Source organism: Agrococcus sp. UYP33, from assembly GCF_054060915.1.
In genome coordinates, this window is record NZ_JBSSDR010000001.1 from 1,114,004 (window position 1) to 1,168,318 (window position 54,315).

The 54,315-nt window shown below is 73.0% G+C and carries 56 protein-coding genes and 2 pseudogenes (2 of these 58 only partly in view); 37 read left to right on the forward strand and 21 right to left on the reverse strand.

All coding sequences use genetic code 11. The features are described 5' to 3' along the window. From rpsR to dnaB, 3 genes and pseudogenes are all read left to right on the forward strand, one after another. Nucleotides 1-183 carry the 3' portion of a 30S ribosomal protein S18 gene (rpsR, locus tag ACVWW9_RS05445; protein WP_354257426.1) on the forward strand. It extends 75 nt beyond the left edge of the window, so the window shows 183 of its 258 coding nt (coding positions 76-258); the start codon falls outside the window, past its left edge; it ends in the stop codon at nucleotides 181-183. Between the two features lie 14 nt (nucleotides 184-197). Next, entirely contained in the window at nucleotides 198-650 is a 453-nt protein-coding gene (gene rplI / locus ACVWW9_RS05450; protein WP_456514697.1) for a 50S ribosomal protein L9, read from the forward strand. Between the two features lie 397 nt (nucleotides 651-1,047). Continuing rightward, nucleotides 1,048-2,400 (forward strand): annotated as a pseudogene (dnaB, locus tag ACVWW9_RS05455) (replicative DNA helicase); the annotation flags it as partial. Nucleotides 2,401-2,542: 142 nt separating this feature from the next. Here dnaB and ACVWW9_RS05460 read toward each other — a convergent pair. Then, nucleotides 2,543-2,824 carry a Fe-S cluster assembly protein HesB gene (locus ACVWW9_RS05460; protein WP_123696694.1) on the reverse strand — a complete coding sequence of 94 codons (282 nt, stop codon included), beginning with the start codon at nucleotides 2,822-2,824 and terminating at the stop codon, nucleotides 2,543-2,545. A gap of 125 nt (nucleotides 2,825-2,949) precedes the next feature. On the opposite strand from ACVWW9_RS05460, the gene ACVWW9_RS05465 reads away from it, so the two are divergent. Both ACVWW9_RS05465 and ACVWW9_RS05470 read left to right on the forward strand, forming a co-directional pair. Further along, complete coding sequence (locus ACVWW9_RS05465; RefSeq protein WP_456514698.1) at nucleotides 2,950-3,945, forward strand: NYN domain-containing protein; 996 nt, start codon at nucleotides 2,950-2,952, stop codon at nucleotides 3,943-3,945. Between the two features lie 57 nt (nucleotides 3,946-4,002). Continuing rightward, nucleotides 4,003-4,911 carry an Fpg/Nei family DNA glycosylase gene (locus ACVWW9_RS05470; protein ID WP_456514699.1) on the forward strand — a complete coding sequence of 303 codons (909 nt, stop codon included), beginning with the start codon at nucleotides 4,003-4,005 and terminating at the stop codon, nucleotides 4,909-4,911. 34 nt (nucleotides 4,912-4,945) lie between these two features. Here ACVWW9_RS05470 and ACVWW9_RS05475 read toward each other — a convergent pair whose 3' ends face one another. The 3 genes from ACVWW9_RS05475 to ACVWW9_RS05485 form a co-directional block, all read right to left on the reverse strand. Beyond that, on the reverse strand, nucleotides 4,946-5,212 hold the full coding sequence (locus tag ACVWW9_RS05475; RefSeq protein WP_123696697.1) for a YciI family protein: 267 nt from the start codon (nucleotides 5,210-5,212) through the stop codon (nucleotides 4,946-4,948). 108 nt (nucleotides 5,213-5,320) lie between these two features. Continuing rightward, nucleotides 5,321-5,899 carry an NADPH-dependent FMN reductase gene (locus tag ACVWW9_RS05480; protein ID WP_456514700.1) on the reverse strand — a complete coding sequence of 193 codons (579 nt, stop codon included), beginning with the start codon at nucleotides 5,897-5,899 and terminating at the stop codon, nucleotides 5,321-5,323. A gap of 137 nt (nucleotides 5,900-6,036) precedes the next feature. Continuing rightward, nucleotides 6,037-7,257 (reverse strand): amidohydrolase, encoded by a 1,221-nt coding sequence (locus ACVWW9_RS05485; protein WP_456514701.1) that lies wholly within the window; start codon nucleotides 7,255-7,257, stop codon nucleotides 6,037-6,039. Between the two features lie 70 nt (nucleotides 7,258-7,327). Here ACVWW9_RS05485 and ACVWW9_RS05490 point away from each other — a divergent pair, with 70 nt between their 5' ends. From ACVWW9_RS05490 to ACVWW9_RS05520, 7 genes are all read left to right on the forward strand, one after another. Continuing rightward, on the forward strand, nucleotides 7,328-7,909 hold the full coding sequence (locus tag ACVWW9_RS05490; protein ID WP_456514702.1) for a hypothetical protein: 582 nt from the start codon (nucleotides 7,328-7,330) through the stop codon (nucleotides 7,907-7,909). Continuing rightward, entirely contained in the window at nucleotides 7,906-8,199 is a 294-nt protein-coding gene (locus tag ACVWW9_RS05495; RefSeq protein ID WP_354257406.1) for an ABC transporter ATP-binding protein, read from the forward strand. Before ACVWW9_RS05490 ends, ACVWW9_RS05495 begins: the two co-directional genes overlap by 4 nt. Continuing rightward, nucleotides 8,196-8,780 (forward strand): hypothetical protein, encoded by a 585-nt coding sequence (locus ACVWW9_RS05500; protein WP_456514703.1) that lies wholly within the window; start codon nucleotides 8,196-8,198, stop codon nucleotides 8,778-8,780. The genes ACVWW9_RS05495 and ACVWW9_RS05500 overlap by 4 nt, the downstream gene beginning before the upstream one ends. Nucleotides 8,781-8,913: 133 nt before the next feature. Next, on the forward strand, nucleotides 8,914-9,441 hold the full coding sequence (locus ACVWW9_RS05505; protein ID WP_456514704.1) for a hypothetical protein: 528 nt from the start codon (nucleotides 8,914-8,916) through the stop codon (nucleotides 9,439-9,441). 38 nt (nucleotides 9,442-9,479) lie between these two features. Beyond that, complete coding sequence (locus tag ACVWW9_RS05510) at nucleotides 9,480-10,319, forward strand: sulfurtransferase (protein ID WP_456514705.1); 840 nt, start codon at nucleotides 9,480-9,482, stop codon at nucleotides 10,317-10,319. A gap of 89 nt (nucleotides 10,320-10,408) precedes the next feature. Further along, a complete protein-coding gene (locus ACVWW9_RS05515) occupies nucleotides 10,409-10,828 on the forward strand; it encodes a Fur family transcriptional regulator (protein WP_354257395.1) in 420 nt (139 codons plus the stop codon). Nucleotides 10,829-10,934: 106 nt separating this feature from the next. After that, nucleotides 10,935-12,440, forward strand: a complete 1,506-nt coding sequence (locus tag ACVWW9_RS05520; protein WP_456514706.1) for a catalase — start codon at nucleotides 10,935-10,937, stop codon at nucleotides 12,438-12,440. 80 nt (nucleotides 12,441-12,520) lie between these two features. Here ACVWW9_RS05520 and ACVWW9_RS05525 read toward each other — a convergent pair whose 3' ends face one another. The 7 genes from ACVWW9_RS05525 to ACVWW9_RS05555 all read right to left on the reverse strand — a co-directional run bounded on the left by ACVWW9_RS05525 (nucleotide 12,521) and on the right by ACVWW9_RS05555 (nucleotide 18,223). After that, nucleotides 12,521-13,186, reverse strand: a complete 666-nt coding sequence (locus ACVWW9_RS05525) for an immunity protein Imm33 domain-containing protein (RefSeq protein WP_456514707.1) — start codon at nucleotides 13,184-13,186, stop codon at nucleotides 12,521-12,523. 4 nt (nucleotides 13,187-13,190) lie between these two features. Continuing rightward, nucleotides 13,191-13,751 (reverse strand): GAD-like domain-containing protein, encoded by a 561-nt coding sequence (locus ACVWW9_RS05530; RefSeq protein WP_354257387.1) that lies wholly within the window; start codon nucleotides 13,749-13,751, stop codon nucleotides 13,191-13,193. 20 nt (nucleotides 13,752-13,771) lie between these two features. Further along, nucleotides 13,772-14,449, reverse strand: coding sequence for a polymorphic toxin type 15 domain-containing protein (locus ACVWW9_RS05535; RefSeq protein ID WP_354257384.1), 678 nt, complete (start codon nucleotides 14,447-14,449; stop codon nucleotides 13,772-13,774). Between the two features lie 6 nt (nucleotides 14,450-14,455). After that, nucleotides 14,456-15,169, reverse strand: a complete 714-nt coding sequence (locus ACVWW9_RS05540) for a WXG100-like domain-containing protein (protein WP_456515405.1) — start codon at nucleotides 15,167-15,169, stop codon at nucleotides 14,456-14,458. A 102-nt stretch (nucleotides 15,170-15,271) separates the two neighbouring features. Next, a complete protein-coding gene (locus ACVWW9_RS05545; protein ID WP_456514708.1) occupies nucleotides 15,272-16,288 on the reverse strand; it encodes a zinc-binding dehydrogenase in 1,017 nt (338 codons plus the stop codon). A 33-nt stretch (nucleotides 16,289-16,321) separates the two neighbouring features. Further along, the gene (purB, locus tag ACVWW9_RS05550) at nucleotides 16,322-17,701 is read right to left on the reverse strand and encodes an adenylosuccinate lyase (protein WP_456514709.1); all 1,380 of its coding nucleotides are present in this window, start codon (nucleotides 17,699-17,701) and stop codon (nucleotides 16,322-16,324) included. Nucleotides 17,702-17,710: 9 nt separating this feature from the next. Next, nucleotides 17,711-18,223 carry a low molecular weight protein-tyrosine-phosphatase gene (locus tag ACVWW9_RS05555; RefSeq protein ID WP_354257372.1) on the reverse strand — a complete coding sequence of 171 codons (513 nt, stop codon included), beginning with the start codon at nucleotides 18,221-18,223 and terminating at the stop codon, nucleotides 17,711-17,713. Nucleotides 18,224-18,347: 124 nt separating this feature from the next. Between ACVWW9_RS05555 and ACVWW9_RS05560 the strand changes: the two genes are divergently transcribed. Beyond that, entirely contained in the window at nucleotides 18,348-18,611 is a 264-nt protein-coding gene (locus ACVWW9_RS05560; protein WP_456514710.1) for a hypothetical protein, read from the forward strand. Then, on the forward strand, nucleotides 18,608-20,122 hold the full coding sequence (locus ACVWW9_RS05565) for a hypothetical protein (RefSeq protein WP_456514711.1): 1,515 nt from the start codon (nucleotides 18,608-18,610) through the stop codon (nucleotides 20,120-20,122). Before ACVWW9_RS05560 ends, ACVWW9_RS05565 begins: the two co-directional genes overlap by 4 nt. A gap of 228 nt (nucleotides 20,123-20,350) precedes the next feature. Here ACVWW9_RS05565 and ACVWW9_RS05570 read toward each other — a convergent pair whose 3' ends face one another. Beyond that, a complete protein-coding gene (locus ACVWW9_RS05570) occupies nucleotides 20,351-20,755 on the reverse strand; it encodes a phage holin family protein (protein ID WP_354257363.1) in 405 nt (134 codons plus the stop codon). Nucleotides 20,756-20,813: 58 nt separating this feature from the next. Between ACVWW9_RS05570 and ACVWW9_RS05575 the strand changes: the two genes are divergently transcribed. From ACVWW9_RS05575 to ACVWW9_RS05590, 4 genes are all read left to right on the forward strand, one after another. Beyond that, nucleotides 20,814-21,872, forward strand: coding sequence for a histidinol-phosphate transaminase (locus ACVWW9_RS05575; protein ID WP_456514712.1), 1,059 nt, complete (start codon nucleotides 20,814-20,816; stop codon nucleotides 21,870-21,872). Then, a complete protein-coding gene (locus tag ACVWW9_RS05580) occupies nucleotides 21,869-23,002 on the forward strand; it encodes a thiamine pyrophosphate-dependent enzyme (RefSeq protein WP_456514713.1) in 1,134 nt (377 codons plus the stop codon). The genes ACVWW9_RS05575 and ACVWW9_RS05580 overlap by 4 nt, the downstream gene beginning before the upstream one ends. Before the next feature lie 74 nt (nucleotides 23,003-23,076). After that, nucleotides 23,077-24,039, forward strand: coding sequence for an alpha-ketoacid dehydrogenase subunit beta (locus ACVWW9_RS05585; protein ID WP_456515406.1), 963 nt, complete (start codon nucleotides 23,077-23,079; stop codon nucleotides 24,037-24,039). Between the two features lie 20 nt (nucleotides 24,040-24,059). Continuing rightward, a complete protein-coding gene (locus tag ACVWW9_RS05590) occupies nucleotides 24,060-25,355 on the forward strand; it encodes a dihydrolipoamide acetyltransferase family protein (protein ID WP_456514714.1) in 1,296 nt (431 codons plus the stop codon). A 367-nt stretch (nucleotides 25,356-25,722) separates the two neighbouring features. Here the strand turns inward: ACVWW9_RS05590 and nadE are convergent, their stop codons facing one another. Then, complete coding sequence (nadE, locus tag ACVWW9_RS05595; RefSeq protein WP_456514715.1) at nucleotides 25,723-26,568, reverse strand: ammonia-dependent NAD(+) synthetase; 846 nt, start codon at nucleotides 26,566-26,568, stop codon at nucleotides 25,723-25,725. A gap of 120 nt (nucleotides 26,569-26,688) precedes the next feature. Between nadE and ACVWW9_RS05600 the strand changes: the two genes are divergently transcribed. The 10 genes from ACVWW9_RS05600 (at nucleotide 26,689) to ACVWW9_RS05645 (ending at nucleotide 33,069) form a co-directional block, all read left to right on the forward strand. Continuing rightward, nucleotides 26,689-27,783: a metal ABC transporter substrate-binding protein gene (locus tag ACVWW9_RS05600; protein ID WP_456514716.1), complete on the forward strand. Its 1,095-nt coding sequence runs from the start codon at nucleotides 26,689-26,691 to the stop codon at nucleotides 27,781-27,783. Beyond that, the gene (locus tag ACVWW9_RS05605) at nucleotides 27,780-28,601 is read left to right on the forward strand and encodes a metal ABC transporter ATP-binding protein (RefSeq protein WP_456514717.1); all 822 of its coding nucleotides are present in this window, start codon (nucleotides 27,780-27,782) and stop codon (nucleotides 28,599-28,601) included. The genes ACVWW9_RS05600 and ACVWW9_RS05605 overlap by 4 nt, the downstream gene beginning before the upstream one ends. After that, the gene (locus ACVWW9_RS05610) at nucleotides 28,598-29,494 is read left to right on the forward strand and encodes a metal ABC transporter permease (protein ID WP_456514718.1); all 897 of its coding nucleotides are present in this window, start codon (nucleotides 28,598-28,600) and stop codon (nucleotides 29,492-29,494) included. Before ACVWW9_RS05605 ends, ACVWW9_RS05610 begins: the two co-directional genes overlap by 4 nt. Next, complete coding sequence (locus ACVWW9_RS05615; RefSeq protein WP_456514719.1) at nucleotides 29,491-30,333, forward strand: metal ABC transporter permease; 843 nt, start codon at nucleotides 29,491-29,493, stop codon at nucleotides 30,331-30,333. Before ACVWW9_RS05610 ends, ACVWW9_RS05615 begins: the two co-directional genes overlap by 4 nt. After that, nucleotides 30,330-30,758, forward strand: coding sequence for a Fur family transcriptional regulator (locus ACVWW9_RS05620; RefSeq protein WP_456514720.1), 429 nt, complete (start codon nucleotides 30,330-30,332; stop codon nucleotides 30,756-30,758). Before ACVWW9_RS05615 ends, ACVWW9_RS05620 begins: the two co-directional genes overlap by 4 nt. 98 nt (nucleotides 30,759-30,856) lie before the next feature. Further along, complete coding sequence (locus ACVWW9_RS05625; protein ID WP_456514721.1) at nucleotides 30,857-31,840, forward strand: hypothetical protein; 984 nt, start codon at nucleotides 30,857-30,859, stop codon at nucleotides 31,838-31,840. A gap of 189 nt (nucleotides 31,841-32,029) precedes the next feature. Further along, complete coding sequence (rpmB, locus tag ACVWW9_RS05630; protein ID WP_123696728.1) at nucleotides 32,030-32,266, forward strand: 50S ribosomal protein L28; 237 nt, start codon at nucleotides 32,030-32,032, stop codon at nucleotides 32,264-32,266. Continuing rightward, complete coding sequence (gene rpmG / locus ACVWW9_RS05635) at nucleotides 32,266-32,436, forward strand: 50S ribosomal protein L33 (protein ID WP_123696729.1); 171 nt, start codon at nucleotides 32,266-32,268, stop codon at nucleotides 32,434-32,436. Before rpmB ends, rpmG begins: the two co-directional genes overlap by 1 nt. Further along, complete coding sequence (gene rpsN / locus ACVWW9_RS05640; RefSeq protein WP_123696730.1) at nucleotides 32,437-32,742, forward strand: 30S ribosomal protein S14; 306 nt, start codon at nucleotides 32,437-32,439, stop codon at nucleotides 32,740-32,742. Nucleotides 32,743-32,859: 117 nt separating this feature from the next. Next, entirely contained in the window at nucleotides 32,860-33,069 is a 210-nt protein-coding gene (locus ACVWW9_RS05645; protein WP_456514722.1) for a hypothetical protein, read from the forward strand. Between the two features lie 3 nt (nucleotides 33,070-33,072). On the opposite strand, the gene ACVWW9_RS05650 is transcribed toward ACVWW9_RS05645, so the two are convergent. From ACVWW9_RS05650 to yczR, 3 genes are read right to left on the reverse strand one after another with little or no spacing between them, the layout of a single operon-like run. Continuing rightward, entirely contained in the window at nucleotides 33,073-34,758 is a 1,686-nt protein-coding gene (locus ACVWW9_RS05650) for an alpha-amylase family protein (protein WP_456514723.1), read from the reverse strand. Continuing rightward, a complete protein-coding gene (locus ACVWW9_RS05655; protein ID WP_456514724.1) occupies nucleotides 34,755-35,720 on the reverse strand; it encodes a TIGR03885 family FMN-dependent LLM class oxidoreductase in 966 nt (321 codons plus the stop codon). Before ACVWW9_RS05655 ends, ACVWW9_RS05650 begins: the two co-directional genes overlap by 4 nt. Before the next feature lie 59 nt (nucleotides 35,721-35,779). After that, a complete protein-coding gene (gene yczR, locus ACVWW9_RS05660; protein WP_456514725.1) occupies nucleotides 35,780-37,204 on the reverse strand; it encodes a MocR-like transcription factor YczR in 1,425 nt (474 codons plus the stop codon). Between the two features lie 97 nt (nucleotides 37,205-37,301). Between yczR and yczE the strand changes: the two genes are divergently transcribed. The 5 genes from yczE (at nucleotide 37,302) to ACVWW9_RS05685 (ending at nucleotide 41,771) form a co-directional block, all read left to right on the forward strand. Then, a complete protein-coding gene (yczE, locus tag ACVWW9_RS05665; RefSeq protein WP_456514726.1) occupies nucleotides 37,302-38,036 on the forward strand; it encodes a membrane protein YczE in 735 nt (244 codons plus the stop codon). 166 nt (nucleotides 38,037-38,202) lie between these two features. Next, entirely contained in the window at nucleotides 38,203-38,487 is a 285-nt protein-coding gene (locus ACVWW9_RS05670; RefSeq protein ID WP_123696735.1) for an HU family DNA-binding protein, read from the forward strand. A gap of 104 nt (nucleotides 38,488-38,591) precedes the next feature. Beyond that, nucleotides 38,592-40,571, forward strand: a complete 1,980-nt coding sequence (locus ACVWW9_RS05675; RefSeq protein WP_456514727.1) for a cytochrome c oxidase assembly protein — start codon at nucleotides 38,592-38,594, stop codon at nucleotides 40,569-40,571. Then, a complete protein-coding gene (locus tag ACVWW9_RS05680) occupies nucleotides 40,568-41,356 on the forward strand; it encodes a histidine phosphatase family protein (RefSeq protein WP_456514728.1) in 789 nt (262 codons plus the stop codon). Before ACVWW9_RS05675 ends, ACVWW9_RS05680 begins: the two co-directional genes overlap by 4 nt. 25 nt (nucleotides 41,357-41,381) lie before the next feature. After that, complete coding sequence (locus ACVWW9_RS05685; RefSeq protein WP_456514729.1) at nucleotides 41,382-41,771, forward strand: PPOX class F420-dependent oxidoreductase; 390 nt, start codon at nucleotides 41,382-41,384, stop codon at nucleotides 41,769-41,771. A 27-nt stretch (nucleotides 41,772-41,798) separates the two neighbouring features. On the opposite strand, the gene ACVWW9_RS05690 is transcribed toward ACVWW9_RS05685, so the two are convergent. Beyond that, nucleotides 41,799-42,314, reverse strand: a complete 516-nt coding sequence (locus ACVWW9_RS05690) for an N-acetyltransferase family protein (RefSeq protein ID WP_456514730.1) — start codon at nucleotides 42,312-42,314, stop codon at nucleotides 41,799-41,801. A gap of 35 nt (nucleotides 42,315-42,349) precedes the next feature. After that, nucleotides 42,350-43,216, reverse strand: coding sequence for an oxygen-dependent tRNA uridine(34) hydroxylase TrhO (gene trhO / locus ACVWW9_RS05695; RefSeq protein ID WP_456514731.1), 867 nt, complete (start codon nucleotides 43,214-43,216; stop codon nucleotides 42,350-42,352). A 223-nt stretch (nucleotides 43,217-43,439) separates the two neighbouring features. Between trhO and ACVWW9_RS05700 the strand changes: the two genes are divergently transcribed. Continuing rightward, nucleotides 43,440-43,985, forward strand: a complete 546-nt coding sequence (locus ACVWW9_RS05700; protein WP_456514732.1) for a thioesterase family protein — start codon at nucleotides 43,440-43,442, stop codon at nucleotides 43,983-43,985. A gap of 78 nt (nucleotides 43,986-44,063) precedes the next feature. After that, nucleotides 44,064-44,804: an alpha/beta fold hydrolase gene (locus ACVWW9_RS05705; RefSeq protein WP_456514733.1), complete on the forward strand. Its 741-nt coding sequence runs from the start codon at nucleotides 44,064-44,066 to the stop codon at nucleotides 44,802-44,804. Nucleotides 44,805-44,840: 36 nt separating this feature from the next. Here ACVWW9_RS05705 and ACVWW9_RS05710 read toward each other — a convergent pair. After that, nucleotides 44,841-46,427: pseudogene (locus ACVWW9_RS05710) on the reverse strand (phytoene desaturase family protein); the annotation flags it as partial. 94 nt (nucleotides 46,428-46,521) lie between these two features. Here ACVWW9_RS05710 and ACVWW9_RS05715 point away from each other — a divergent pair. Together ACVWW9_RS05715 and fgd are read left to right on the forward strand one after the other, a co-directional pair. Further along, nucleotides 46,522-51,078: a proline dehydrogenase family protein gene (locus tag ACVWW9_RS05715; RefSeq protein ID WP_456514734.1), complete on the forward strand. Its 4,557-nt coding sequence runs from the start codon at nucleotides 46,522-46,524 to the stop codon at nucleotides 51,076-51,078. A 56-nt stretch (nucleotides 51,079-51,134) separates the two neighbouring features. Beyond that, on the forward strand, nucleotides 51,135-52,124 hold the full coding sequence (gene fgd / locus ACVWW9_RS05720) for a glucose-6-phosphate dehydrogenase (coenzyme-F420) (protein WP_354257292.1): 990 nt from the start codon (nucleotides 51,135-51,137) through the stop codon (nucleotides 52,122-52,124). Nucleotides 52,125-52,241: 117 nt separating this feature from the next. Here the strand turns inward: fgd and ACVWW9_RS05725 are convergent, their stop codons facing one another. Together ACVWW9_RS05725 and ACVWW9_RS05730 are read right to left on the reverse strand one after the other, a co-directional pair. Next, nucleotides 52,242-53,549 carry an FtsX-like permease family protein gene (locus ACVWW9_RS05725; protein ID WP_456514735.1) on the reverse strand — a complete coding sequence of 436 codons (1,308 nt, stop codon included), beginning with the start codon at nucleotides 53,547-53,549 and terminating at the stop codon, nucleotides 52,242-52,244. After that, nucleotides 53,546-54,315, reverse strand: the 3' portion of a protein-coding gene (locus ACVWW9_RS05730; RefSeq protein WP_456514736.1) for an ABC transporter ATP-binding protein. The gene runs 115 nt beyond the window's last position; only the last 770 of its 885 coding nucleotides appear in the window; the start codon falls outside the window, past its right edge; the stop codon is at nucleotides 53,546-53,548. The genes ACVWW9_RS05725 and ACVWW9_RS05730 overlap by 4 nt, the downstream gene beginning before the upstream one ends.

Genomic DNA, 54,315 nt, shown 5'->3' on the forward strand with positions numbered 1-54,315 from the left:
ATCAAGGTCGGCGTCGTCGACTGGAAGGACGTCGCGACGCTGAAGAAGTTCATCTCCGAGCGCGGCAAGATCCGTGCCCGTCGCATCACCGGCGTTTCGGTGCAGGAGCAGCGCCTGATCGCCAAGGCGATCAAGAACGCGCGCGAGATGGCGCTCCTGCCCTACTCCGGCGCCGGACGCTGAGGGGGCTGAGGAACATGGCAAAGCTCATCCTCACGAACGAGGTCTCCGGCCTCGGCTCCGCTGGTGACGTCGTCGACGTCAAGACCGGCTTCGCTCGCAACTACCTCGTCCCGCAGGGCCTCGCGGTCATGTGGACGCGCGGTGGCGAGAAGCAGGTCGAGCAGATCAAGGCAGCCCGCGTCGCACGCGAGCACGCCACGATCGAGGAGGCGCAGGACCTGCGCGCCCGGCTCGAGGCGAACCCCGTCACGCTGACCGCCAAGGCCGGCACCGAGGGCCGTCTCTTCGGCTCCATCCAGACGAAGGACATCGCCGACGCCGTCCAGGCCGCCGGTCATGGCTCCGTCGACAAGCGCGTCATCGAGATCCCGACGCCGATCCGCTCGGTGGGCGACCACCAGGCGACGGCTCGCCTCCGCGACGACATCGTCGCCACGATCACCCTCAAGGTGGTCGCCGCGAAGTGACGTTCCCCGTCACCGCTGTCGGGCCCGCATCCCCTGTGGATGCGGGCCCTTCCGCTTGCCCTCGCGCGCGCCTGGGCGGACCATCGATGGCCCGGTCGCACAACCTTCAACGTGCACTTGACACCACATTCCACACACCGGATGTGGAAAGGGAAATGCCCGGTCAGAGCGCGTTTCCTCACTTATCCGCAGTTCGAATCCACAGATCTGTGCACAGGCTTGGGGATGAAGCGGGGCTGAGCGCTCGGCGTTTCGTGGAGCTGTCCACAGCTCTCCACAGCGCTCTCCACAAGCCCGATTCGACGGGGCGGCTCAGCGCTCCTAGCCTGTGCGAGGCTCCCTCGATCGATCGGTGTGGGCGGCCTGCGCCATCATCTGGCGCACAGGGGGGATGGGCATGACGGACCTTGCAGAGATCGGCCTCGACGAGAGCCGCTACAGCGAGCGCACCCCGCCGCACGACATGCTCGCCGAGCAGTCCGCGATCGGCGGCATGCTGCTGTCGAAGGACGCGGTCGCCGACTGCCTCGAGACGGTCCGGGGCAACGACTTCTACCAGCCGAAGCACGAGATCGTCTACGAGGCGATCTTGTCCCTCTACTCGCGCGGCGAGCCGACCGACGTCATCACGGTGGCCGACGAGCTGACCAAGACCGCGATGCTCTCGCGCGCCGGCGGCGTGCAGTACCTGCACTCGCTGACGTCGATGGTGCCGACCGCGGCGAACGCCGGCTACTACGCCGAGATCGTCGCCGAGAAGGCGGTGCTGCGGCGGCTCGTCGAGGCGGGCACCCGCATCGTGCAGATGGGCTACGCCTCGGAGGGCGAGGTCACCGACCTCGTCAACCACGCGCAGGCCGAGATCTACTCCGTGATGGGCGAGGACCAGTCCGAGGACTACGTGCCGCTCAGCCTCGCCGTCGAGTCGGCGATCGAGGAGATCGAGGCCGCCAAGGGCCTCGACGGCGTGATGACGGGCGTGCCGACCGGCTTCCGCGAGCTCGACGAGCTCACGAACGGCCTGCACCCGGGCCAGCTGATCGTCGTTGCCGCCCGACCGGGCCTCGGCAAGTCGACGCTCGCGATGGACCTCGTGCGGTCGTGCTCGATCAAGAACGACATGCCGTCGGTCTTCTTCTCGCTCGAGATGGGGCGCACCGAGATCGCCATGAAGCTGCTCTCGGCCGAGTCGAGCATCCTGCTGCAGAAGCTGCGCAAGGGTGCGATCGAGGGCCGTGACTGGACGACGCTCGCGCAGGTGCGCGGGCGCATCAACGACGCGCCGCTCTACATCGACGACAGCCCGAACCTCACGCTCGTCGAGATCCGCGCGAAGTGCCGGCGGCTCAAGCAGCAGGCCGGCCTCAAGATGGTCGTCGTCGACTACCTGCAGCTCATGACGAGCGGCAAGAAGGTCGAGTCGCGCCAGCAGGAGGTCTCCGAGTTCTCCCGCTCGCTCAAGCTGCTGGCGAAGGAGCTGCAGGTGCCGGTCATCGCGCTCTCGCAGCTCAACCGTGGCCCGGAGCAGCGCGGCGACAAGAAGCCCGCGATCAGCGACCTCCGCGAGTCGGGCTCGATCGAGCAGGACGCCGACATCGTGATGCTGCTGCACCGCGAGGACGCGTACGACCGCGACATCCGCCCGGGCGAGGCCGACATCATCGTGGCCAAGCACCGCGGCGGCCCCACGAAGACCATCCCGGTCGCGTTCCACGGCCACCTCGCGCGGTTCGTCGACATCGCGCCCGGCATGGGTGGCGACGGCGGACCTGGTATGCCGCCCGGCGGCACGCCGTTCGGCGGCACGCCCTACGGCGCGCCGCCGCCCGTCGAGGGCTGACACGACGAAGGGCCCCGGTCGATGCGACCGGGGCCCTTCCTCGTGCGCTGCGTCAGCCCTGCTGGCCGATCGCGAAGTCGACGCGACCGTCGGGGGTCGCGGATGCGTCCAGCACCTTGTCGTCGAGCGCGACGACGGCCGACGGGTCGAGGAAGACCTTCGCGCCGGCGGACTCGACGACCTGGTCGTCTGCCTCCGGCAGCTCGGCGACGGTGACGTTGAGCCCGGCGCCCTCGGCGTCCTGCGCGATCCTCAGGCCGCCCGTCTGGGGCGCCTGCGCGCCGTCGACGATGCCGGTGATGATGGTCTGGGCGTTCTCGGTCAGGGTGAGCATGGCTGCTCCTTCCGTTGGCGAGCCGGCCACGATGCCGAGGATCGGCCGCCGATGCAAGCGGCAGTCGACGCCGGGCGTGTCGGCGCGGGGGAGGCGTCCGCGCAGGACCCTGCCAGACTGGCTGCATGCCCACCGACTCCGAGGCGCGTGTCGCCGTCTACATCGACTTCGACAACATCCTCATCTCTCGCTACGACCAGATCCACGGTCGGGGCGCCTTCCACGCGGACAAGGTCCGCACGCTCACGACCGACGGCCGCGAGTCGAAGGCACGCACCCGCTTCTCGCAGGCGACCGTCGACCTCGGCGCCATCATCGACTACGCCTCGAGCTACGGCTCGATCGTGCTGAGCCGTGCGTACGCCGACTGGTCGGTGCCCGCCCACGCCGCGTACCGCGACCAGCTGCTCGCGCGCGCCGTCGACCTCGTGCAGATGTTCCCGACCACGCGGTCGCTCAAGAACGGCGCCGACATCCGCCTCTCGATCGACGTGGTCGAGGACCTGTTCCGGCTCGACAACATCACGCACGTCGTCGTGGTCGCCGGTGACAGCGACTACATCGCCCTCGCGCAGCGCACGAAGCGCCTCGGTCGCTTCATGGTGGGCATCGGCGTGGCCGGCAGCACCTCCAAGTCGCTCGCGGCCGCGTGCGACGAGTTCGCCGACTACGACGCGCTGCCCGGCATCGAGCCCGTGCAGATCGACGAGCCCGAGCCCGAGCCCGACGCCCCCGAGCCCACCTCCGCCGAGGCCGAGGCGATCGTCGCGGAGGCCGAGGTGGTGGCCGCCCAGCAGCAGCCCACGCGGGGTCGCCGCAGCCGGCGCGCGTCGAGCGCCTCGGTCGCGGCCGAGACCGACGAGGTCGCCATGACCACCGCGCAGCGCGGCGACGCCGCGATCGGCCTGCTCGAGCGGGCGATGCGCATCCTGCACCAGAAGAACGACGACGAGTGGCTGCACGCGAACGTCGTCAAGGAGCAGATGAAGCGGATGGACCCGGTGTTCAACGAGAAGTCGCTCGGTCACCGATCGTTCACCGACTTCGTCACCGCGCGCGGCGAGATCGTCGACATGCGCGAAGAGGGCCAGGCTCGCCTGCTGCGCCTCAAGGGCGACTGACGCGCCACTCGTCGCCCGCCGCGTGCGGATGTCGGCGCCATCCGGCAGGATGACGGCATGCCGGAGCTGCCAGAGGTGGAGGCGCTGGCGGCCGATCTGAGCGAGCGCCTGATCGGCCGCACGATCCGGCGCGTCGAGATCGCCGAGGTCGCCGCGCTCAAGACGTTCGACCCGCCGGTCGACGCGCTCGAGCACGCGGTGATCACCGGCACCGGCCGGCGCGGCAAGCACCTCGTGATCGACGTCGAGCGCGACGAGGAGCCGCGTCGCCTGCACCTCGTGCTGCACCTCGCCCGGTCGGGGTGGATCCGGTGGCGCGCGGAGGCGCCGAAGCCGACGACCGGGCGCGGTCGGGGACCGCTCGCCGCGCGCGTCGTGCTCGAGCGACCGGAGGGCGACGACGGGGTCGGCGGCGACGGCTTCGACGTCACCGAGCAGGCGACGCAGAAGCGGCTCGCGATCCACGTCGTGGCGCATCCCGACCAGGTGCTCAGCATCGCGACGCTCGGCCCCGAGCCGCTCGACGCGTCGTTCAGCGAGGAGCGGTTCGCGCAGATCCTCGCGCACGCGGGCCGCGCGCAGATCAAGGGCGTGCTGCGGGATCAGCAGCGCATCGCCGGCATCGGCAACGCCTACTCCGACGAGATCCTGCACGCGGCGCGGATGTCGCCCTTCCATCCGGCGTCGATGCCGCCCGACGACGTGCACCGGCTGTACGCCTCGCTGCAGCAGGTGCTGGGCGACGCGGTCGAGCGCGCGCACGGCGTCACGGCATCCTCGCTCAAGAGCGAGAAGCGGCAGGGCATGCGCGTGCACGGCCGGAAGGGCGAGGCGTGCCCGGTGTGCGGCGACACCGTGCGGCAGGTGATCTACGCCGACAGCACCTTCGAGTACTGCGCGACCTGCCAGACCGGCGGGAAGCCACTCGCCGATCGGGTGCTCTCGCGGCTGGGCGTGCGTCGCTGAGCGCGCAGCCTGCCGCTGGCGCCCGCGGGAGGGTTCAGACCGAGCCGGTCACCACGCTCCAGGGCTGGATCGTGACGATCTGCACGCCCGGCGCGCCATAGTACGGGTCTCTGGCCAGTGCCGTCTTCACCTCGGCGACGTCGTCCGTCGCGAACAGCAGCAGCGCTCCCGACTGGTCGGCGAAGGGGCCGGCGGCGACGAGCAGCCCCTGCTCGTGCATCTCGCCGAGCAGCTCGCGGTGGCGCGGGCGCAGCTCGAGGCGGGCGGGGTCGTCGGAGAACGAGAGGATGACGGCGATCATGTCCCCAGCCTAGGCACACCTGCGGCCGCGGCGGGCGACGCGGCGATGCGGCTGGATGCAGCGACGGGCGGATCCGACAGCCGGCCGCGCATCCGCCCGTGCACCGGATCAGGCCGCGGCGCGCTCCGCCTGCGCCGAGACCTCGACGAGCTGCTCGACGGCGGCGCGGAGCTGCTCGGCCGAGCGGCCGACGAACGCGGCAGCGTCCGTCATGCGCATCGCCGCGTCGAAGTCGGTCGGCTGGAACGCCATCTGCACGCCCTCGCCCTGCAGGTCGAGGCCGATGTAGCGCAGCACGGCGCTGAGCTGCGCCGCCGCCGAGGCGCCGCCCGACCAGCCGTAGGAGACGACGACGGCGGGGAGCGCGCTCCACTCCGCCTTCAGGTAGTCGATCGCGTTCTTGAGCGCTGCCGGGTAGCCGCTGTTGTAGTCGGGGGTGACGAAGACGACGCCGTCGAGGGCGGCGATCTGCTCGGCCCACGCGAGCGAGTGCGGCTGGGTGCGCACGCCGGAGGCGGGCGGCAGCGCCTCGTCGAGCAGCGGCAGGCGGATCTCGGCGAGGTCGAGCATGACGACGTCGCCACCGGCGGTCTCGATCAGCGTCGCGATCTCGTCGGCGACCGGGCGGCCGACGCGGACGGGACGGGTGCTGCCGACGATGATGCCGATCTGGGGACGTGCAGACATGATGCTCCTCGAGGACGTAGAGAGTCGTGGCGCACACCTGCGGCGCCGCCGGGTCCAACGTCCCGTCTGATGTCAGATATTCCCGTCGGCGTCAGCGACAGCAGCGCGTGTCATGCGGGCGCGCCCGCGACCGCGGGTCAGGCGAGGAACGCGCGCGCGGCCGTCACCATCGCCGTCGTCGCGGTGTCGAGCGTGGGCTGCAGCACGGGGATGAAGTCGGGGGAGTGGTTCGAGGGCACGTCGATGTCGAAGGTGCCGCGCTCGCGCGCCACCCGGACGAGCTCGGGGTCGAAGCCGCCGTACATCCAGTAGACGTAGGGCGCGCCCCACGTCTCCGGCAGGTAGCTGAAGTCCTCGGAGCCGAGCAGCGGCTGCTGTACGGCGTGCCGGTCGCCGAAGACGGCGTCGAACGCCGCGCCCACCGTCGCGGCCGCCTCGTCGTCGTTCACGGTCAGCGGCGCGATGTCGCCGCGCACGATCGTGGCCGGCGGCGCGCCCGCGACCTGGCACTCGCCCTGCACGATCCGCTCGATCGCGGCGAGCACGCGCCGCCGCACCGGCTCCTCGAACGACCGCACGTTCACCTCGAACCGCGCGGATTCCGGGATGATGTTCTGCTTCGTACCGGCGTGGAACGTGCCGATCGAGACGACGGCGCGGTCGGAGGGCGCGACCTCGCGCGAGACGATCGTCTGCAGCCGCACCACCATGCTCGCCGCGAGCACGATCGGGTCGATGGTCTTCTCGGGCTGTGAGCCATGACCGCCGCGACCGTGCACGGTGACGATGAGGTGGTCGCTCGCAGCCATCACCGGTCCCGCGGCGCTGCGCACTTCGTCGGCGGCCGCCGGCATGACGTGCTGGCCGAGCGCCACGTCGATGCCGTCCGGGAAGCGCTCGCGCAGCGCCTGCTGCATGCCGAGCGCACCCACCATCATCTCCTCGGCGGGCTGGAAGACCGCGAGGATCGTGCCCGACCAGTCGTCCTGCTCCGCCAGGATCCGCAGCGCACCCTGGAGCGCCGCCATGTGGGTGTCGTGCCCGCACGCGTGCATGACGCCCGTGCGCTGGCCCTCGAACTCGTCGGTCGCGCTCGAGCGGTACGGCACCTGCTCGACCTCGGTGACGGGGAGCCCGTCCATGTCGGCGCGCAGCAGCACCGTCGGTCCGTCGCCTCGGCGCAGCACGCCGACGACGCCGGTGGAGTCGCCCACCTGCTCGTGCACCTCGAGGCCCGCCTCGCGGAGCAGCTCCGCCATGCGCGCCGCGGTGCGGTGCTCTCGGTTCGAGAGCTCGGGGCTCGCGTGGAGCTCGCGGTAGAGGTCTTCGATGAAGGGGCGGTGGCTCTCGAGCGTCATGCGGTCAGGCTACGCCGGGGCGGGCGCCGAGGGCCGAGCGGTAGCATGGAGGGGAACTGTGAGGAGAGCCGTGACCGCCACGCCGAGCCCCTCGCAGGGATGGCACCCCTGGCACCTCCCTGCGATGCGCGCCGTCCCCGCACTCGCCGTGGGCCTGCCGCTGCCGTTCATCCAGCTGCACTCGCCGCTCGTCGGGCTCATCGCGCTCGTCGTGCTGCTCGCGGGCACCGCGGCGGCCCTCTGGCTCGGCCGCGGCCTCGTGCCTGCCGAGGCCGGGCGCTGGCCCGCGCACGCCGCGATCTGGAGCGCCCTGCTCGCCGTCGTCGCGCTGCTGGCGCTGCTGGCCGCGAGCGAGCTGACGCTGGCCCTGACGGTCGCGGCCTGGGGCATCGGCGCCGGCGCGATCGAGCTGCTCGGCTGGTGGCGGATGCGCGCCGAGCGCGAGCCGCGCACCGTGCGGCTCGCGCGCGACTGGCGCGCGGTCGCGGTCCTCACCCTCCTGCTCGGCGTCGTCTTCCTGTTCGTGCGCGACGCCGTCACCCTCACCGGCCTGCTCGGCGCCTACGCCGTCATCGTCGGGGTCTACCACGCGCTCGCGGCGGCCTCCGCACGCCCGGCGCGCACCACAGCGAGCGAGCGGAGCCAGGCATGACCGACCACCACCGACCCGACGGCCAGGATCACCGCCGCACCGACGGCCCCGTCCAGCCCACCCGGCGTCAGCAGCTCAAGCCGTTCGAGTACCTCGCCTTCGCGGCCGTGGCCGGCGTCTTCGTGGGCCTCGTCGTGCTCCTGTCGGTGCGCGACGTCGTGCTCGCGCTCGTCGCGTTCGGCATCGCGTTCATCTTCACGCTGCTGCTCACCGCGACGCTCATGCTCGCGATCAAGCCCAAGGGCCGGTCCGCGGCCGATCTCGACAAGCGCGAGGGCTTCGAGCCGTGAGTCGTCGGGCGCTGCTCGGCGTGCTCGTCGTGGCCGCGCTCGCCGGATGCTCGCCCCAGCTGCTGCCCGACCGGTCGGCGGAGCCCGCGCCGACCGCATCCCGGCCGAGCGAGGCATCCGCGCCGACGGGCCCGCACCTCACGGCCGCGGGCCGGTGGCTCGACCCCATCGCGGACGACGTCGGCGGCACCGAGGTCTGCGACGGCCGAGCGGGGCGTGATGCGCTCGCGACCTTCGACCGCGCGGCGGCACCCGAGCTCGGCGTGGCCGCGGGCGACGCCACGCTCACGTGCGGGAATGCCGACGGCGCGGGCTGGCGGCACATCGCCGACGGCCACACCGGCGACTTCGGCGAGCTCGGCGGGCTCGTCGGCGCGGGCTGGGAGGACGTCGCGTGGTTCGCGATCGATCTCGCGCTCGAGCAGCCGACGCGCGTCGAGCCCTACCGCGACGACATCGCGAACTACGACGTGCTGGTCGAGTACGTCGACGGCGGCTCGGTGGAGCGGTCGTGGATGGTGACGGTGGGCGTCGGCATCGACTCCGGACAGGTCATCACAGCCTTCCCCGACGAGCAGTGACGACGGGCGCCGGGTCGCCGCCCCGACTCGCCCCTGGTGGGGCCGCATGCCCGGTGCTTCACTGAGCGCATCCAACGACTGAGCCCTTCGTCCTGGGTCCTCCATCGCGAGCGGCTCGACCAGGAGGCGCATCATGAAGATGGAGCAACCGGCCACCGTGGGTCTCGACATCGCCGGGCTCATGCATGCCACCCGAGCGGAGGCGCGGCGGGTCATGGAGGCCTCGAAGGGCGACGTGGTGAGCGACCACGAGGCGATCCTCGATCGGCTGCAGGTCGCCGAGCTCATCACCGGCGAGGAGGCCAGGACGCTGCTCGAACTGTACCGGATCGGCTACGAGGCGGGCGAGGGCAAGGGCGATGCGCAGCGCGCGTTCTTCGAGTCGCGCGGCATGTACGACCGGATGGCGGCGAGCGGCACCGCGAGCCCCGTCGCGCTGATCGTCGCGTCGGCCGGCGTCGGCTCGTTCGAGGTCGCTCCTGGCGACGACGGCTCGACGACGGTGACGATCGCGAGGGTGAGCTACGGCTCGAGCCTCGCGGGCATCGGCGCGGGCATCGGCGCCATCATCGGGGGACCGGCAGGCGGGGCGCTGGGCGGCGCGATCGGCGGGCTGCTGGGCGGCATCGTCGACGAGAAGAAGGACAAGAAGAAGCCGTAGCGCGCCGCGGCGCGCGGGCCCGCTGGCACGATGGTGGCATGCGCGATCTCGTCACCGTCGACTGGCTGGCCGACCACCTCCACGACGACGACCTCGTCGTCGTGGACGCCAGCATGGCGCCGCCCGGCTCCGGCGACCCGCTGCCCGACGACGGCATCCCCGGTGCCGTGCGCTTCGACATCGACGGCGCGATGTCGCGGCACGACGAGGCGGATGGGCTCGGACCGGTCGGCGTGCACGACATGCTGGCGCCCGCCGACTTCGAGCGCGCGCTGCGCGGGCTCGGCATCCGCGCCGGCGACCGGGTCGTCGCCTACGACGCGGCCGGCCTCTTCTCGAGCGCCCGCGCGTGGTGGATGCTGCGCGCCGCGGGGGTCGATGCCGCCGTGCTCGACGGCGGGCTGCCGGCCTGGACGGAGGCCGGGCACCCGACCGCCCCGGTCCTCGCGAGCCTCGGCCGCCCGAGCGACCTGACGGTCGCGTGGGACGCGAGCGCCTTCGTCGACGCCGACCTCACCGCAGCAGCGCTCGCGAGCGGCGACGCGGCCGTGCTCGACGCCCGCTCGCCGAGCCGGTTCAGCGGCGCCGAGCCCGACCCGCGCGAGGGCGTGCGCGCCGGGCACATGCCGGGCGCGGACTCGCTGCACTACGCCTCGATCGCGCCCGACGGCCGCATGCTCCCCGTCGAGGCGCTGGCGGAGCGCCTCCGATCGGCGGCGGCGGAGCGACCGATCATCGCGAGCTGCGGCTCCGGCGTGACGGCGGCGGTCCTCGCGCTCGCGGCGACGATCACCGGCCGGGAGGCGACCGTCTACGACGGCTCCTGGTCGGAGTGGGGCCGCGACGACTCCGGCCGCCCCGTCACCACCGACGACTGATCGCGCCGAGGCTCTCGCCGCGCGGCCGGTCGACACGCCAGCGTCGAGGATTCTTTTGAATCGTTCACGATAAGCGCTACGGTGAGGGCATGACGGAGCCGGATGCAGCGCTGCTGCGAGCACGCGGCCTGCGCGTGACGCAGGGCCGCCTCGCGGTGCTCGAGGTGCTGGACCGGCTGCCGCATGCCGATGCCGACGACGTGCACCGCGCGCTCGCCGACGCTGGCGCCGACACGTCGGTGCAGTCGGTGCACAACGTGCTCGGCGACCTCACGGCCGCCGGCCTCGTGCGCCGCTTCGAGCCCGCGCGGTCGTCCGCGCGCTACGAGCGGCGCGTCGGCGACAACCACCACCACGCGGTCTGCGCGAGCTGCGGTCGGGTCGACGACGTCGACTGCGTGGTGGGCGAGGCGCCGTGCATGCACGCGGATGCGCCGGCCGGCTTCACGGTGCAGGCGGCCGAGGTCACCTTCGTGGGGCTCTGCGCCGACTGCGCGAACCCCGCCTGACCGACACCACCCGGGCAGCGTCGCCCGCCCAACGCCGAGCACGGCGCAGCCGCGCCGTGCCCACAGACCCCCAGCGGACACACCGAGGATGACAGGAAGAGGAAGCATGACGACTCCCACCACGAACAGCGTCGGCACGCCGATCGCGAGCGACGCGCACTCGCAGAGCGTCGGCGCCGACGGCGCGATCGCCCTGACCGACCACTACCTGGTCGAGAAGCTCGCCCACTTCAACCGCGAGCGCGTGCCGGAGCGGGTGGTGCACGCCAAGGGCGGCGGCGCCTACGGCCGCTTCGTCACGACGCACGACGTGTCGCAGTACACCCGGGCCGCGCTCTTCCAGCCGGGCGTCGAGACCGAGATGCTCGCACGCTTCTCCACCGTGGCCGGCGAGCAGGGCAGCCCCGACACGTGGCGCGACCCGCGCGGCTTCTCGCTGAAGTTCTACACGACGGAGGGCAACTACGACCTCGTCGGCAACAACACCCCCGTCTTCTTCATCCGCGACGGCATCAAGTTCCCCGACTTCATCCACTCGCAGAAGCGGCTGCCGGGCTCGAACCTGCGCGACAACGACATGCAGTGGGACTTCTGGACCCTCTCGCCCGAGTCGGCCCACCAGGTGACGTGGCTCATGGGCGACCGCGGCCTCCCCAAGACGTGGCGGCACATGGACGGCTTCGGCTCGCACACCTACCAGTGGATCAACGCCGCGGGCGAGCGCTTCTGGGTGAAGTACCACTTCAAGACGAACCAGGGCAACGACTTCCTGACGCAGGCGGAGGCCGACCAGCTCGCTGGCAGCGACGCGGACCACCACATCCGCGACCTCTACGGCGCGATCGAGGACGGCGAGTTCCCGTCGTGGACGCTCTCGGTGCAGGTCATGCCCTACGAGGACGCGGTGTCGTACCGCTTCAACCCGTTCGACCTCACGAAGGTGTGGCCGCACGGCGACTACCCGCTCATCGAGGTCGGTCAGATGACGCTCGACCGCAACCCCGAGAACTACTTCGCCGAGATCGAGCAGGCGGCCTTCAGCCCCGCGCACTTCGTGCCCGGCATCGCGGCGAGCCCCGACAAGATGCTGCAGGCACGCATCTTCAGCTACGCGGACGCGCAGCGGTACCGCGTCGGCGCGAACCACGCCGAGCTGCCCGTCAACCGCGCCCGTGCGACCGAGGTGGACTCGTACGACAAGGACGGCCAGCTGCGCCACACCTTCCGCTCGCCGAGCCGGCCGGTCTACGCGCCCAACTCGTTCGGCGGACCGGCGGCGGATCCCGCTGCGGCCGGTGACGACCGCGGCTGGCAGAGCGACGGCGAGCTCGTGCGCTCGGCCGTCACGCTGCACCCGGAGGACGACGACTTCGGCCAGGCCGGCACGCTCGTGCGCGAGGTGCTGAGCGACCCGGAGCGCGAGCGCCTCGTGGCGAACATCGTCGGCCACGTGGGCAAGACGCGCGTGCCGGAGATCCGCGAGCGCGCCATCCAGTACTGGAAGAGCGTGGACGCCGGGCTCGGCGCGCGCATCGAGGCAGGCCTCACGCCGATCTCGGAGGCGCGCACGTCGCTCGCGTCCGAGCCGGTGCGGACGCCCGCCGTCTTCTAGGCCCCCTGCGCGCGGCCCGCTCCGGTTCCACCGGGGCGGGCCGTGTCGCGTCTTGGGCGTGCCGGGCGGGCCGGGCGCCGTCAGAGCAGGCCGTGGGCGTGCACCGCGCGGTCGGCCTCGCGCACGATCACGCGGATGTCATCGTCCTGGACCACCGCGGCCAGCCCCGGCGGCAGCACGGCGGCACGGATGACGGCGGGGCGCAGCGACTGGACCATCCATGCCTGCAGCCGCTCCCGATCAGCGGCGTCCCACGCGCCCGGCTCCGACTCGTGCGGCTCGATGAGCCAGCCCGAGTCGCCCGGGTCGGCGGTCTCGACCCTCGTCATCGTGAGCATCGAGTGCTGCTCCCAGCCCCTGACCGCGAGCATCGTGTCGTCGAAGCGCACAGGGCGCGGTTCGACGTCCGCCCTCCGGCGCACCCGCTCCCACCCGTCGGCGATCGTGAGGGCGATCGACAGGTCGTCGGTGCGGAGCTCGTGCGGATCGTCGACGAACCGGGGGCTCTGCACCGCGAAGCCGTCGTCGGTGGATCGCAGGGTCAGCGCGCACCAGGGGCCATCGACCGCGAAGCCGTCGGCCCACGAACCGCGCTGCGCCGCGAACGCGTCGATCGTCGCCTCGAGCCGCGTCCGGACGCCCGCGACCCCTCGAGCCTCGATGCGCGCGCCGTCGACCTCGCGGCGCACCGTCACGAGCGCCGGGCCGCGCTGCAGCGTGACGGTCAGGAACCTGCGCTCGCCCATGCCGTCAGTGCTCGACGACGCCCTGGAACTCCACCATCGTGCGGATCGCCTCGATGGTCTTGCGGGGCTGGAGGTGCTCGACGTCCTTGGGCCCGCCGAGCGACAGCAGCGGCACGAACACGAACGACTCGTCGAAGGCGAGGGCGCCGTGCTTCGCCACGGCCTGCGGGAAGAGCCCCCAGTCGAACTTCCGCTCCAGGTGCTTCGCGCCGCCGCCGACCGTGAGCTTCACGAACGTCGACACCTTCGAGCCGAGGCCGGTGGTGTCCTCCACGCGGTACTTGATGCCCGTCACGCCGTCGCCCGGATCCCAGGTGATGACGTCGGCGAACCCGGTCACCATGATCGGGATGGCGATGCGCTGCCCCGTGACCTTGCCGAGGACGTCGCCGATGCCCGCCTCGTACGCGCGCGGGTCGATGACCCGCACGAATCCCTCGCCGAACGTGCCGAACCCGTACTGCTCCCAGATCTCGACCAGGTCCTCCGGGACGCGGTCGCGGTACGCGTCGATCAGGTCGGCGGGCACGGGAGCGTGCGGGACGAAGTCCGGGATCTCGATCATGCAGCGACCCTATCGACGAGCTAGCGGAAGCGGATGTTCATGAAGACCTCGGAGAGGTCGACACCGGGGTTGTTCGCGACGAAGTCGGCGACCGCCGTGTCGAGCGCGCTCACGCGGTGCCGCCACTGCGAGCCGAGCGACGAGTTGACGCCCGCGTCGCCCACCCCGGGGATGTCGGTGAGGTCACCGCCGGCGATGCCGTCGAGCCGGTGCGTCGCAGCCTGGGTCGAGAGCCAGTCGTTCGCCTGCTGCACGGCGTCCTCGTACTCGACGCCGGCATCCATGAGCGTCTCGACCTGGTCGTCGAACGCGCGCTCCCGGGCCTCCTGCTGCGCCCGTCGCGACGCGCTCGTGCGTCCGCCGTCGAGGTAGTCACCGCGATTGCGGATCCAGTCCGCGACCGACAGGTCCTGGAGCGCGTCGACCTGCTCGTTCACCTGGCGGTTGAACTCGGTCTGGTCGTACCGGCGGTTGTTGAAGGACCGGATGTCGACGTCCATCGTGGTCGGGTTGTCGACGTCGCTCCGGCGCACGCCGCGCGCGAGCTCGAGGTCCTTCGCCCGGATGGCCTCGGCCATCTCGCGGATCTTGTCCTTCGAGCGCTTCGACTGGCCGGCGACGCCGCGGGCGATGCGCGGCAGCACGTCCTGCAGCGCATCGATGGCCTCACGCGTGAGGGTCTTGAGTGCTTGCGACATCGGTCGTCACCCCGTGAAGATCTGGCAGGAGGAGAGCTGCGCGAGGAAGTCGTCGGCGAGGCTCTCCTGGTCGCTCGCGTTGCGGTCGAGGTCGGCGGCGGCTGCGTCGAGCGCATCGAGGTCGGCGCCGAACTTGCTGACGTCGCCGACCTGGCCCTCGACGATGGGCGAGTCGAGCATCGCCATCACGGCGGGCACCGCCTGGTTGAAGAGCGGCTCGATGATCATCGGGAGCAGCTGCGCCGCGAGCTGGTCGATCGCGATGTTCGTCGCGACGTCGAGCAGCTTCTTGCGCAGCGCGATGATCGCGGCGTTGGCCGCGAGGCTCGCGCCCAGGGTGAAGACCGCGCTCGCTGCTGCTGCGGCGATCTGCGCGGCGGTGATGACGAGCTCGGCGATCACCTTGATCTTCAGCGCCAGCACGGCGTCGGCCGCGAGGTCGATGCCGGAGGCGGCGGGGTCGAGCACGTCGACGAGCTTCTGGATGTTCTGCTGGCGGTTCGTGTCCCACGCGTCGGCGAACGACTGCGCGGCCTGCGCCTTCATGGCGGAGCCGACGTCGTCCTTGATCCGCGAGTCGGCGACCTCGACCGTGCCCTGCACGTCCTCGCCGAACACGCGGATGATGTTGGCGGCTCGCCGCATCTCGTCCTCGTCGAGCGGCGGCCAGTCGTAGCCGAGCATGTCGAGCACCCAGACGAGCTCCCCGGGCAGGTTCATCGCCACGACACATCACCTCCGTCTACCGATGTGCCAACGGTAGGGCTCCGCGGCTGGGGAGGGCGATGGGGAGAACTCCCCGTCCGCCCATCGCCACCGGCGTCAGGGTCGCAGCAGGGCCTTCACCGAGCGGCGCTCGTCCATCGCCCGGTATGCCTCGGCGGCCTGGTCGAGCGGCAGCTCGAGGTCGAAGACCGCGGATGCGTCGAGGTCGCCCGCGAGCACCGCCGGGACGAGCTCCGGCAGGTAGCGCACCACCGGCGCCATGCCGCCGCGCAGGCCGATGTTGCCGCGGAACGCGGACCGCCACGGCACCGCTGCGCCGTGCGGGACGCCGACGTACCCGACGGTCGCGCCGGGCCGGGCCACCTCGAACGCCGTCGCCATCGACTCCTCGGTGCCGACGCACTCGAGCACGGCATCCGCGCCGACGCCGCCGGTGAGCTCGCCCACGACCTCGACGGCGTCGTCGCCCCGCTCCGGCACGAGGTCGGTCGCCCCGAACACCGTGGCGATGCGCTGCCGCTCGGGGTTGCGCGAGAGCGCGATGATGCGCTCGGCGCCCAGGCGGCGGGCCGAGAGCACGCCGCAGAGCCCGACGGCGCCGTCGCCGACGACGACCGCGGTCATCCCCGGCCCGACGCCGGCCGAGACGGCGGCGTGGTAGCCGGTGGGCAGCACGTCGCTGAGGGCGAGCACGGCCGCGTGGCGGTCGGCGGACGGGGCGTCGTCGAGCACGAAGCAGGTCGCGTCGGCGTTCGTGACGCGCGTCAGCTCCGCCTGGCCGCTCGCCGTCATCGCGAGCTCGGCGCAGCCCTGGGTCTGCCCGGCGAGGCAGTGCACGCAGCGACCGCAGCAGTGGTCGAACGGCACGATGACGAAGTCGCCGACCCGCACCCGGCCGACGCCCGCGCCGACCGCCTCGACGACGCCGATCGCCTCGTGGCCGACCGTGCGCGGCTCGAGCACCTCGTTGACGCCGCGGTACGACCACAGGTCGGAGCCGCACACGCACCCGGCCACGACCCGCACGATCGCGTCGGTCGGCTGCTCGATGGTCGGGTCAGCCCACTCCTCGACACGGATGTCGCCGGGGGCGTGCAGGATCGTCGCTCGCATGCGACCAGCCTGGCACGCGCGCCTTGGCGGCTCCTACGGCAGGCGGTCGACCAGCTCGCCGGCGACGCCCGTGTAGGTGGCGGGCGTGAGGCTGCGCAGGCGCTCCTTGGCCGCATCCGAGATGTCGAGGCCGTCGACGAACGCGATCAGCTCGGCCTGCCCGACGCGCTGCCCGCGCGTCAGCTCCTTGAGCTGCGCGTAGGGGTCGTCGATCGACGAGCTGCCCGCGAGCACCTCGGCGCGGATGACCGTCTGGATGGCCTCGGCGAGCACCTCCCAGTTGCCGTCGAGCGCGGCGTCGAGCGATGCGTCCGACACCGCGATCTCGCTCAGCCCGCGCTTCAGGTTGTCGAGCGCGAGCAGCGAGTGGCCGAGCGCGACGCCGATGTTGCGCTGCGTCGACGAGTCGGTCAGGTCGCGCTGGAGGCGGCTCGTCACGAGGGTGGCGGAGAGCGAGTCGAGCAGCGCCGACGCGAGCTCGAGGTTCGCCTCGGCGTTCTCGAAGCGGATGGGGTTGATCTTGTGCGGCATCGTCGACGAGCCGGTCGCGCCCGCGACGGGGATCTGCGTGAACGTGCCGAGCATGATGTACGTCCACACGTCGGTCGCGAGGTTGTGCAGGATGCGGCCGGCGTGCGAGATCGCGCCGAACAGCTCCGCCTGCCAGTCGTGCGACTCGATCTGGGTGGTGAGCGGGTTCCAGGTGAGCCCGAGGTGCTCCACGAAGGCGGACGCGGTGGCCGGCCAGTCGGCGCCGGGCTCGGCGACCACGTGGGCCGAGAAGGTGCCGGTCGCGCCGGCGAACTTGCCGAGCACCTCGACGCCCTCGATGCGCGCCGCCTGCCGCTCGAGGCGCCAGGCGACGACCGCGAGCTCCTTGCCGAGGGTGGTCGGCGTCGCCGGCTGGCCGTGCGTGAGCGAGAGCATCGGGCGGTCGCGCTGCTCGAGCGCGAGCTCGCGCAGCCGGTCGACGACGGCGCGGAACGCCGGCATCCACACGTCCTGCACCGCGGCGCGGATGGTGAGCGCGTACGAGAGGTTGTTGATGTCCTCGCTCGTGCAGGCGATGTGCACCGCCTCGGAGAGGCGCTCGAGGCCCTGCTGCGCGAGCCGGTCGCGCACGAGGTACTCGACCGCCTTCACGTCGTGGCGGGTGACCGCCTCCTTCTCGGCGAGCCAGTCGATCTCGGCCTGCCCGAAGCCGGCCGCCCACGCGCGCAGCGCCTCCGCGTCACCCGGCTCGACGGGCGTCGCGCCGAAGAGCCGGTGCTCGGCGACCCACAGCAGCCACTCGACCTCGACGTGCACGCGCGCACGGTTGAGGCCGGCCTCCGACAGGTGCTCGGCGAGCGCCGACGTCTGTCGCTGGTAGCGGCCGTCGAGGGGGGAGAGGGGCTGGATGGGCAGGGGCATGGGGCTCCTTCAGGGGCGCATGGCGGGCTGGATCTGGCGGAACAGCCTGCCGACGGCGGTCTCGATCTGGCGGAGGACGGTGCCGAAGAAGGCGTCCTCCGAGTAGTAGGGGTCCGGCACGTCCTGGCCGGTGGCGTCGGGGTCGAACGACAGCAGCAGGCGGATCTTCGAGAGCTGCTCGTCGCCGCGCGCGAGCGAGCGGAGCGCGCGCTCCTGCCCGCGGTCGAAGGCGATGATGAGGTCGAAGTCGTCGAGCCAGCGCGGCTTGAACTGCTTCGCGCGGTGCGCGCCGGCCTCGTAGCCGGCCTCCGAGAGCACGGCGAGCGTGCGGGGGTCGGCGGTCTCGCCCACGTGGTACTCGCTGATGCCGGCGCTCGCGACCAGCAGTCGCTCGGCGACGCCGTGCCGCTGCGCGAGCCGCTCGAACGCCGCGGCGGCCATCGGGGAGCGGCAGATGTTGCCCGTGCAGACGAAGCAGACGCGGAAGCGCGTGGCGTCGGCGAACTCCCGGTCGATGGTCACGGCCCCATTGTGGCAAACGCGCGCCGCCGCCGAGCCCTGGTCCCCGGCCGATCTCTCCACAGGGCAGCACGCGGGCCGCGTGCCCGAGCGTCGCGGGGTGCCACGGTGCCCTCGGGGGAGTGCGATGACGATGACGATGACGGATGCGGTGGCGGCCGCCGCGCGCGCGAAGGCGGTCGGGCAGGCGCGGGCGATGGAGGCGGCTGTGAGCCGGGCGGCGCTGCTGCTCGACGAGGCGGCAGGGCTCGTGCTGCTGCGGGGGCAGGACGCCTGGCTCGGCCCTGCACGTGCGGCGTTCGACGCACGATGCCTCGCGCTCCACGACCGGCTGGCCGAGGAGGAGCGCGAGCTCCGCGTGCTCGCGCTCGCGATCGAGGGGTCGACGTGACCGACGACGTGCACGGCGGCGGCGGATCGTTCGGTGCGCCGACGAAGGGCGCGGCGACCGCGTGGGACCCCAGCGTCACCGGCATCGCGTGCGGCCGGCTGCGCGACGCGGGCTGGCTCGTCCGGCGGGCTGTGCTGGCGCTCCGCGGCGCCCCAGGGCTGCGGCTCGACGCCGCGCCCGGCGTCGACGTCGCGGGCATGCGCGCGTGCATCGCCGAGCTCGACGCGCGGATCGTCGCCGTCGCCGCGCTCGCCGTCGAGCTCGAGCGGCTGCACGACGACACCATGCTCGCCGGCCGCGCCTACGAGCTGGCGTCCGACGCGGTGCTCCGCCTCGTCGAGGAGCTCGCGGGCGGGGCGGCGCACGCCCTCGGCGCTGCAGGGCCGGCGCTCGCGATCGGCGCGGTCGCGGCCTCGTCGCCGCTGCTGGTGCTCGGCGCCGGCACCGTGCTGGCAGCGGGGCTCGTGGTGGTGCCGCTCGCCGCACGGCTCGCGGTCACGCATCCGCAGCATGTCGCCGCCCTCGTCGCGCATGCCCGAGCGGCGGGCGTGCCGCTCGAGCAGCTCATGGCGCACGCGGCGGGCTTCTGGGATCGCGCGGGTGAGCGGCTCGTCGCGACGCCCGGCTTCGTACGGGCGCTCGCGATCGCCATGGAGTCGACGGACGAGGCGCTCGCCGGGCTGCTGCGCGTCCCCGCACCGGTCGCCGCCGGGTTGGAGGCGGCGATCGGTCAGGACGAGCTGTTCACGGCGCTCGCGGCGGGCGCGGGGCTCGGGGTGCGCGTGGGCGGCGGCCTGCAGCGGGTGCGCGCCGCTGAGGTGCGCCCGGTCTCGCCGCCCGCGCGCCCGGTCGCCTCACCGGCGCAGGCGATGCGCGTGATCCTCGCGCAGGACGAGCAGATCACCATCCACGAGCACCGCATGCCGGGCGGCGGGCGGCGATTCCAGGTCTTCGTGCGCGGCACGGAGGCGTGGCTGCCGGATGCCGCGACCGGGCTCGACGGCCCGGCGAACCTCGAGAACGCCGGCTCGACGCCCCAGGTGCTGCGCGGCTCGGATGCGGCGCTCGCGCAGGCGATGGAGGCCGCAGGCATCGGCCCGGACGATCCGGTCGACCTCTTCGGCTACTCGCAGGGCGCCGCGGCCGCCGCGAACGTCGCCGCGACCGAGCGGTTCAGCGTCGAGACGGCGATGCTCGTCGGCGGTCCGGTCGCCGGCATCGCGCTGCCACCGGGCGTCGCCGTGCTCTCCGTCGCGCATGCGGGCGACCCGGTCGCGGCACTGGACGGCATCGGCGACGGGCAGGGGATCACGACGGTCGCGCTCGAGAGCGCGGGCGGCCACGGCACGGGGGTCGCGGCGCGGCACGACGGGCAGGAGTACGTCGAGTCGCTCGCGCGGGCGCCGGCCGACGACTTCGTCGTGGGGAGCTTCGCGGAGCGGCTCGGTGCGGCGACGGAGGGCGGCGAGGGGGTCGCGGGGTGGAGCGTCGCGGTCCGCCGAACCCGCTGATCGAGTAGCACGGCCAATACCTGCTGATCGAGTAGCACGGCCGGAGGCCGCGCGTATCGAGATCACGCCCGGCGAGGGGATTCGTCTCGATACGCGCGGCGACTCCGTCGCCGTGCTACTCGACGAGCGTGTGGGACACCTGCCGATCGAGGAGGATGGCCAACACCTGCTGATCGAGTAGCACGGCCGGAGGCCGCGCGTATCGAGATCACGCGCCGAGCGGCCGGCTCACCGCTCCCGCGGGCGCTCCTTGCCGAAGATCGGCCGCGTCACGATCGTGATGAGCCACGTGAGGAACGCGATGCACACCGCCGCGAGCATCCCCCACCAGAAGCTCTCGACCTCGATGCCGTAGCCGACGAGCTGCGAGAGCCAGTGCACGATCATCAGCAGGAAGGCGTTCACGAACAGCGCGACGATCCCGATCGTGAGGATGTAGAGCGGGAACGCCACGATCCGGATGAGGTTGCCGATCGTCGCGTTGACGATCGCGAAGACCAGCGCGACGCCGAGCGTCGTGAGCGCGACCTCCCACCAGGCGCTGCCGAACGAGTCGATGCTGATGCCCGGCACGAAGAGCGTGACGAGCCAGATGGCGACCGCGGTGAAGGCGACGCGGAGCAGGAAGCGCATGGGCCGATTGTGGCATCCATATCCCCGACGGAGCCAGCAGGCGCAATAGCCTGAACCGGTGACTGTGCGACTTCGACCCGAGATCGCGGCGGTGCCTCCCTACCAGCAGGGACGGCCGGCGCCCGAGGGTGGCTACAAGCTCTCCAGCAACGAGAACCCCTTCCCGCCGCTGCCCGCGGTCGTGGAGGCGGTGCAGCGCGAGGCGCTCCGCGTGAACCGCTATCCGCGGCCCGGCGCGCCCGAGCTCAGGGCGGCGCTCGCGACCGAGCTCGGCGTCGACGAGGGCCGCATCCTCATCGGCGACGGCTCCGCGACCCTGCTGCAGCAGCTCATCCACGCCGTCGCCGGCCCCGGCGACGAGGTGGTCTACGCCTGGCGCTCGTTCGACGCCTACCCGCTCTTCGTCCGCACCGGCGGCGCGACGCCGATCGAGGTGCCGGTCGACGCCGACCACGCGCACGATCTCGACGCCATGGCCGACGCCATCACCGAGCGCACCCGCGCGGTGATCGTCTGCAGCCCCAACAACCCCACCGGGACGATCGTCGACGCGGATGCGCTCGACGGCTTCCTGGCGCGCGTGCCCTCCGACGTGCTCGTCATGCTCGACGAGGCCTACATCGAGTTCGTGCAGGACTCCGCGATCGACGGCATCGCGCTCCAGCGCGAGCACGCGAACCTCGTCGTGCTGCGCACCTTCTCGAAGGCGCACGGCCTCGCCGGCCTGCGCGTCGGCTACGCGGTCGGCGACCCGGCGGTGCTGCGGGGGGCCGACCTGTGCGGCGTGCCGCTGTCGCAGACCTCGCTCGCGTCCGCCGCCGCGATCGCTGCGCTCGCGCACCGCGACGAGACGTACGCCCGCATCGAAGTGCTCGCCGCGCAGCGCGACGCGCTCTGGCAGCGGATCGTCGACGCCGGCGTGCCGGTGCCGCGGCCGTTCGGCAACTTCGTCTGGGTGCCGTCGCAGCCCGGGCAGGAGGAGGCGATCCACGACATCCTCGCCGCCAACCGCATCGTCGCGAAGGTCTTCGCCGACGGCGTGCGCATCTCGGTGGGGGAGCCCGAGGCCGATGACCACATCGTCGCGGCCGCCGTCGAGATCCAGGCGCTGCAGTGACGCGGGCCGATGCCCCGGCCGACGCCGCGACGGAGCCCATCCGCCTGCTCGACGCCGACGGCTCGCTCGTCGAGTCCGACGCGAACGCCGAGTGGCGCGAGCTCGCGGCGCAGCTCTCGACCGACGACCGCCTCGCGATGCACGGCGAGATGCTGCGCACCCGGCGGTTCGACATCGAGGCGGGCCACCTGCAGCGGCAGGGCAAGCTCGGCCTCTGGGTGCCGTCGATCGGCCAGGAGGGTGCGCAGGTCGGCGCCGCCTGGGCGTCGCGCGAGCAGGACACGATCTTCCCCTCCTACCGCGAGCACCTCATCGCGCTCCACCGCGGCGTCGACATGCTGCAGATCATCGACATCTTCCGCGGCGCGGTGCACGGCGGCTGGGACCCGCTCGAGACGCGCGGCATGCGCATCTACTCGCTCGTGATCGCCACCCACGCGCTCCACTCCACCGGCTACGCCATGGGCATCCGCCTCGATGGCGCGTGCGGCACCGGCGACGCGTCCCGCGACGAGGCCGTGATGGCGTTCTACGGCGACGGCGCGGCGAGCCAGGGCGATGCGAGCGAGGGCCTCGTGTTCGCGGCGAGCTATGACGCGCCCATCGTCTTCTTCGTGCAGAACAACAAGTGGGCCATCTCGGTGCCGTCCACGCGCCAGAGCCGCACCCCGCTGCACGAGCGCGCGCGCGGCTTCGGCCTCGATGCCGCGTGGGTCGACGGCAACGACCCTCTCGCCTCCTTCGCCGTCACGCGGCGGATGCTCGACGCGGCCAGGCAGGGACGGCCCGGCTACGTCGAGGCCGACACCTACCGGATGGGCGCGCACACCACGAGCGACGACCCCACGCGCTACCGCCCCTCGGAGGAGGAGGAGGCGTGGCGGAGGCGCGACCCGATCGCCCGGCTCGCCGCGCACCTGCGGGAGCTCGGCGTCGACGACGCTGCGCTCGCCGAGCAGGATGCGGAGGCGACCGAGCTCGCCGCCGACATGCGGCGACGCACGCTCGCCGCGGGCACCGCCGCGAGCGACGACATCTTCGACCACGTGTACAGCGAGCCGCACCCGCTGGTGCTCGAGCAGAAGCGCGCGCTCGCCGAGTTCGAGGCCGGCTTCGGAGGCACAGCATGACCGTCGAGTCGCACGCGGGGCAGTCCACACGAGTCGTGCCGACCCGACCTGCGCAGCCCGCCGCATCCGCCACCATGCCGATCGCGAAGGCGCTGAACGCGGCGCTCCGCGAGGCGATGCGCGCCGACGACAAGGTGCTGCTCATGGGCGAGGACATCGGCCCGCTCGGCGGCGTCTTCCGCATCACCGACGGGCTGCACGCCGAGTTCGGCGAGCACCGGGTGCTCGACACCCCGCTCGCCGAGTCCGGCATCATCGGCACCGCGATCGGGCTCGCGATGCGCGGCTACCGGCCGGTCATCGAGATCCAGTTCGACGGCTTCGTCTACCCCGGGTTCGACCAGATCGTCTCGCAGCTGGCGAAGATGACGGCCCGCCACCGCGGCCGCGTGTCGATGCCGATCGTCATCCGCATCCCCTACGGCGGCCACATCGGCGCCGTCGAGCATCACCAGGAGAGCCCGGAGGCGTACTTCGCGCACACGGCCGGCCTCCGCGTGGTGAGCCCGTCGACCGCGAACGACGCGCACTGGATGCTGCGGCAGGCCATCGAGAGCGACGACCCGGTGATCTTCCTCGAGCCGAAGTCGAAGTACTGGTCGAAGGGCGAGGTGCTGCCCGCGCCCGTTGCCCGCCTGCACCAGGCGGTCGTGGCGAAGCCTGGCAGCGACGTGACGCTCATCGGCCACGGCGCGATGGTGCACGTGCTGCTGCAGGCGGCGCTCATCGCGGAGGGCGAGGGCACGTCGTGCGAGGTCGTCGACCTGCGCTCGCTGTCGCCGATCGACTGGGCGCCGCTCGTCGAGTCGGCGCAGCGCACCGGTCGCGTGATCGTCGCGCAGGAGGCGCCCGGCCACGTGTCGGTCGGCTCCGAGATCGCCGCGACCATCGCCGAGCGCGCCTTCTACTCGCTCGAGGCGCCCGTGCTGCGGGTGTCGGGGTTCGACACCCCCTTCCCGCCGGCGCAGCTCGAAGACATCTACCTGCCCGACGCCGACCGCGTGCTCGACGCGGTCGACCGCTCGCTGGCCTACTGACGACGACCGAAGGACGACCGATGCAGGAGTTCAGGCTGCCCGATCCGGGCGAGGGCCTCACCGAGGCCGAGATCGTCACGTGGCGGGTGCACCCCGGCGACACCGTGCACGTCAACGACGTGCTGCTCGAGGTCGAGACCGCGAAGTCGCTCGTCGAGCTGCCGAGCCCGTTCGACGGCACCGTCGAGGCGCTGCTCGTGGAGGAGGGCCAGACGGTCGAGGTCGGCACGCCGATCATCCGCGTCTCCGGCGGCGACGCGGACGCGGTCGAGACGACCCTCGACACGCAGCAGACCGTCGACCGCGACGAGGACGGCGGCGCCGTGCTCGTCGGCTACGGCGTGCGAGGCGGTGCGGAGACCCGCCGCCGCAAGCCCCACACGGTGCGCGACGTGCCGCCGGCCGTCGTCTCGGCGCGGCCGGCCCCGCCGGCCTCCGTGCCCGCGGCATCCGCGTCGCCGGTGATCGCGAAGCCGCCGATCCGCAAGCTCGCGAAGGACCTCGGCGTCGACCTCTCGCTCGTTGCCGGCACCGGCCTCGCCGGCGAGGTCACGCGCGACGACGTCGTGCAGTCGGCCAAGCAGGCGAGCGTGTTCCGCAACCTCGAGACGCCCCAGTGGTCGGGCGGCCGCGAGGAGCGCATCCCGGTCAAGGGCGTGCGCAAGGTGATCGCGCAGGGCATGGTCGACTCCGCGTTCACGGCGCCGCACGTGTCGGTCTTCACCGACGTCGACGCGACGCGGACCATGGAGTTCGTCCAGCGGCTCAAGGCGTCGGCCGACTTCGCCGACGTGAAGGTCTCGCCGCTGCTCATCATGGCGAAGGCGATCCTGTGGGCCATCCGCCGGTCGCCGCAGGTGAACTCGACCTTCACCGGCGACGAGCTCGTCGTGCACCACTACGTCAACCTCGGCATCGCCGCGGCCACGCCGCGCGGCCTGCTCGTGCCGAACGTGAAGGACGCGCAGCAGATGTCGCTGCTCGAGCTCGCGAAGGCGCTGCAGCAGCTCACCGCGACCGCTCGCGAGGGCAGGACGCAGCCCGGCGACATGCAGCACGGCACGTTCACGATCACGAACATCGGCGTCTTCGGGATGGACACGGGCACGCCGATCCTCAACCCGGGCGAGACGGGGATCATCGCGCTCGGCACGATCCGGCAGAAGCCGTGGGTCGTCGACGGCGAGGTGCGGCCTCGCTGGGTGACCACCGTGGGCGGCTCGTTCGACCACCGCGCGATCGACGGCGACGTGATCAGCCGCTTCGTGGCCGACGTCGCGTCGATCCTGGAGGAGCCGGCGCTGCTGCTCGACTGAGCCCACCTTGCTGATCGAGTAGCAGCCGGCGGAGCCGGCCGCGTATCGAGATCATGCTGCTCGCGCTGGAGGTTCGTCTCGATGTGCGCGCCTCCGGCGTGCTACTCGACGAGCGTCTCCCGCTGATCGAGTAGCAGCCGGCGAAGCCGGCCGCGTATCGAGATCACGCTGCTCGCGCCGGAGGTTCGTCTCGATACGCGCGCCTTCGGCGTGCTACTCGACGAGCGTCTCCCGCTGATCGAGTAGCAGCCGGCGGAGCCGGCCGCGTATCGAGATCACGCTGCTCGGCGAGGCAAGTCGTCTCGATACGCGCGCCTTCGGCGTGCTACTCGACGAGCGTGTGGACGAGCGGGCCGAGACCCGCGCGCTACTCGGCCGCCCGCGCGCGCCACCAGTCGTCGCTCGGCGCCACCGGCATCCGCCGCTTGTGCTCCGTGCGGTCGTACTTCGTGACGATCTCGGCGGCGACGTCGTCGGCCACGTCCTCGCCGCGCAGGAACGCGTCGATCTGCTCGTAGCTGACCCCGAGCTCGTGCTCGTCGGCCTGCCCGGGCTTGCCGTCGAGCAGGTCGGCGGTCGGCTCCTTCTGCCACAGCCGGTCCGGCGCCTCGAGCTCCCGCAGCAGCTCCTTGCCCTGGCTCTTCGTCAGCCCCGAGAGCGGCAGCACGTCGGCACCGCCGTCGCCGTACTTCGTGAAGAAGCCCGTCACCGCCTCCGCGGCGTGGTCCGTGCCGAGCACGAGCATGCCGAGCTGTCCCGCGATGGCGTACTGCACGACCATCCGCGCCCGCGCCTTGACGTTGCCCTTGTGGTAGTCGACGACCTCGCCGATCGCCGCCTCGACCTCGCGCTCGAGCTCGTCGACACCGGGCTTCACGTCGACGACGACCTCGCGGTCGGCCTTGATGAAGTCGAGCGCGAGCTGGGCGTCCTCCTCGTCATGCTGCACGCCGTAGGGCAGGCGCACCGCCACGAACGAGGCGTCCTCGCCCGCCGCGCGCCGTCGCTCGACCGCGAGCTGCGCGATGCGCCCCGCGAGCGTCGAGTCCTGGCCGCCGGAGATGCCGAGCACGAACCCCTTCGCGCCGGTGGCGGCGAGGTAGTCGACGAGGAAGCCGATGCGCCGCTCGAGCTCGGGCGCCGGATCGATCGAGGGCTTCGCCTCGAGGGCAGCGATGATGGCGGACTGCGATGTGCCGGTGGTGCGCTCCATGGCGGGAAGCCTAGACCCGGCTGGTTTCGAGCGTGTTGCGAGTGCGCGCGATTGACAATCGTTCTCAACTGCACGTAGCGTGGACGGGCACGGCAGGGCGCCGTGCTGGACAAGGACACCATGCGGAACCTCCCTGCGGTCGGCGCGATCGGCGCGATGGCCCTGGCACTGACCGGATGCGCGGGCAGCGCGGCCGGCCAGGGCCCGACCGACGACGGCCTCGAGATCGTCGCCACGACGACGCAGCTCGCCGACATCACCCGCGAGGTCGTCGGCGACGCCGCGACGGTGACGAGCCTGCTCGAGCCCGGCAGCTCGGCCCATGCGTTCGACCCCGGCCCCGCCGCGCTGTCGGCGCTCGCGAGCGCCGACCTGCTCGTCATCAGCGGCGCGGGCCTCGAGACCTGGCTCGACAGCACCGTCGAGGCGTCGGGCTTCGCCGGCACGATGGTCGACACCTCCGAGGGGATCGAGCTGCTCGCCGCCGAGGACGACCCGCACGAGGGCCACGACCACGCCGAGGAGTCGCACGAGGGCGAGACGGCGGAGGAGCACGCGGCGCACGAGGAGGAGGGCCACGAGGGGGAGACGGCGGAGGAGCACGCCGAGCACGCCGAGGAGGAGGGTCACGAGGGCCACGACCACGGTGCCTTCGACCCGCACGTCTGGACCGACCCGGCGAACGCGATCGTGCAGGCCGAGGCCGTGCGCGACGCCGTGATCGCGGCCGACCCGGAGGCCGACATCACCGCGTCCGCGGATGCCTACCTCGCGGAGCTCGCGGAGCTAGAGACCTGGATGCGCGCGTCGATCGAGCAGGTGCCGGTCGAGGATCGCCTCGTCGTCACGACGCACGACACCTTCGGCTACCTCGAGCGCGCGTTCGACGTGCAGGTGGTCGGCACGGTGCTGCCGAGCCTCGACGACAGCGCCGACGCGAGCGCGGCGCACATCGACGAGCTCGTCGCCGAGATCCGCGCGAGCGGGGCGCCCGTGGTGTTCAGCGAGAACGCGATCGACCCCCAGCTCGCCGCGACGATCGCGCGGGAGGCGGGCGTCGAGCTGCGCCAGGGCGAGGACGCGCTCGCCGCCGACGCGCTGGGCACGGAGGGCTCGCCGACCGGCACCTACATCGGTTCGCAGATCCACAACACGACGGCGCTCGTCACCGGATGGGGCGCCGAGCCGCTGCCGGTGCCAGGATCGCTGTCATGAGCACGAGCACCGGCGCGGTCGTCGAGATCGCGGACGCCGCCTTCGGCTACGGCGCCGCACCGGTGCTCACCGACGTCAGCTTCGAGGTGCTGCCCGGCGAGGCGGTCGCCCTCATCGGCCCGAACGGCGCCGGCAAGTCGACGCTGCTCGCCGGGCTCCTCGGCCTCGCCGAGCACGACGCGCGGGTCTTCCGCGTGCCAACGGGCCGTGGCGAGATCGGCTCGCTGCCGCAGTCGAGCGAGATCGATCCTGCCTTCCCGGTGACGCTCGAGCAGGTCGTCTCGATGGGCCGCACGCCGCGCCTCGGGCTGCGGTGGCCGGGCGGCGCCGACCGGCGCATCGTCGCCGACGCGCTCGAGGCCGTCGGGCTGAGCGCCCAGCGCCGCACCCGCTTCGGCGACCTCAGCGGCGGGCAGCGCCAGCGCGGCCTCCTCGCCCGTGCGCTCGCGAGCGAGCCGCGCCTGCTGCTGCTCGACGAGCCGTTCAACGGGCTCGACCAGGGCTCGCGCGAGGCGCTGCTCGACACCGTCCGCGCGCTCAAGGCGCGCGGCGTCGCGCTCGTCATCACCACGCACGACCTCGACCTCGCGCGCGCCGTGTGCGACCGCACGCTGCTCGTCAACCAGCGGCAGATCGCGTTCGACGAGACCGGATGCGTCCTGACGCTCGAGCGCGTCGAGGCCGCGTTCGCGTCGCACGTCATGGAGATCGACGGGCACACGCTCGCCACCACCGAGCACCACGAGGCGGAGCACGCCCAGCGCCACCAGCACCTGCTGCAGGCCGAGGACGGGCTCGACCGCCGCGACGCCCGATGAGGGCGCCCGCGATCGCGGCGCTGCTCGACCCGTTCACGCCGTTCGCCGTGCCGTTCATGGCGCGGCCGCTGCTGCTCCTGCTCGCGCTCGCGGTCGCGGCCGGCACCGTCGGCGTGCTCGTGCACCTGCGGCGGCTCGAGTTCTCGGCCGACGGGCTCACGCACGCCGTCTTCCCCGGGCTCGCGATCGGCGCCGTGCTCGGCGGCGCCGCCGGCCTGCTGCCGGGGGCGATCGGTGCCGCGCTCGTCGCCGCCGTCGTGCTCGCGCTCATCGCGCGCCGCGGGCAGCCTCGCGACACGGCGGTGGCCATCGTGCTGACGAGCTTCTTCTCGCTCGGCGTCGTGCTCGTCTCGGCGACCGAGGGCATCGCCGGCAGCCTCTCCGACTTCTTCTTCGGCCGCCTGCTCACGATCACGTGGGGCGACCTCTGGATCGGGCTCGCGCTCATCGCGGCCGGTGTCGCGCTCGTCGCGGCGACCGCCCGGGCGCAGCTCTTCGCCGCGTTCGACGCGGCCGGCGCCCGTCGCGCGGGGCTGCCCGTGCTCGGGCTCGAGATGATCGGCACCGTCGCGGTCGCGCTCGTCGTGGTCGCCGCATCCGCGTCGGTCGGCACGCTGCTCGCGCTCGCCGTCGTGATCGTGCCCGCCGCTGCGGCGCGAGCGGTCACCGGCTCGCTGCGAGCCGCGATCGTCGTGGCCATCCTGTTCGGCGCGGTCACCGGCTGGCTCGGGCTGTGGCTCGTGGTGCAGCTCGCCGAGCTGGGCCTCGACGCCGCCCCCGGCGCGACCGTCGCGCTGACGATGATCGCCGGCTACCTGCTCGCGCTCGCCGCGGGCGCCGTCCGCTCGCGCTCTCATCGCCCCTCCGCCCGCGCCGTCGCAGGGGCGCGATGATGCCGCAGCTCGACTTCTTCGCCCTCGCGATGCTCGAGGTGGTGCTCGCCGGAGCACTCGCCGGGATCGTCGGCGTGCTGGTGGTGCTGCGCGAGCGCGCCTTCTTCACGATGTCGCTCACTCACGCGACCTTCCCCGGGGCGGTCGCCGCGGCGATGCTCGGCGGCTCGGTGCCGATCGGCGCCGCGGTCGCCGCGGTCGCGCTCATCGCCGTCGCCGTCGGCATCGGGCGCATCCGGTCGCAGGGCCCTGCCGTCGCCTCCGGCGTCATGCTCACCGCCGGCTTCGCGCTCGGCGCGCTGCTGCAGTCGCTCGCGCCGCTCGCGATCGACGTCGAGTCGTTCCTGGTCGGCCAGGTGCTGGCGGTGACCGGCGCCGATGTCGGCCTGACGGCCGTGCTGCTCGTCGCCGCGGCGGCCGTGTGGGCGCTCGCCGGGCGGCACCTCGTGTTCTCGAGCGCCGACGAGGCCGGCTATCGGCGGGCGGGCATGCGCCCGTGGATCCCCGAGACGGTCTCGCTCGCGCTCATCGCCGGCACGGTCGTGGCGATCATGCCGGTCGTCGGGGCCATCCTCGGCGTCGCGCTCATCGTCGCGCCGGCCGCCGCGGCACGCCTCGTCGTGCGCGACTGGCGGTGGATGCTCGTGCTCGCGCCCGCGATCGGCATCACCGCCGGCGTGGTCGGCCTGCTGGCGTCGCGCTGGCTCGATCTCGCCGCCGGCGGCGCGATCGCGCTGGTCGCGGCGCTGCTCTACGGCGCCGCGTGGCTCGTGGGCAGCGCGCGCGACGGGGCGCGCCCCGCCGAGGTCCGTGCGACCATCGAGGCGAGGACACCATGAGCAGCGCAGACAGCACGACGGCAGCCCAGAGCAGCGAGGCCCCCCGGCGCACGACGAAGCAGCGCGCAGCCGTGCGCGAGGCGCTCGGCGCGAGCGACGAGTTCGTCTCGGCGCAGGCGCTCCATCAGTCGATGCGGCAGTCCGGCTCCACGGTCGGCCTGGCGACCGTCTACCGCGCGCTCGCGGCGCTCGCCGAGGACGGCGAGGCGGATGCGCTGCAGTCCGGCGGCGAGGCCCTCTACCGGGCCTGCACGCGCACGCACCACCACCACCTCATCTGCCGCAGCTGCGGCCGCACGGTCGAGCTCGAGGCGGCCGCCGTCGAGCGCTGGGCCGGGCAGGTCGCCGCCGCGCACGGCTTCGTCGAGCCCGAGCACGTCGTCGACATCTTCGGCCTCTGCGCCGTCTGCGCGGCGGCGCGCTAGCGGTCGCCGCCGCCCGCGCGTCCACAGGGGCCGAGAGACATGCGGCGAGCGCCCAGGCATGGCTGTGATCATGACGGCAGCAGCCCCAGGAGGTCGTCGTGACGAACCCGCCCAGCGCCTACGGCGCCCAGCACCCGAACGGCGTCGATGACGTCACGCAGCGACGGCAGCCAGCGCAGCAGGCTCCGGCGCCGGCATCCCGCCAGCGCCGCATCCTGGGGATCCAGCCGGTGCTCTTCGTGGGCATCTGCCTGCTGGCCGTGGTCACGATCATCACGGTGGTGCTGATCTTCGTCGGCGACTTCGAGAGCCAGGCGTCCCGCGTCGTCTGGACGGTCGTCGTCTTCCTCGCCTTCACCGGTCTGCTGGCGCTCGACCTCGTGCTCGCACGCCGCTCCGCGACCCCGCTCGTGATCGGCGTCGCCGCCAACGTCTACCTGCTCGCCGTGCTGATGATCGCCATCTGGATGGACGGCCCCCGCGAGGCCGAGCGCGAGCCGTGGGAGGACGACTTCCTCTTCGCCGAGCTGCTCGGCATCGTGCTGCTGACGATCCTGGTCGTGCGCGCGGCCGCGGCCGGCGCGTGGGGGCTCATCTCGCTCGGCAACCGCAGCCGCGCCGCGATGGCGCGTGTCATCGGCCTCATCGCGGCCGCGCTGCTCGGTCTCGTCGGGGTGCTGCTCACGCTGCACTTCGCGCTCGACGCCCTCGGCCTCGACGTGGGCGAGTGGTACTGGCGCGCCACGGTCGCCGCGATCGTCGTGACCGCGCTCGCGGCATCCATCACCGTGCTCCTCTACTGGAACCGCCGCAACATCGACTGGCAGGAGGCGGAGGCCCGCGGCGAGCACGTGCGACCCGCGGCCGTCGCCGGACCCGGGCAGCAGCCGTGGCCGCAGCAGACGGCGTGGCCGGGCCAGCAGCCGATCCAGCAGCAGCCGATGCCGCAGCAGCAGCCGGCGCCGCAGCAGATGCCACCCCAGCAGCCGCCGACCGGGCTGCTCCCGTGGCCGACCTACGCCGACGGCACCCCGCTGCCGATGGGACCCGACGGGCAGCCGGCCTTCCCGCCGTCGCGCTGATCGCGGCGCCGCGGCGACCGCCGCAGATCGGGATTGCCGCGCAGCAGCCGCATGCCGTACGATAGGTCGTTGGTGCGGCTTCGGCCGCGCAGCGCACGTGCCTCCCACCCCGCAAGGACCAGGGTTCAGCGTGCGCAGGCAAGTGATCTTGGGTGGGCTCCGGCCCACGGTAACCACATGGAGGCACCAATGGCAGCCGTATGCCAGGTGACCGGAGCCGTTCCCGGCTTCGGACACAACATCTCGCACTCGCACCGGCGCACGAAGCGACGCTTCGACCCGAACGTGCAGCGCAAGACGTACTTCGTCCCGTCGCTCAAGCGCAACGTGACGCTCAACGTCTCGGCCAAGGGCATGAAGGTCATCGATGCTCGTGGCATCGAGGCCGTCGTCCGTGACATGCAGGCTCGGGGGGTGAAGCTCTGATGGCGAAGAAGTCCCAGGACGTCCGTCCGATCATCAAGCTCCGCTCGACGGCCGGCACCGGCTACACCTACGTGACGAAGAAGAACCGTCGCAACAACCCCGACCGACTTGTGCTGAAGAAGTACGACCCCATCGTGCGTCAGCACGTCGAGTTCCGAGAGGAGCGATAAATGGCCAAGAAGAGCATGATCGCCAAGAACGAGCAGCGGAAGATCATCGTCGCCCGCTACGCCGACAAGCGCGCTGCCCTCAAGAAGGCGCTCGTCGACCCCAAGAGCACCGACGAGGAGCGCGAGGCCGCTCGCCTCGGGCTGCAGAAGCTGCCCCGCAACGCCTCGCCGGTCCGCGTGCGCAAGCGCGACGCGATCGACGGCCGCCCCCGCGGCCACGTCGGCGCGTTCGGCATCTCGCGCGTGCGCTTCCGCGACATGGCGCACCGTGGCGAGCTGCCCGGCGTGACCAAGTCGAGCTGGTAAGCACCCGCTTCGCACGAAGGGCCCTGACCTCGCGGTCGGGGCCCTTCGTCGTGCGATGCCCGCATCGTGCTCGGATCGTGATCGCCGCCAGGGCGACCGCGTGCGAGAGTCGGCGGCATGGACTTCCTCATGTACCTCATGACCGGCAACCCTCGCGCGCTCATCATGGCCATCCCGAATCTGCTGGCCTTCATCGCCGTGATCGTGGTCGTGGTCATCGCGCTGCGGGCGCTGCTGCGCATCGACCGCTCCCTGCAGGAGCTCGTGGCGCGGGGTCGCGATGCCGAGCCTGCACCGTCCGCCGCACCGGCTCCGCCCGCGGCGTAGCCGCTACACGCGCCGGATCGTCGCGTCGGCGGGCGTCACGAGCAGCCAGCGCCAGCCGTACGGATCGAGCTCGAGCTCGAGCATCCCGTCGACGGTGATCGTCGACCGGTCGAAGCGGTCGACGAGCGTCACCGGCCCGTCGGCCGACAGCCCGAGCCGCACGGCCGAGCGCTCGTCGCCGAGGTTGTGCAGCGCGAGCATCGTCCAGTCGTCGCCGCGGCACACGTGCGCCAGCACCGATCGCTGCCGCACGCCGATGACCTCGAGGTCGGCCCACGCGAGCTCGGGGGTGTCGCGGTACAGGTCGGTCAGCTGCTGGATGTGCCGCCAGAGTGACGTCGGATCGCGCTGCTGGTCAGCGACGTTCACCCGCTGCGGGCCGAGCTCGCCACCGGGCATCGGCCGGGTCCAGCGCCGCTGGGGCGCCGTCGAGAAGCCGCCGCTGGTATCCGGCTCCCACTGCATCGGCGTGCGCACCGCGTAGCGGCCGGGCACCTCGAGCGCCTCGCCCATGCCGATCTCCTCGCCGTAGAACAGCACCGGGCATCCCGGCAGCGAGAACATCAGCGTGTAGACGAGCCGCACCGCTCGGTCGTCGCCGAGCATCGTGGGCAGCCGGCGCCGGATGCCGCGGCCGTACAGCCGCATCCCCTCGTCCGGCGCGAAGGCGGCGAACACCTCCTCGAGCTCGTCGGGCGCGAGCTTGTCGAGCGTGAGCTCGTCGTGGTTGCGCACGAAGTTCGCCCACTGGCTCGCCGGCGGCAGCTCCGGCCGGTCGCGCAGGGCCTTCGCGAGCGGCCGCGCGTCCTTCCGCGCGAGCGAGAGGAAGAGCTGCTGCATCGACACGAAGTCGAACTGCAGGTGGAGACCCGAGGCCTCGCCCTCGGCCTCGAACCACTGCAGCTGCTGCTCGTGGGGGAGGTTGACCTCGCCGAGCAGCATCGCCTCGCCGTTGCGGCGGGAGACGAAGCGCTGGATCGCGCGCAGGTGGTCGGCGCCCTGGTAGTCGGGCGCGGCGCCGGTCGTCTCGGTGCCGTGCGCGGGGGCGCTGCTGAACAGGAACGGCACCGCGTCGACCCGGAAGCCCGAGACGCCCAGCTCGAGCCAGAGGCCGAGGTTGCGCTCGATCTGCACCTGCACGGGCGGATGCGCGATGTTGAGGTCGGGCTGGTGCGCGCGGAAGTGGTGCAGGTACCACTGGCCCGTCCGCTCGTCCTCCGTCCAGGTGGAGTCCTCCTCGCCGGGGAAGACGGGCGCGTCCTGCTTCGCCGGCGGCGCGTCCCGCCACACGTACCAGTCCCGGTGGGGCGAGTCGCGCGAGGAGCGCGACGAGCGGAACCACGGGTGCTGGTCCGAGGTGTGGTTCATGACGAAGTCGATGATCACGCGCATCCCCTGCGCGCGGGCGACGCGGATCACCTCGACGAGGTCGCCGAGGGTGCCGAGCCTCGGATCGACCGCGAAGAAGTCGGTGATGTCGTAGCCGTCGTCCCGGTCGGCGGTGGGGAAGAACGGCATGAGCCACAGGCACGTGACGCCGAGGTCGGCGAGCGTGTGGATGCGGGAGACGAGTCCCTGGAGGTCGCCGATCCCGTCGCCGTCGGAGTCCTGGAACACCTCGACGTCGAGGCAGTAGAAGACGGCGTTCCGCCACCAGCTGTCGGCGGCCTCGATCGGGCGCGGGCTCACGCGCCGACCCGCAGCGCGGGCAGGACTCGCTCGCCGAACGTGTCGATCCACGGTGCCTGCTCCTCGCCGACGTGATGCAGGTACAGCGCATCGATGCCCGTGGCGAGCAGCCCCGCGATGTGGGTCGTGTGCCGCGAGAGGTCGCTCGAGACGTGCACGGCCGCTCGGATGTCCTCCTCGCTCGCGCCGGCGCTGCGCCGGTCGAACTCCTCCGGGAAGGCGATGTCCCAGGCCTCCGGGGGGCGGATGACCCCGTTGGACCACTCCTCGCGCGCGATCCGCAGCGCCTCCTGCTCATCGCTCGCCCAGGAGAGGTGCAGCTGGCCGGCTACCGGGCCGCGCCCCCCGGCGTCGCGATAGGCCTCGACGATCCGCCGGAGCGACTCGGCCTCGCCGGCCACGGTGATGAGGCCGTCGGCCCACGCGGCGTGGGCGGCGGCCGACTCCGGCGTGGTGGCGGCGGCGAGCAGCGGCGGCGGCTCCTCCGGCAGCGACCAGACGCGGGCGCGGTGCACGGTGACCTCGCCCTCGTGCGTCACCTCCTCGCCGGCGTGCAGGCGGCGGATGACGTCGACGCACTCGACGAGCCGTCGCTCCCGCACCGCCTTCTCGGGCCAGGGGTCGCCCGTCACGTGCTCGTTCATCGCCTCGCCGGAGCCCAGCGCGGCCCAGAAGCGGCCGGGGAACATCTCGGCGAGCGTCGCGAGCGCCTGCGCGTGCACCACCGGGTGGTAGCGCTGCCCCGGCGCCGTCACGACGCCGAACCGCAGCGAGGTGGTGGCGAGCGCCGCGGCGAGCCAGGACAGGGCGAAGCCGCTGTGCGCCTGCCGCACGCTCCAGGGGGCCAGGTGGTCGGAGCACATGGCGGCGTCGAAGCCCGCCGCCTCGGCGTGCTGGACCGCGGCGAGGAGCCTGCTGGGCGGCAGCTGCTCGTGGGACGCGTGGAATCCGAGGACCGTCATCGCTCCAGCGAACCGGGTGGGCGACGGCTGGTCAATGCCCGCGCGTCCAGCGTCGACTGCTAGACGACCGCCGAGCGGTCGAGGTGCTCGGCGCTGGAGCGCTCGCCCGCGTGCAGCGCCCGCCAGGCGCTGCCGAGGCGAGCCATGGCCTCGGCGGTCAGCGCCGGCTCCCACGTGATCGGGATGCGGGCGAAGCGGTCGAGCACGCCGGAGGCCGAGAACCGCGGCCCGGGCGGCAGGAGCAGTCCTCGATCCCGCGCGGCGAGCGAGAGGGCGGTCGACCACGGTCCCCCCAGGTCGACCCAAGCCGCGAGGCCGCCCGGCATCGGCGGCATCGCCACGCCCGGGAGGTGCTCGGCGAGGCCCGCCGCGACCGCGGCACGGCCCGCCCGCAGCCGGTCGCGCGTGCTCGTGAGCAGCGCATCCATCTCGTCCAGGAGCTCCATCGCGATGCACTGCTCCAGCAGCGGGGTGCCGAGGTCGATCGACGGCCGCGCGCCGAGCAGCGCGGCGACCTGCTCGCGGCCCGCGCGGATCCAGCCGATGCGCAGCCCGCCCCACGCGATCTTCGACATCGAGCCGAGCAGGATCGCCGGCCCGTGCGCCGCGAAGGGACGCGGGGTCCAGCCGCGGTCGATGTCGAGCTCGGCGCACGTCTCGTCGACGATGAGCAGCGTGCCGGTCGCGCGCGCGACCGCGGCGAGCCTCGCCCGCTCGAGCTCGGGCATCGTCGCCCCGGTCGGGTTGTGGAAGTCGGCGACCAGGTAGGCGAGCGCCGGCCGCTGCGACCGCAGCGTCTCGACGAGGTGGTTCGCGTCCCATCCGCCACTGCCGTGCGGACCCGCATCGGGCGTCACGGGCGTCGGCAGCAGCCGGTGGCCCGTGCGCCGGAGCGCGTCGATCGCGTGCGGGAAGCTCGGCTGCTCCACCACCGCGCTGCGACCGCGCTCGCCGAACGCCGCCAGCACGATCGAGAGCGCGTGCATCGCGCCGCTCGTGACGACGATCTGGTCGGGGTCGGTCGGCAGCCCGCGGGCGGTGTAGCGATCCGCGATGCGAGCCCGCAGCTCCGGCAGGCCGTCGATCGAGTACCCGGGTGTGCCGAGCAGCCCCGCGAGCCGGTCGAGCGCCCGCACCGTCGCCGCGTGCAGCCCCGGCGCGGATCCGATCGACGCGATCGTGAGGTCGATGACGTCGTGGTCGGCAGCGGCCGGGCGCTGCAGGCGCTGCGCCGGCAGCGACGCCCGGGTGCCCGAGCCGTGCGTGCGCACGACGTAGCCGCCCGACTCGAGCAGCTCGTAGGCCCGCGCGATCGTGGCGCGGGACCGGCCGAGCTCGGCGGCGAGCGCCCGCTCGCTTGGCAGCCGCTCGCCGACCGTCATCCGGCCGTCGAGCAGCAGCATGCGGATGCGGTCGGCGAGCGACTGCGCGACCGCGGTCGTCGCGCGCCACTCGCCGAGCTGGGTGCCGAGCCTGGATGCCATGCGCCCATCCTGCCGCCTCAGTGGACTGGAGAGCACGAGCCACTTGCGGGGGAGTGGCCCGCGACGGTGGCATGCCCGATGGAGTGGAATGGACGCTGTGACGACCGGTCCCCACCAGCAGCAGCACCCACGAGCGCACGAGCGACCCGCCGGGCACCCGATCCGACGGCTGCTCCTGCCCATCGATGCGCTGGGCCCCCGCGACACGACCGCCAGGGTCGTGCAGCTGCTCGTCGGCCTCTTCCTCTACGGCATCGCCCTCGCGATGCTGATCCGCGCCGACCTCGGCGTCGGTCCGTGGGACGTCTTCTCGCTCGGCCTCGCCGTGCACCTGCCCATGAGCTACGGCATGGCCACGATCGCTGTGTCGGCGCTCGTGCTGCTCCTGTGGATCCCGCTGCGCCAGCGGCCGGGGATCGGCACGCTGCTCAACGCGGTGCTCGTGGGTCCCTCGGCCGACGTCGGGCTGCTGCTGATCCCCGAGGTGCAGGGGCTGTGGGCCCAGGTGCCGCTGCTCGTGGGCGGCATGGTGCTGCTCGCCTTCGCGACCGGCCTCTACATCGCGCCGCAGCTAGGCCCCGGGCCGCGCGACGGCCTGATGACCGGCATCGTGCGCATCACGGGCTGGCGCGTCTGGATCGTCCGCACGCTCATCGAGGGCACGGTGCTGCTGCTCGGCTGGCTGCTCGGCGGTCCGGTGGGGGTCGGCACCGTGATCTTCGCCTTCGGGATCGGCCCGCTCATCGGCATCTTCCTGCCGCTCTTCGCACGTCGTCGCGAGGCGACGGTCGCGCGGCTCACGAGTCGCCGAGGAGCCGATCAGCGCCGCTGATCCGTTCGCGATCCGCGGAAAACCGCGGAAACTGCGGCGTGTCGCCCGGGTTCTCCGGTGCCCGCCAGGGGTTCAGGGCTACGTTCGGGGTTGGTCGGAGCCCCCTCGGGCGCCGACGGATGCCCGCCCCCAGGCGGGACGGACATGCCACCATCAGGAGGACACCATGGCTGAGACCATCAACAAGACCACCCTCGCTTCGAAGATCGCAGCGACGACCGACCTCTCGCAGGCGAAGGTCACCGCAGTGCTGGACGCCCTGTTCGACGAGGTCTCGACGGCCGTCGCCGCCGGCGACAAGGTCTCGATCCCGGGCTTCTTCAGCGCCGAGCGCACCGAGACCGCTGCCCGCACGGGCCGCAACCCGCAGACGGGCGCCGAGATCAAGATCGCCGCGGGCCACCGCGTCAAGCTGACCGCCGGCTCCAAGCTCAAGGCTGCCGTCAAGTAGCTCGCACCACCACAGCAGCAGGAGGGGCTCCGCCGTGAGGCGGGGCCCCTCCTGTCGTCCCGGGGCCAGACGTCGCGCATAGGGGTGACGACTACCCTGGGTGGGTGCAGCGCATCCGTCTCCTCGCGCCGGCGCTCGCGATCCTCGCGGGCCTGGCCGCGGCGTGGGCGGCGCTCGAGCTCGGTGGCGGCGCTGCGGCCCCGAGCCTGCAGGACCCCGGCCCCGCCGTGCGCTACGGCGTGCCGATGGCCACGATGCTGCGGAACGTCGCGATCGCGGCCGCCTTCGGCGGCGCGGTGCTCGCGTGCTTCGCGCTCCGGCCGCGCAGCCGCGACTGGCACCGCACGCTCGACCTCGCGGGTGCTGCTGCCGGCATCGCGACGGTCGCGCAGGGCTTCGTCGGCTTCGGGTCGTTCCGGCAGGTCGTCACGAACCCGGTCACCGCGACGAACGACTTCGGCCAGCTGCTGCAGTTCTTCTTCGTCGAGGTCGAGACCGGCCGGCTGCTGCTCGGCACGCTGCTCGCACTCGCGCTGCTGACGGTGCTGCTGCTCGTCGCGCGCGGACCGGTCGCGGTCGCATTCACCGTGGTGCTCTGGGCGGTGCCGTTCTGGCTCATCGCCTCCGGCGGGCACGCGGGCGGCACCGCGAACCACACGATCGCCGTGTCCTCGCTGCTGCTGCACCTCATCTTCGTCTCGATCTGGCTGGGCGGCCTGCTGCACGTCGGCCTGCTCGCCCGCCGCGACCCGCAGCCCGGCGCGTCCGACGTCGTGGCCGACGCCGCCTACGGCGATGTGCTGCTGCGCTACTCCTCGCTCGCGCTCGTGAGCTTCCTCGTCGTCGCGTTCTCGGGCATCGTCTCGGCCTGGGTGCGCATGGAGGGCGACTGGTTCAGCCCCTACGGCCTCCTGTCGCTCACGAAGGCGGCGCTGCTGCTCGTGCTCGGCGGCTTCGGCGCGTGGCAGCGGATGCGCGTGCTGCGGCCCGCGGCGACCGTGCCCGACCGGGTGCCCGGCCGCGCGGTCGCGCTCCTGCTCGCGCTCGAGCTCACGGTGATGGGCGTCACCGCCGGCGTCGCCGCCGGCCTCGCGCGCACACCGACGCCGGTCGCCGAGGTGCCGCCCGGTGCCGAGGCGACGCCGGCCGAGATCCTCACCGGGCGTCCGCTGCCGCCGACCTTCGAGCCTGCGCGGCTCGCCGACCAGTGGTCGATCGACCCGCTCTGGTCGGTCATCTGCGCGATGCTCGCGTTCTTCTACCTCGCGGGCGTCGCCCGTCTCGCGCGCCGCGGCGACCGCTGGCCGCTCCAGCGCACGGTCGCGTGGGTCGCCGGCGTCGCGCTGCTGTGGTGGTGCACGAACGGCGCGCTGAACCTCTACCAGGAGTTCCAGTTCTCGCTCCACATGCTCGTGCACATGCTGCTGGGCATGGCCGTGCCGGTGCTGCTCGTGCCGGGCGCGCCGATCACGCTCGCGATGCGGGCGATCCAGAAGCGCCGCGACGGCTCGCGCGGCGGTCGCGAGTGGCTCATGGCCATCGTGCACTCGAAGTACATGGAGGTGCTCAGCTCGCCGCTCGTCGCGGCCGGGCTGTTCGTCGCGAGCCTGTGGCTCTTCTACTACACGCCGCTCTTCGCGTGGTCGATGCACGAGCACCTCGGGCACGTCTGGATGGTCGTGCACTTCGTCGGCTCGGGCTACCTGTTCGTGCAGGCCATCATCGGCATCGACCCCGGTCCTGCCAGGCCGCCCTATGCGCTGCGCCTCGTGCTGCTGCTGGGCGCCATGGTGTTCCACGCGTTCTTCGGCCTCACGCTCATGACCGGTGAGGCGCTGCTGCTCGCCGACTGGTTCGGCGCGATGGGCAACGGCGTCGACGCGCTCGCGGACCAGCGGGTCGGCGGCGGCATCGCGTGGTCGATCGGCGAGATCCCGACGGTGATCCTCGCGATCACGACGGTCGTGCTCTGGGCGCGCAGCGACCGGCGCGAGCAGGTGCGCACCGACCGCGCCGCGTCGCGCGACGGCGACGCGGATCTCAACGCCTACAACGACATGCTCGAGCGGATGGGGAAGCGATGACCGACGGACGTCACGAGGCGGGCGGGTCGGCCGACCGCGCCGAGCAGCACCTGCCGGAGGAGCTCGCCGCCTACGCCGAGGGTCGCGCGCTGCGGCTGCGCATCGTGCGGCACGCCGAGACCGAGCACAACATCAACCACCTCATGCAGGGCTGGTCCGACTCCCCGATCACCGAGCGCGGCCGCGACCAGATCGCCGCCGTCGCCGACCGGCTGTCGAGCGAGCGCTTCGACCTCGCCTTCTCCTCCGACCTGCAGCGCACGCGCACGACCGCCGAGGGCATCCTCGCCCGGCTCGACCCGCAGCCGCCCATCGCCTACGACGAGGTGCTGCGCGAGTGGCACTTCGGCAGCCACGAGGAGCGCCCCGCAGCGGACGTGTGGCGCGAGGTCATCGTCGAGCACGGGTTCGAGGTCGACCGCGAGCTGAGCGCGCTCCGCTCGATCGGCGAGCAGGTCGGCTGGCGCGGGCTATTCGACACGATCGCGCAGCTCGACGCGAGCGGGCAGGCCGAGCAGGCCGCCGAGACCGTGGTGCGCGCGGACGCGGCGCTCGAGCGCATCGTGCGCGCGGCTTCCGCCGTGCCCGGCGACCACGAGGTGCAGGTGCTCGTCGTGTCGCACGGCGGCTTCATCACGTCGATGCTGCGCCAGCTCGTGCCCGAGCTGACGCCCGACATGATCCTGCCGAACTGCTCCGTCACGACCGTCTCGCTGCCGGCGGGCACGCTCGTCTGGCGCCTCGACGGGCTCGGCGAGACGGCCGACGCGGAGATCGCGCGGTAGCGCGCCGACGTGCGAGGCTGACGCCATGACGATCCCCGAGCGGTACCGCTACCTGACCGACCAGCCGCTGTTCGCCCACCTCGCCACCGTGCGGCCCGACGGCTCGGTGCAGTCGAACCCGATGTGGTTCCAGGTCGTCGGCGACGAGGTGCGCTTCACGCACACGAGCAAGCGCCAGAAGCTCAAGAACCTGCAGGCGAACCCGACGATGAGCCTGTCGATCGTCGACCCGCAGGACCCGCTGCTGTACGTCGAGATCCGCGGTCACCTCGCGGGCGTGATCGACGACCCGACCGGCGCCTTCTACGTGACGCTGCAGAACCGCTACGGCAACGCGTCGACGCAGGCGCCGCCGGACTCGCCCGACCGCATCATCCTGCGGATGGCGATCGACAAGGTCACCGGCCGGGTCTGACGCTGCCGACGTCGCTCGGCGGCTCGGTCAGCGCCGCGAGGGCAGGTGCACCTCGAGCTCGTAGCGCTCGCGCGGGTCGGCCTCGTCGACGTGCTCGCCCGCGAGCCCGAGCCTGCGGTAGAACGCGGCCGCGACGTCGAGCGACTGCCACTCGAGCACGCGCACGCGCGTGTGGAGCTCCGCCCACGACCGGACCGCCTCGAAGAGGGCCGTGCCCGCACCGTGCCCGCGCGCGTCCGGCGACACCCACAGGTCGTGCATCCGGGCGATCGACCAGTCGCGGTGCGGCGCCGGCCCGTAGTCCTGGGCCGCGGCGTAGCCGATCACCCGGCCGTCGAGCTCGGCGACGACGATGTGATGGGCGCGGTTCTCGGCGAGCGATCCGAGGCGCTCGCGGTAGCGGTCGACCTTCTCGTCGGGCTCGTCAGCCGCGCGATGGGCGGCGAAGAGCGGCAGCAGCACGTCGGCGTCCGCCGTCGTCGCCTGCCGGATGCGGAGGCCGCCGTCGCCCGTGCCGTCGTCACCCGTGTCGCCGTCGCCCATGCGGTCAGCGTAGCGGCGGGGGTCTGCGCGCTGCCTCAGGCGGCGGCAGCGACGTGCTCGGCGCACGCGGGCTCGCACGCCTCGCACGTCGTCACCTGCTTGCGGCACGACCACACGGCGCAGTTGCCCATGCCGCTCGTGGCGGTGCCGCAGCGAACGCAGGTGCCGAGGACGGCGGCGCCGGAGCCGAAGTCCATGGTCTGCCGCTGGTCGAAGACGTAGAGCGAGCCCTCCCACAGGCCGGCGTTGCCGAACGTCTCGCCGTAGCGCACGATGCCGCCGTCGAGCTGGTACACCTCGCTGAACCCGCGCTTCGTCATGAGCGACGACAGCACCTCGCAGCGCACGCCGCCGGTGCAGTAGGTCACGACGGGCTTGTCCTTGAGGTGGTCGTAGGCGCCGGAGTCGAGCAGCTCGACGAAGTCGCGGGTCGTCTCGACGTCGGGCACGATCGCGCCCCGGAAGCGGCCGATGTCGGCCTCGAAGCGGTTGCGCCCGTCGAAGAGGACCACGTCGTCGCGCTCCTCGACGAGCCGGTGCAGGTCCGCGGGCTGCAGGTGGGTGCCGCCGCCGACCACGCCGCCCGCGTCGACCTCGAGCTCGTCGGGTGCCCCGAACGTCACGATCTCGTCGCGCACCTTCACGGTGAGCCGCGGGAAGTCGTCGCCGGTGCCCGTCGACCACTTGATGTCCATGCCTCGGAACCCGGAGTACTCGCGGGTGGCGCGCGCATAGCGCTTGCACGCCTCCACGTCGCCGCCGACGGTGCCGTTGATGCCGTGCGGCGAGATGAGGATGCGGCCGGTGAGGCCCAGCGACGTCGCGAGCGCGTGCTGCCACAGCCGCACCGCCTCGGGGTCGGCGATCGGCGTGAAGCGGTAGTAGAGCAGCACCTTGTGCATCGGACGATCCTCCCAGCCCGGCACCCCGTTCGACGACACCGGCTGTCCGCACGACGCAAGCCCCGCGCCGCGGCCGCGCGCCCGCCGAGGTGCGCGGACTCCGCCAGCCAGGCGGATCGGCGTTCGGGCGTGCGTTGTGCGAGAGGACCAAGGCGTGCGGATGCGGGGCGCGGCTCCGGCAGGATGGCTCCTCGTGAACATGTGGTTGCAGTGGCTCATGGCCATGACGGTGAAGAGCAAGGGCAAGCCGGCGCTCGGCATCGACGACGTCGCGAGGACCTCGTTCCGGGTGCTGCCGACCGACATCGACCTGCTCGGGCACATGAACAACGGCCGCTACCCGTCCTACATGGACCTCGCGCGCGTCGACATGACGAACCGCACCGGCATGTCGGAGGCGCTCGCGAAGGCGGGCATCTACGCCGTCGTCGGCCAGTCGTCGATGGTCTACCGCCGCAGCCTCGACCTGTGGCAGCGGTTCGACATCGAGACCGCGGTGCTCGGCGGCGACGAGCGCGCCATCTACCTGCAGCAGCGCTTCGTCGTCGACGGCGAGCTGCACGCGCGCGGCGTCGTGCAGGGCCGCTTCATCGAGAAGGGCGTCGGCACGGCGAAGATCGCCCGCGTCGTCGAGGTGCTCGAGGCGGCGGGCATCGACGTGCAGCTGCCCGAGCTCGACGAGCGCGTCGCCGAGTGGGCGCGGCTCAACGCGCTGCCGCCGAGCCGCGCGACCCATCGCTCCGACTGGGCGGGGCGCACGCCGCGCTGAGTCGGCGCACGGCGCGGTGCTGCGGAGGTGACGTGCCGCCCTGGCGGATCTCGAGGCGCGATCTGCGTACCATCGAGCATGCGCCTGGCCTCGACGACGACCGGATCCGGTCCCCATCACGTCGGGCTCGTGCACGGCCTCGGCGCCGACGGCGCGACGTGGAGGCCGCTCGTCGAGCGGATGCTCGCGCGGGGCGATGTCACCGTCACGACGGTCGACCTCCGCGGTCACGGCGCCAGCCCACGGGCGGACTCGTACTCGCTCGACGACCTGGCCGACGACGTGGCGGAGGCGCTGCCGCACGGGCTCTCAGCGCTCGTCGGCCACTCCCTCGGCGGTCCCGTCGTGCTGCGGGCGGTCGAGCGACTCGCGCCGCAGCGCGCGGTGTACCTCGACCCGGGGTTCGGCTTGGCCCTGCCGACGACCGGCATCGCCGGGCGCCTGTTCTGGGCGGTGCCGGTGGTGTCGCTCGGCGTCGCGCAGCTGTTGCGGTCACGGCGATCGGCGACGCCCCGAGCGGCGCTCGCGCCCGAGGCGGCGCAGCTGCTCGCCGACGCCTCGAAGCGCTTCGACAGGAGCATGGCGATCGGCGTCTTCCGCGACGTCGCGTTCCACCCGGTCCCGGTCGCGCCGCCCCTCGTGCCGTCGACGATCGTGCTCTCGGACGAGTCGCCCGCGGTCCTGCCGGACGCGCTGGCGACGAGGCTCGAGCAGCAGGGCTGGGAGATCCGCCGCATCGACGGCGTCGGCCATGACATGCACCTGGAAGCACCCGACCGGGTGCTCGCGGCGATCGGCGACCTGCTCCCACCGCGCTGAGCGCCATCCGCGTCGGAGCGCCAGCGCGCTCGGCGGCTACGGGCGGAGCAGCTCCAGCGCCGCGTGCGCCGCGTTGTGCCCGCCGATGCCCGACACCGCGCCGCCGCGACGAGCGCCCGAGCCGGCCATGAGGATCCGGGGATGCCGCGTCTCGACGCCCCACGCCTCTGCGATCGACGTCGCCTCCTGCTCGAGCCACGGCCACGAGAGCGGCCCGTGGAAGATGTTGCCGCCGGGCATCGCGAGCGCGTCCTCGATGTCGAGCGTCGTCTTCGTCTCGATCGCCGGCCCGCCGGCGCCCTCGAGCAGCAGCGGCCGGATCGGCTCGGCGAGCACCGAGTCGAGCGACGCGACCACGGCGCGCTCGAGCTCGTCGCGCATCCGGTCGTTCGTCTCCCGCGTCAGCAGGCGATCGGGCACGTGCAGGCCGAAGACGGTGAGGGTTTGCGCCCCGGATGCGCGGAGGTCCTCCCCGAGGATCGACGGGTCGGTGAGCGAGTGGCAGTAGATCTCGCACGGCAGCGGGTCGGGGATGCGGCCGGCGGCCGCCTCGGCGTACGCCCGGCCGATCTGCGCGTAGCCCTCGTTGATGTGGAAGGTGCCGCCGAACGCCGCCTCCGGCGCGACGCCGTCGCGCAGCCGGGGGAGCCGCGACAGCAGCATGTTGACCTTGACCTGCGCGCCCTCGGGGCGCGGCGCGGCATCGGCCTCGTCCCCGAGCAGCTGCCCGAGCACGTGCGGCGCGACGGCCGAGAGCACGAGGTCGAACTGCGCGGTGAGCTCGGTGCCGGTCGGCAGCCCCTCGGAGTCGTTCGCGAGGCCGCCGATGTGCTCGCTCCACGTGACCTCGCCGTCCGGCGTCACGCGGGTCACCGTGACGCCCGTGAGCACGGTCGCGCCCGCCTGCCGTGCGGCGATCTCGAGCTCGCCGGAGACCTGGCCCATGCCGCCGATGGGCACGTCCCAGTCGCCGGTGCCGCCGCCGATCACGTGGTACAGCAGGCAGCGGTTCTGCTCGAGCCCCGGGTCGTCGAGCGCGGCGAAGGTACCGATGAGCGCATCCGTCGCGATCACGCCGCGCACGAGGTCGTGGCCGACGGCGCGCTCGATGGCATCGGCGATCGGCGCGTCGACCACCTCCGACCACGCGGATGCGGCGCCCGCCGCCTCGCGCGCCGCCGCCCGGGTGGGGAGCGGGTCGGTCAGCGTCGGGAAGAGCGCGCTCGCGAGGCGGGTCGTGCGGTCGTAGAACGCCGCGAAGCGGTCGGCGTCGTCGGCAGCGCCGATCGCCGCGAACGAGGCACGGGTCGCGGCCGCGTCGCCGGCGTCGATGAGCAGCCCGCGATCGGTGCCGGGCTCCGGCGTGTAGGAGGAGTAGCGGCGCCGCGCGAGCCGCACGTCGAGCCCCAGGTCGCGGATGATCCGCTCGGGCAGCAGGCTCACCAGGTAGGAGTGGCGCGACAGCCGCGCGTCGAGCCCGTCGAACGCCTGCGCGGAGACGGCCGCGCCGCCGACGTGCGGCAGCCGCTCGAGCACGGTCACCTCGACCCCCGCGCGGGCGAGGTAGGCGGCTGCGGTGAGCCCGTTGTGGCCTCCACCGATGATGGCGACGCGCGGCATGGTGCCTCCTCGTAGGTCGGCGGATGCACCGCGCCGCGAGCGCGCGCACGTGCGGCGTCCGTCGGCCTCGAGAGTCCGCACGCATACGATATGCGGCATGAGTGAGCAGCGCAGGGACGACTTCGACGCGCTGATCGCCGAGGCGATCGCCCATGCCGACGCCGAGCACCGCACCGACGGACCGGCGCTCGTGCCTGAGGAGCTCGTCGAGGTCGTCGACGAGCAGCGCGCGGACGATCCGTTCGTGGCGCTGCGGCCGGGCGACTCGCTGCCGGCCTTCGAGGTCGATGACGCGACGTTCGCGGCCGCGGCGAATCCCCTCGCCCAGGTGGAGCTGTCCCCGACCGCCCACGTCGGCGAGGCGCTGCCGGCCGGCGGGTGGTCGCTGTCGCGCGAGGGCGCCGACGTGCCCACCCAGCAGATGGACGCCGTCGAGCTGGCGGAGGAGCTGCGCGCCGTCGCCGCGCCGAGCGACGCGCGGCCGACCGACGCGCGGCCGACCGACGCGCGGCCGACCGACGCGCCGACGTCGGATGCCAGGGATGCCGCCGCTCGCGCCCGGCACGCCGTCTCGCCCATGCTCCCCGTGCTGCCGGCCTCGGATCAGCCGCGCATCGGCGGGCTCGCCGCCAGGGTCGCTGCGCGCGCCGCCGCGGAGCGTGCCGAGCGCGAGCTCGAGCCGGAGCTCGAGGTGCAGGCCGAGCCCGCCGCGCCGCCGGCGTCGGCGTCGCCGCCGGAGCCCGAAGCGCGGCCGGAGCCGGAGCTGGAACCGCAGTCGGCGCCCGAGCCGCAGCCGCAGCCGCAGCCGCAGCCGGAGCCCGAACCGGAGCCCGAGCCGGAGCCCGAGCCGGAGCCGGAGCCCGAGCCGGAGCCCGAGCCGGAGCCGGAGCCCGAGCCGGAGCCCGAGCCGGAGCCGGAGCCCGAGCCGGAGCCGGAGCCCGAGCCCGAGCCGGAGCCGGAGCCGGAGCCCGAGCCGGAGCCCGAGCCCGAGCCGGAGCCCGAGCCGGAGCCCGAGCCCGAGCCGGAGCCCGCGCGCGCGATCCCCATGCCCTCGCCGCAGGCGGCACCCGTCGCGCCCCCGCCTATCCCGAATCCGCTCGCCGCGGCACCCGCCTCGACGCCGGAGCCCGTCGCGCTGACCGAGCCGGAGTCCGCGGACCCCTTCGCGCTCGCTGCGGTCGAGCGCGTGCGCGGCTGGGCCGCGCGGCCCAGCACCGCGAAGCCCGACAAGGCGGCGGAGCGGCTCGCCGGGCTGCTCAAGGATCCGGCAGGCCTCGACTTCGCCATCGGCTTCGTCGACAAGGTCGTGCGGCCCGAGGATCCGAGGGTCAGCGCCCGCAACTTCGAGGCGCTCAGCCGCGACATCCCCGGGTTCCTCGACTGGTACCTCAAGCTCGGCGTCACGGTCGGCGGCGGGTTCGGCATCGTCACGCCCCGCTTGATCATCCCGATCGTGAAGCGCGCGATGCGCGACATGGTCTCCCACCTCGTGATCGACGCCTCGCCGAACCGGCTCGCGCGGCCGCTCGCCAAGCTGCGCGAGGACGGCACGCGGCTCAACATCAACCTGCTCGGGGAGGCCGTGCTCGGCGAGGAGGAGGCGGCGAGCCGACTCGAGGGCACCATGGCGCTGCTGCGGCGCGACGACGTCGACTACGTCTCGGTGAAGGTGTCGGCGATGGTGCCGCAGCTGCAGGCGTGGGCGTTCGACGAGACCGTCGACGAGGTCGTCGAGCGGCTGCTGCCGCTCTACCGCGCCGCTGCCGAGGCGAGCCCACAGAAGTTCATCAACCTCGACATGGAGGAGTACCGCGACCTCGACCTGACGATCGCGGTCTTCGAGCGCCTCCTCACCCGGCCGGAGCTCGCGAAGCTGGACGCCGGCATCGTGCTGCAGGCGTACCTGCCGGATGCCCTCGCGGCCTACCGCCGCCTCGCCGCCTTCGCGAAGCAGCGCCGCGCCGACGGGGGCGCGGGCATCAAGGTGCGGCTCGTCAAGGGCGCGAACCTCGCGATGGAGCGCGTCGACGCCGCGCTCCACGGCTGGCCGCTCGCGGTGGCGCCGTCGAAGGCGTCGACGGACGCGAACTACAAGCGCGTGCTGCGCGAGGCGCTGCTGCCCGAGAACGCCTTCGCGGTGCGGCTCGGCGTCGCGAGCCACAACCTGTTCGACCTCGCGTACGCCGCCGAGCTCGCCCGCCACCACGGCACGCACCAGCGCGTCGACGCCGAGATGCTGCTGGGCATGGCCGCCGAGCACCGCGAGGCCGTGCGCGAGGTCTTCCCGGGCATCGTCCTCTACACGCCCGTCGTGCGACCCGACCAGTTCGACGCGGCCGTCGCCTACCTCGTCCGGCGGCTGGAGGAGAACGCCTCGGGCGAGAACTTCATGTCGAGCATGTTCGACCTCGCCGACCCCGCCGTGCTGCAGCGCGAGCGCGACCGCTTCCTCGCCTCGATCGCGCTGCTCGAGCGCGAGGACGTCGCGGGGGAGCCGCGCCCGAACCGCACGCAGGACCGGCTGGGCGACCTCGCGGTCTCGGTGACGCATCCCCTCGGGTTCGAGAACGAGCCCGACACCGACCCGTCGCTCGCGTCGAACCGGGCGTGGGGGCGGCAGGTGGTCGCACGGGCCGCAGAGTCGCAGCTCGGCATCCGCACCCTCGGCATGAACCGCATCGAGGACTGGCCGACGCTCGAGCGCCGCATCGACCGGGCAGCGCAGTCGGCGGCGGGCTGGGCGGCGCTCGGCGCCGAGCGCCGGGCCGCGGTGCTGCGGGACGCGGCCGAGGCGCTCGGCGTCTACCGCGGGCGGCTCGTCGAGGTGATGATCGCCGAGACGGGCAAGACGATCGGCGAGGCCGACCCCGAGGTGTCGGAGGCGATCGACTTCGCGCGCTACTACGCCGAGCAGGCGATCCTGCTCGAGCAGGTGGAGGACGCGACGCCTCGGCCCGTGGCGCTCACCGTCGTCACCCCGCCGTGGAACTTCCCGGTCGCCATCGCCTGCGGCGGCGTGACCGCGGCGCTCGCGACCGGGTCCGCCGTGATCCTGAAGCCCGCGCCGCAGGCCCGCCGCTCGGCGGCCGTGCTGGCCGAGGCGCTCTGGGAGGCGGGCGTGCCCCGCGACGTGCTCGTGCTGTGCGACATGGAGGAGGGCGAGTTGTCGGAGCGGCTCGTCGCGCACCCGGCCGTCGGCAGGCTCATCCTCACCGGCTCGTCCGACACGGCGGCGCGTTTCACCTCGTGGCGCAGCGACCTGCCGCTGCTCGCCGAGACGAGCGGCAAGAACGCCATCGTCGTGACGCCCTCGGCCGACCTCGAGCTCGCGGCAGCCGACATCGTCCGCAGCGCCTTCCTGCACGCCGGCCAGAAGTGCTCCGCAGCGTCCGTCGCGATCCTCGTCGGCACGGCGGGCGACAGCGAGCGCTTCCGCAGGCAGCTCATCGACGCCGCGCGCTCGCTGCGCGTCGGCTCCCCGCTCGACGCGCGCACCCACGTCGGTCCGCTCATCGAGCCCGCGCAGGGCGACCTGCTGCGCGCGCTGACGACGCTCGAGGACGGCGAGGAGTGGCTGCTCGAGCCGCGGCAGCTGGATGCGTCGGGCAGGCTCTGGTCGCCCGGCATCCGCGACGCCGTGCTGCCGGGCACGATGTCGCACGTGACCGAGTTCTTCGGCCCGCACCTGTCGCTCATCGAGGTCGAGACCCTCGACGAGGCGATCGAGGCGCAGAACGCCACGGAGTTCGGCCTCACGGCCGGCATCCACTCGCTCGACCCCGACGAGGTGGCGCACTGGCTCGACGAGGTGCAGGCGGGCAACCTGTACGTCAACCGCGGCATCACGGGCGCCATCGTGCGCCGGCAGCCGTTCGGGGGCTGGAAGCTCTCGCAGGTCGGCCCTGGCGCGAAGGCCGGCGGACCGAACTACCTCGCGACGCTCGTCGACTGGGAGCCGGTGCACGCCGAGCCGAGGAAGTCGGTGCGCCTGCACGGCCTGCACAAGCGCGTGGCGGCGGTCATCGAGGCCGCGACCCCCCAGCTCGACTTCATCGAGTTCGACCGCGTGCGCGCCGGCGCGAACAGCGACGAGCGCTGGTGGGAGGAGGAGTTCGGGGTGTCGAAGGACATCTCGGCGCTCGGCGTCGAGCGCAACGTGCTCCGCTACCGGCCGGCCGAGCTGCTCATCCGCGTGGCGGAGGACGGCGCGATGGTCGATCTCGTGCGGCTGCTGGCAGCCGCCGCGCGCACCCGTGCGGTCGTGCGCATCTCGTCGGCGCTCGAGGTGCCGAGCGGCGTCGTGAAGCTGTCGCGCCTGCCGATCCCGCACGTGCGGATCGAGGAGATCGTCGAGGAGTCCGACGCGGCATTCCACGAGCGCATCCGCTCGGGCGAGGCGCTCGAGCCGGTGCACACCGAGGACGCGCTCGGGCTGACGCGCGTGTCGGAGCCGGTGCGGCGCATCCGCGTCGTGGGGACCGACCCGCAGCTGCGCGAGGTGCTCGCGGGCAACGTGCGCGTCGCGGTCTACGACGGGCCGGTGACGACCGAGGGCCGCATCGAGCTGCTGCCGTTCCTGCGGGAGCAGGCGGTGTCGATCACGGCGCACCGCTTCGGCAACCCGGACGAGCAGATGCTGGCGCTCACGGTCTAGCCCGCTGCTGGACCAGCGGTAGCCGTTCGTCCGGCCGCGAGTGCTTGACTGGCTCCATGCGGTACGGATACAAGGCCAGCGCCGAGCAGTTCTCCCCGGCCGAGCTGCTCGAGCTCGTGCAGCTCGCCGAGCAGGTCGGGCTCGAGAGCGCGTTCATCTCGGACCACCTCCAGCCGTGGCGGCACGACGGCGGGCACGCCCCGAACGCCGTCGCCTGGCTCGGCATGGCGCTCGAGCGCACCGAGCGCATCGTGCTCGGCACCTCGGTGCTGACGCCGACCCTCCGCTACCACCCGGCGGTCGTCGCGCAGCAGTTCGCGACCCTCGGCCAGGTGCACCCCGGCCGCCTCATCCTCGGCGTCGGCACGGGGGAGTCGCTCAACGAGCAGGCGATCGGCGTCGAGTTCCCAGAGCTCAAGGAGCGGTTCGCGCGGCTGCGGGAGTCGGTGCGGCTCATGCGCCGGCTCTGGACCGAGGAGCGCGTCGACTTCGAGGGCGACTACTACGCGACGAGCGGTGCGACGATCTACGACCGGCCCGACGCCCCCATCCCCATCTACGTGGCGGGCGGCGGACCCGCCACCACCCGCTACGCGGCGCGCTTCGCCGACGGCCACATCTGCACCTCGGGCAAGGGCGACGAGTACTACCGCGACACGATCGTCGCGAACCTCGAGGAGGGGCTCGAGAAGGAGGGCCGCGACTCCGCCGACGTCGACCGGATGATCGAGATCAAGGTCTCGTACGACCGCGACCCCGACGCGGCGCTGCACAGCACCCGCTTCTGGGCAGCGCTCTCGCTCACGCAGGAGCAGAAGCACAGCGTGCACGACCCGCTCGAGATGCAGCGGCTCGCCGACGAGCTGCCGATCGAGCAGGTGGCGAAGCGCTGGATCGTCGGCTCGGATGCATCGGCCGTGGCGGCCGAGATCGCCCACTACGCGGAGCTCGGCTTCACCCACCTCGTGTTCCACGGCCCCGGCGACGACCAGCGCCGCTTCCTGGAGCACTTCTCCGAGGACGTGCTCCCGCTCCTCCCGCGCTGACCCTCCGCGACTCGACCCGCCCACGCCGACCGGACCAGCTGCAGCAGGTCGGGTCGGCGCGAGCGGGTCGAGTCGTGGCGGCGGGGCGCAGCCTCGGGCTGCGGATGCGCCGGCCGGCTACGCCGCCGCGAGCTCGGTCGCGACGCGGCGCACGAGCGGCAGCGCGCACGCGGTCGCCGCGAGCGTCAGGCCGACGGCGCCAACGGCCATGAGCGCCCACATGATGATCGAGCCGGGGGTCTGGATCCACCAGAGGAAGGTGGGCAGGATCAGCAGCAGCGCCGCCGCGGCGGCGCCGCCGACCGCCACGAGCAGCGGCAGCGCCACCTGCCGCACGATCGCCGCGCGCATCACCGGCAGCTCGACGCCCATGCGGTGCATCGCCCGGTGCTCTCGGCGCTGGTCGAGCACCTTCGCCGACTGGGCGATGCCGGCGAGGACCGCGCCGAGCACGCCGGCGATCGCGATGGTGAGCGCCGCGCCCGTCGCCATGTCGGTGCTCATCTGGTCCGCACCGCCGGCGGTCGCGGGCGCGAGCGAGGCGAAGCCGCCGGCCAGCACCGCGATCGCCATCGCGCCGACGATGTTGAAGGCGCCGCGCGGGTCGTCGAGCACGCGGCGCGCGGCGAGCAGCGTCGCCGGACGGCGCGCGCCCTTCGCCACGAGCCAGGCCACGCCCTGGATGATGAGCGGGCCGAGGACCGTGTACGCGAGCACGAAGACGGCGATGAGCGCGATCGAGAACGCGATGCCGAGGTCGACGACGTCATAGACGACGATGGCGACGTAGGCGGCCGCCGCGGCGACGAAGACGAGGATGCGCCAGAGCGAGAGCCGCTTGCCGCGCACGCGCTGCGCGACGCCGAGCGGGGTGACGTGGACGCGTCGCAGCGACGCGAGCGCCGCGCCGAGGGCGACCGCGAGCACGGCGCCGGCGGCCGCGAGCCACACCCAGGCGGGCGGCAGCAGCTCGGCGATCGTGAACGGCATGCCCTGGAACTCGATCCGGGCGATGAGCGGCGTGACGGCGAGCGCGAGCACCGCGCCGATCGCGACGCCGACGACCGCCTGCGCGAGCGCGTCGAGCACGGCCATCGCGCTCACCTGGCCGCGCGTCGCGCCGGCAAGCCGCAGCGCCGCGAGCCGGTCGTCGCGTCGTGCGATCGCGAGCCGCACGGCGGCCTGGGCGAGCGTCCACACCGCGGGCAGCAGCAGCGCGGCGGCCACGAAGGCGAGGGTCAGCACGAACTCGCCGTCGAAGCGGTCGACGGCGCCGCTCTCGAGCCGCATCCGGAAGGCGTTGACGCCGCCGAGCACGGCGAGCAGCGCCGCGGTCGCGAACGCGAAGGCGATCGCGCTCAGCACGTCGGTGGCGCGCGGGCCCGTCGCGCGGGCGAGGCGCGCCCACAGTCGGAGGGTGGTCATCGCGACGCCTCGATCCAGCCCTGCTGGGCGGTCATCGGGTTCTCGACGCGCTGCTCGGCGCGCGCTGCGCCGTAGGAGGGGTGCTGCGGCAGCGCCGCCTGCGCGGCAGGGGCTCCCATGCCGAGCGGCGTGGTCGCGGCCGGCCGCTCCACGCCACCGGGGGTCGCCTGCGGCCATCCGTCGCCGGCGCCGCGCTCGTCGCTGACGATGCGGCCGTCCTGCAGGCGGACGACGCGCGAGCACATCGCCGCGACCTCCGGGTCGTGGGTGACGACGACGAGCGAGGCGCCATGGCCGAGGGTCGCGCCGATGAGCAGGCTCATCACCGCATCGCCCGTCGACCGGTCGAGCGCGCCGGTCGGCTCGTCGGCGAAGACGATGCCGGGCTGCCCGACGAGCGCCCGCGCGATCGCGACGCGCTGCGCCTGGCCGCCCGAGAGCTCGCCGGGTCGGCGCGCGAGCATGCCGCCGAGGCCGAGCCGGTGCAGCAGCGTGCCCGCCTGCGCCTCTGCGGCCGACCGCGAGCCGCCGCCGAGCATGAGCGGCAGTGCGACGTTCTCGATGGCCGGCAGCTCCGGCAGCAGCTGGCCCGACTGGAAGACGAAGCCGAAGTCGCTGCGGCGCAGCCGCGTGCGCTCGCTGTCGCGCATCGTCGCGAGGTCGCGTCCGCGCCAGACGATGCGGCCGTCGGCGGGCGCGACGATGCCAGCGAGCACGTGGAGGAGGGTCGACTTGCCCGAGCCGCTCGGGCCCATGATGGCGACGG

Coding starts and splice junctions, on each gene's coding strand:
- ACVWW9_RS05590 (WP_456514714.1), top strand. CDS start 24,060: ATGCAGGAGTTCAGGCTGCCCGATCCGGGCGAGGGCCTCACCGAGGCC.
- ACVWW9_RS05655 (WP_456514724.1), bottom strand. CDS start 35,720: ATGACGGTCCTCGGATTCCACGCGTCCCACGAGCAGCTGCCGCCCAGC.
- ACVWW9_RS05705 (WP_456514733.1), top strand. CDS start 44,064: ATGCGCCTGGCCTCGACGACGACCGGATCCGGTCCCCATCACGTCGGG.
- ACVWW9_RS05725 (WP_456514735.1), bottom strand. CDS start 53,549: ATGACCACCCTCCGACTGTGGGCGCGCCTCGCCCGCGCGACGGGCCCG.
- ACVWW9_RS05670 (WP_123696735.1), top strand. CDS start 38,203: ATGGCTGAGACCATCAACAAGACCACCCTCGCTTCGAAGATCGCAGCG.
- ACVWW9_RS05510 (WP_456514705.1), top strand. CDS start 9,480: ATGCGCGATCTCGTCACCGTCGACTGGCTGGCCGACCACCTCCACGAC.
- ACVWW9_RS05605 (WP_456514717.1), top strand. CDS start 27,780: ATGAGCACGAGCACCGGCGCGGTCGTCGAGATCGCGGACGCCGCCTTC.
- ACVWW9_RS05585 (WP_456515406.1), top strand. CDS start 23,077: ATGCCGATCGCGAAGGCGCTGAACGCGGCGCTCCGCGAGGCGATGCGC.
- ACVWW9_RS05545 (WP_456514708.1), bottom strand. CDS start 16,288: ATGCGAGCGACGATCCTGCACGCCCCCGGCGACATCCGTGTCGAGGAG.
- ACVWW9_RS05480 (WP_456514700.1), bottom strand. CDS start 5,899: ATGTCTGCACGTCCCCAGATCGGCATCATCGTCGGCAGCACCCGTCCC.
- ACVWW9_RS05540 (WP_456515405.1), bottom strand. CDS start 15,169: ATGAACCTGCCCGGGGAGCTCGTCTGGGTGCTCGACATGCTCGGCTAC.
- ACVWW9_RS05485 (WP_456514701.1), bottom strand. CDS start 7,257: ATGACGCTCGAGAGCCACCGCCCCTTCATCGAAGACCTCTACCGCGAG.
- ACVWW9_RS05535 (WP_354257384.1), bottom strand. CDS start 14,449: ATGTCGCAAGCACTCAAGACCCTCACGCGTGAGGCCATCGATGCGCTG.
- ACVWW9_RS05495 (WP_354257406.1), top strand. CDS start 7,906: ATGACCGACCACCACCGACCCGACGGCCAGGATCACCGCCGCACCGAC.
- nadE (WP_456514715.1), bottom strand. CDS start 26,568: ATGGAGCGCACCACCGGCACATCGCAGTCCGCCATCATCGCTGCCCTC.
- trhO (WP_456514731.1), bottom strand. CDS start 43,216: ATGCACAAGGTGCTGCTCTACTACCGCTTCACGCCGATCGCCGACCCC.
- ACVWW9_RS05530 (WP_354257387.1), bottom strand. CDS start 13,751: ATGATCGAGATCCCGGACTTCGTCCCGCACGCTCCCGTGCCCGCCGAC.
- ACVWW9_RS05525 (WP_456514707.1), bottom strand. CDS start 13,186: ATGGGCGAGCGCAGGTTCCTGACCGTCACGCTGCAGCGCGGCCCGGCG.
- ACVWW9_RS05470 (WP_456514699.1), top strand. CDS start 4,003: ATGCCGGAGCTGCCAGAGGTGGAGGCGCTGGCGGCCGATCTGAGCGAG.
- ACVWW9_RS05460 (WP_123696694.1), bottom strand. CDS start 2,824: ATGCTCACCCTGACCGAGAACGCCCAGACCATCATCACCGGCATCGTC.
- ACVWW9_RS05515 (WP_354257395.1), top strand. CDS start 10,409: ATGACGGAGCCGGATGCAGCGCTGCTGCGAGCACGCGGCCTGCGCGTG.
- ACVWW9_RS05700 (WP_456514732.1), top strand. CDS start 43,440: ATGACGGTGAAGAGCAAGGGCAAGCCGGCGCTCGGCATCGACGACGTC.
- purB (WP_456514709.1), bottom strand. CDS start 17,701: ATGCCCCTGCCCATCCAGCCCCTCTCCCCCCTCGACGGCCGCTACCAG.
- ACVWW9_RS05505 (WP_456514704.1), top strand. CDS start 8,914: ATGAAGATGGAGCAACCGGCCACCGTGGGTCTCGACATCGCCGGGCTC.
- rpmB (WP_123696728.1), top strand. CDS start 32,030: ATGGCAGCCGTATGCCAGGTGACCGGAGCCGTTCCCGGCTTCGGACAC.
- ACVWW9_RS05610 (WP_456514718.1), top strand. CDS start 28,598: ATGAGGGCGCCCGCGATCGCGGCGCTGCTCGACCCGTTCACGCCGTTC.
- ACVWW9_RS05690 (WP_456514730.1), bottom strand. CDS start 42,314: ATGGGCGACGGCGACACGGGTGACGACGGCACGGGCGACGGCGGCCTC.
- rplI (WP_456514697.1), top strand. CDS start 198: ATGGCAAAGCTCATCCTCACGAACGAGGTCTCCGGCCTCGGCTCCGCT.
- ACVWW9_RS05465 (WP_456514698.1), top strand. CDS start 2,950: ATGCCCACCGACTCCGAGGCGCGTGTCGCCGTCTACATCGACTTCGAC.
- ACVWW9_RS05715 (WP_456514734.1), top strand. CDS start 46,522: ATGAGTGAGCAGCGCAGGGACGACTTCGACGCGCTGATCGCCGAGGCG.
- ACVWW9_RS05475 (WP_123696697.1), bottom strand. CDS start 5,212: ATGATCGCCGTCATCCTCTCGTTCTCCGACGACCCCGCCCGCCTCGAG.
- fgd (WP_354257292.1), top strand. CDS start 51,135: ATGCGGTACGGATACAAGGCCAGCGCCGAGCAGTTCTCCCCGGCCGAG.
- rpmG (WP_123696729.1), top strand. CDS start 32,266: ATGGCGAAGAAGTCCCAGGACGTCCGTCCGATCATCAAGCTCCGCTCG.
- ACVWW9_RS05560 (WP_456514710.1), top strand. CDS start 18,348: ATGACGATGACGATGACGGATGCGGTGGCGGCCGCCGCGCGCGCGAAG.
- rpsN (WP_123696730.1), top strand. CDS start 32,437: ATGGCCAAGAAGAGCATGATCGCCAAGAACGAGCAGCGGAAGATCATC.
- ACVWW9_RS05685 (WP_456514729.1), top strand. CDS start 41,382: ATGACGATCCCCGAGCGGTACCGCTACCTGACCGACCAGCCGCTGTTC.
- ACVWW9_RS05600 (WP_456514716.1), top strand. CDS start 26,689: ATGCGGAACCTCCCTGCGGTCGGCGCGATCGGCGCGATGGCCCTGGCA.
- ACVWW9_RS05680 (WP_456514728.1), top strand. CDS start 40,568: ATGACCGACGGACGTCACGAGGCGGGCGGGTCGGCCGACCGCGCCGAG.
- ACVWW9_RS05620 (WP_456514720.1), top strand. CDS start 30,330: ATGAGCAGCGCAGACAGCACGACGGCAGCCCAGAGCAGCGAGGCCCCC.
- ACVWW9_RS05645 (WP_456514722.1), top strand. CDS start 32,860: ATGGACTTCCTCATGTACCTCATGACCGGCAACCCTCGCGCGCTCATC.
- ACVWW9_RS05520 (WP_456514706.1), top strand. CDS start 10,935: ATGACGACTCCCACCACGAACAGCGTCGGCACGCCGATCGCGAGCGAC.
- yczR (WP_456514725.1), bottom strand. CDS start 37,204: ATGGCATCCAGGCTCGGCACCCAGCTCGGCGAGTGGCGCGCGACGACC.
- ACVWW9_RS05570 (WP_354257363.1), bottom strand. CDS start 20,755: ATGCGCTTCCTGCTCCGCGTCGCCTTCACCGCGGTCGCCATCTGGCTC.
- ACVWW9_RS05615 (WP_456514719.1), top strand. CDS start 29,491: ATGATGCCGCAGCTCGACTTCTTCGCCCTCGCGATGCTCGAGGTGGTG.